Annotated in this window: 27 protein-coding genes, 1 tRNA gene, 2 rRNA genes and 2 pseudogenes (2 of these 32 only partly in view); 7 read left to right on the top strand and 25 right to left on the bottom strand. The window is 55.8% G+C overall.

What is annotated here, in order from left to right; genetic code table 11:
- The 3 genes from K3725_RS15590 to K3725_RS15580 all read left to right on the top strand — a co-directional run.
- Nucleotides 1-1,656, top strand: a 23S ribosomal RNA gene (locus K3725_RS15590) (it extends 1,172 nt beyond the left edge of the window).
- A gap of 218 nt (nucleotides 1,657-1,874) precedes the next feature.
- Nucleotides 1,875-1,989: ribosomal RNA gene (rrf, locus tag K3725_RS15585) — 5S ribosomal RNA — on the top strand.
- 45 nt (nucleotides 1,990-2,034) lie between these two features.
- Nucleotides 2,035-2,111 (top strand) — tRNA-Met (locus K3725_RS15580).
- A 387-nt stretch (nucleotides 2,112-2,498) separates the two neighbouring features.
- On the opposite strand, the gene K3725_RS15575 is transcribed toward K3725_RS15580, so the two are convergent.
- From K3725_RS15575 to K3725_RS22635, 5 genes are all read right to left on the bottom strand, one after another.
- The gene (locus K3725_RS15575) at nucleotides 2,499-2,711 is read right to left on the bottom strand and encodes a hypothetical protein (RefSeq protein WP_260016205.1); all 213 of its coding nucleotides are present in this window, start codon (nucleotides 2,709-2,711) and stop codon (nucleotides 2,499-2,501) included.
- A 24-nt stretch (nucleotides 2,712-2,735) separates the two neighbouring features.
- Complete coding sequence (locus tag K3725_RS15570) at nucleotides 2,736-6,359, bottom strand: DEAD/DEAH box helicase (protein WP_260016204.1); 3,624 nt, start codon at nucleotides 6,357-6,359, stop codon at nucleotides 2,736-2,738.
- Complete coding sequence (locus tag K3725_RS15565) at nucleotides 6,359-7,312, bottom strand: hypothetical protein (RefSeq protein WP_260016203.1); 954 nt, start codon at nucleotides 7,310-7,312, stop codon at nucleotides 6,359-6,361. Before K3725_RS15565 ends, K3725_RS15570 begins: the two co-directional genes overlap by 1 nt.
- Before the next feature lie 279 nt (nucleotides 7,313-7,591).
- The gene (tnpC, locus tag K3725_RS15560) at nucleotides 7,592-9,259 is read right to left on the bottom strand and encodes an IS66 family transposase (protein ID WP_260016202.1); all 1,668 of its coding nucleotides are present in this window, start codon (nucleotides 9,257-9,259) and stop codon (nucleotides 7,592-7,594) included.
- 200 nt (nucleotides 9,260-9,459) lie between these two features.
- The gene (locus tag K3725_RS22635) at nucleotides 9,460-9,720 is read right to left on the bottom strand and encodes a helix-turn-helix domain-containing protein (RefSeq protein ID WP_409201575.1); all 261 of its coding nucleotides are present in this window, start codon (nucleotides 9,718-9,720) and stop codon (nucleotides 9,460-9,462) included.
- Nucleotides 9,721-10,563: 843 nt separating this feature from the next.
- On the opposite strand from K3725_RS22635, the gene K3725_RS15555 reads away from it, so the two are divergent.
- A complete protein-coding gene (locus tag K3725_RS15555; protein ID WP_260016201.1) occupies nucleotides 10,564-14,298 on the top strand; it encodes a hypothetical protein in 3,735 nt (1,244 codons plus the stop codon).
- 225 nt (nucleotides 14,299-14,523) lie between these two features.
- On the opposite strand, the gene K3725_RS15550 is transcribed toward K3725_RS15555, so the two are convergent.
- The 11 genes from K3725_RS15550 to K3725_RS15500 all read right to left on the bottom strand — a co-directional run bounded on the left by K3725_RS15550 (nucleotide 14,524) and on the right by K3725_RS15500 (nucleotide 26,302).
- A complete protein-coding gene (locus K3725_RS15550) occupies nucleotides 14,524-15,618 on the bottom strand; it encodes an AAA family ATPase (RefSeq protein WP_260016200.1) in 1,095 nt (364 codons plus the stop codon).
- A gap of 1 nt (nucleotide 15,619) precedes the next feature.
- Entirely contained in the window at nucleotides 15,620-15,994 is a 375-nt protein-coding gene (gene tnpB, locus K3725_RS15545) for an IS66 family insertion sequence element accessory protein TnpB (protein ID WP_260016199.1), read from the bottom strand.
- Complete coding sequence (locus K3725_RS15540; RefSeq protein ID WP_260016198.1) at nucleotides 15,991-16,392, bottom strand: hypothetical protein; 402 nt, start codon at nucleotides 16,390-16,392, stop codon at nucleotides 15,991-15,993. Before K3725_RS15540 ends, tnpB begins: the two co-directional genes overlap by 4 nt.
- Before the next feature lie 87 nt (nucleotides 16,393-16,479).
- A complete protein-coding gene (locus K3725_RS15535) occupies nucleotides 16,480-17,799 on the bottom strand; it encodes a recombinase family protein (RefSeq protein ID WP_260016197.1) in 1,320 nt (439 codons plus the stop codon).
- A 35-nt stretch (nucleotides 17,800-17,834) separates the two neighbouring features.
- Nucleotides 17,835-18,878: a tyrosine-type recombinase/integrase gene (locus K3725_RS15530; protein ID WP_260016196.1), complete on the bottom strand. Its 1,044-nt coding sequence runs from the start codon at nucleotides 18,876-18,878 to the stop codon at nucleotides 17,835-17,837.
- Complete coding sequence (locus K3725_RS15525) at nucleotides 18,875-20,575, bottom strand: hypothetical protein (RefSeq protein WP_260016195.1); 1,701 nt, start codon at nucleotides 20,573-20,575, stop codon at nucleotides 18,875-18,877. The genes K3725_RS15530 and K3725_RS15525 overlap by 4 nt, the downstream gene beginning before the upstream one ends.
- Before the next feature lie 159 nt (nucleotides 20,576-20,734).
- Nucleotides 20,735-20,950 (bottom strand): helix-turn-helix domain-containing protein, encoded by a 216-nt coding sequence (locus tag K3725_RS15520; protein ID WP_260016194.1) that lies wholly within the window; start codon nucleotides 20,948-20,950, stop codon nucleotides 20,735-20,737.
- On the bottom strand, nucleotides 20,922-21,098 hold the full coding sequence (locus K3725_RS15515) for a hypothetical protein (RefSeq protein ID WP_260016193.1): 177 nt from the start codon (nucleotides 21,096-21,098) through the stop codon (nucleotides 20,922-20,924). The genes K3725_RS15520 and K3725_RS15515 overlap by 29 nt, the downstream gene beginning before the upstream one ends.
- Nucleotides 21,099-21,140: 42 nt before the next feature.
- Nucleotides 21,141-21,965: a hypothetical protein gene (locus tag K3725_RS15510; RefSeq protein WP_260016192.1), complete on the bottom strand. Its 825-nt coding sequence runs from the start codon at nucleotides 21,963-21,965 to the stop codon at nucleotides 21,141-21,143.
- 1,356 nt (nucleotides 21,966-23,321) lie between these two features.
- A complete protein-coding gene (locus K3725_RS15505; protein WP_260016191.1) occupies nucleotides 23,322-25,820 on the bottom strand; it encodes a calcium-binding protein in 2,499 nt (832 codons plus the stop codon).
- Nucleotides 25,821-25,984: 164 nt separating this feature from the next.
- On the bottom strand, nucleotides 25,985-26,302 hold the full coding sequence (locus K3725_RS15500) for a hypothetical protein (protein ID WP_260016190.1): 318 nt from the start codon (nucleotides 26,300-26,302) through the stop codon (nucleotides 25,985-25,987).
- 441 nt (nucleotides 26,303-26,743) lie between these two features.
- Here K3725_RS15500 and K3725_RS15495 point away from each other — a divergent pair, with 441 nt between their 5' ends.
- Entirely contained in the window at nucleotides 26,744-27,067 is a 324-nt protein-coding gene (locus K3725_RS15495; protein WP_260016189.1) for a hypothetical protein, read from the top strand.
- Nucleotides 27,068-27,392: 325 nt separating this feature from the next.
- Here the strand turns inward: K3725_RS15495 and K3725_RS15490 are convergent, their stop codons facing one another.
- Nucleotides 27,393-27,938, bottom strand: coding sequence for a DUF995 domain-containing protein (locus K3725_RS15490; RefSeq protein WP_260016188.1), 546 nt, complete (start codon nucleotides 27,936-27,938; stop codon nucleotides 27,393-27,395).
- Between the two features lie 553 nt (nucleotides 27,939-28,491).
- Here K3725_RS15490 and K3725_RS15485 point away from each other — a divergent pair.
- Nucleotides 28,492-31,914: a glycosyltransferase gene (locus K3725_RS15485; RefSeq protein WP_260016187.1), complete on the top strand. Its 3,423-nt coding sequence runs from the start codon at nucleotides 28,492-28,494 to the stop codon at nucleotides 31,912-31,914.
- Between the two features lie 104 nt (nucleotides 31,915-32,018).
- Entirely contained in the window at nucleotides 32,019-34,460 is a 2,442-nt protein-coding gene (locus K3725_RS15480) for a DUF3131 domain-containing protein (RefSeq protein ID WP_260016186.1), read from the top strand.
- A 42-nt stretch (nucleotides 34,461-34,502) separates the two neighbouring features.
- Here K3725_RS15480 and K3725_RS15475 read toward each other — a convergent pair whose 3' ends face one another.
- The 8 genes and pseudogenes from K3725_RS15475 to K3725_RS15440 form a co-directional block, all read right to left on the bottom strand.
- Nucleotides 34,503-35,132, bottom strand: coding sequence for a hypothetical protein (locus K3725_RS15475; protein WP_260016185.1), 630 nt, complete (start codon nucleotides 35,130-35,132; stop codon nucleotides 34,503-34,505).
- A 553-nt stretch (nucleotides 35,133-35,685) separates the two neighbouring features.
- The gene (locus K3725_RS15470; RefSeq protein ID WP_260016184.1) at nucleotides 35,686-36,561 is read right to left on the bottom strand and encodes a zinc ribbon domain-containing protein; all 876 of its coding nucleotides are present in this window, start codon (nucleotides 36,559-36,561) and stop codon (nucleotides 35,686-35,688) included.
- A 62-nt stretch (nucleotides 36,562-36,623) separates the two neighbouring features.
- A complete protein-coding gene (locus K3725_RS15465; protein WP_260015482.1) occupies nucleotides 36,624-37,556 on the bottom strand; it encodes an IS5 family transposase in 933 nt (310 codons plus the stop codon).
- Between the two features lie 107 nt (nucleotides 37,557-37,663).
- A pseudogene (locus K3725_RS15460) lies at nucleotides 37,664-38,054 on the bottom strand (hypothetical protein); the annotation flags it as partial.
- 54 nt (nucleotides 38,055-38,108) lie between these two features.
- Nucleotides 38,109-38,264: pseudogene (locus tag K3725_RS15455) on the bottom strand (transposase); the annotation flags it as partial.
- Nucleotides 38,265-38,663: 399 nt separating this feature from the next.
- Nucleotides 38,664-39,902 (bottom strand): MFS transporter, encoded by a 1,239-nt coding sequence (locus tag K3725_RS15450; protein WP_260016183.1) that lies wholly within the window; start codon nucleotides 39,900-39,902, stop codon nucleotides 38,664-38,666.
- A 31-nt stretch (nucleotides 39,903-39,933) separates the two neighbouring features.
- The gene (locus tag K3725_RS15445; protein WP_260016182.1) at nucleotides 39,934-40,167 is read right to left on the bottom strand and encodes a tautomerase family protein; all 234 of its coding nucleotides are present in this window, start codon (nucleotides 40,165-40,167) and stop codon (nucleotides 39,934-39,936) included.
- 4 nt (nucleotides 40,168-40,171) lie between these two features.
- Nucleotides 40,172-41,824, bottom strand: partial view of an amino acid adenylation domain-containing protein gene (locus K3725_RS15440; protein WP_260016181.1) — the 3' end only. 2,289 nt of this gene lie beyond the right edge of the window; only the last 1,653 of its 3,942 coding nucleotides appear in the window; its start codon lies beyond the right edge, outside the window; the stop codon is at nucleotides 40,172-40,174.

Raw genomic sequence — 41,824 nt, 5'->3', positions numbered from 1 at the left:
CATGAGCCGAAGCCGAGGATGCACATAGTGCATGGTAGCAGAGCGTAGTGTGACATAGTCTCATTCCTCCTTAGATCCTTCGGGGTCATTGGAGGAGAGAGGCTTTCGATGAAGCCGGGGCGTGAGCCATCCGGTGGAGAGATCACTAGCGAGAATGATGACATGAGTAGCGACAAAGAGTGTGAGAGACACTCTCGCCGAAAGTCCAAGGGTTCCTGCTTAAAGCTAATCTGAGCAGGGTAAGCCGGCCCCTAAGCCGAGGCCGAAAGGCGTAGGCGATGGGAACTAGGTTAATATTCCTAGGCCAGGAGGATGTGACGGATCATGAAGGTTGTTCGCCCTTATCGGATTGGGCGGGCCGCTGATTGGTCCCTGGAAATAGCCCTCCATCAGACCGTACCCTAAACCGACACAGGTGGACTGGTAGAGAATACCAAGGCGCTTGAGAGAACGATGTTGAAGGAACTCGGCAAAATACCTCCGTAAGTTCGCGAGAAGGAGGCCCGGGTTCAAGGCAACTTGGATCCGGGGGCACAAACCAGGGGGTGGCGACTGTTTATTAAAAACACAGGGCTCTGCGAAGCCGTAAGGCGACGTATAGGGTCTGACGCCTGCCCGGTGCCTGAAGGTTAAAAGGAGGGGTGAGAGCTCCGAATTGAAGCCCAGGTAAACGGCGGCCGTAACTATAACGGTCCTAAGGTAGCGAAATTCCTTGTCGGGTAAGTTCCGACCTGCACGAATGGCGTAACGACTTCCCCGCTGTCTCCAACATCGACTCAGCGAAATTGAATTGCCTGTCAAGATGCAGGCTTCCCGCGGTTAGACGGAAAGACCCCGTGCACCTTTACTACAGCTTCGCACTGGCATCAGGATTGTGATGTGCAGGATAGGTGGTAGGCATCGAAGCCGGGACGCAAGTCCCGGTGGAGCCTCCCTTGAGATACCACCCTTCGCACTCTTGATGTCTAACCGCGGTCCGTTATCCGGATCCGGGACCCTGCGTGGCGGGTAGTTTGACTGGGGCGGTCGCCTCCTAAAGAGTAACGGAGGCGCGCGAAGGTTGGCTCAGAGCGGTCGGAAATCGCTCGTTGAGTGCAATGGCAGAAGCCAGCCTGACTGCAAGACTGACAAGTCGAGCAGAGACGAAAGTCGGCCATAGTGATCCGGTGGTCCCGCGTGGAAGGGCCATCGCTCAACGGATAAAAGGTACGCCGGGGATAACAGGCTGATACTGCCCAAGAGTCCATATCGACGGCAGTGTTTGGCACCTCGATGTCGGCTCATCTCATCCTGGGGCTGGAGCAGGTCCCAAGGGTACGGCTGTTCGCCGTTTAAAGAGGTACGTGAGCTGGGTTTAGAACGTCGTGAGACAGTTCGGTCCCTATCTGCCGTGGGTGTAGGATACTTGAGAGGAGTTGCCCCTAGTACGAGAGGACCGGGGTGAACGATCCACTGGTGGACCAGTTGTTATGCCAATAGCAGTGCTGGGTAGCTATGATCGGACAGGATAACCGCTGAAGGCATCTAAGCGGGAAGCCCCCCTCAAAACAAGGTATCCCTGAGGGCCGTGGAAGACCACCACGCCGATAGGCCGGAGGTGTAAGCGCAGCAATGCGTTCAGCTGACCGGTACTAATCGCCCGATAGGCTTGATTTGATCCAGTAACAGACAGTGTTACACGGAACCAAATAAGCAAACACATCCCAAAACGCAAAACTTGGACTGTTGATTGTAACCGACGCAGGTTGTTGTGCCTGCCGCTACCCGGCGGTGACACAGCAACCGGGCGGCAACGCGCATTTGCTGAAGCAAATACGCTGCCTGCCGCTCGCCAGCCTTGCTCCGCAAGGCCGTCGGAGTTGGATTTTTCTTGGTTTGGTGGCTACAGCACAAGTGAAACACCCGGTCCCATCCCGAACCCGGAAGTTAAGCACTGTCGCGCCGATGGTACTTGGGCTCAAGCCCTGGGAGAGTAGGTCACCGCCAAACCTAGTAAAATCCAAACATCTCTCTAAACGATACAAAAAAACCTGACGCGGGATGGAGCAGCCAGGTAGCTCGTCAGGCTCATAACCTGAAGGTCGCAGGTTCAAATCCTGCTCCCGCAACCACTTTTACCGAACACTCAAGCGTGTTCCCGTCAAGCCCTTCTCCGGAAGGGCTTTTTGAGTTTTGGGCCAGGCCGATCATCGCCGCCAGCGCGCCTTCGAGAGCCACCGTGGCCTGGCCGTTCTTGTGGCTTACCACCACGCGCTCGATGAGACCGCGCACCGTCTCCAGGGCCTCAGTGCGGACCTCTGGGTCTGCGAGGGTCGCGGAAAGCTCGGCGACCTTCTTTCGGTAAAGCTCAGAGAGATTGGGATTGAACCGAACCGGTTCTGGGTAAGCGTTGCATCTGACCCCCAATTTGAGGCCTATCCTTAACGCTGCCTTCTTTCCATATTGGCGCGTAGCGCCAATATAGAGGTCAAAATCCACACCTTCACGGCGGGCACCAGTCAGTCCTGCTTATTGTAGTGAAAGTCCGGCGAGGCGGCGTCCGAGAAACCTGCACCGCAGCGGGCATTGCTTTTCGACACGTCGGGCGGATAGGGGATATTCGCTGCGGCACCGCCCAAGGGCCGCTTCTGGCTTTTTGATCCGCCTATCCGCTCAGCCAAGAAGAGAAGCGAAAAGCCACTCATCAGCAGCCGATTCAAATCAAGCTCCACTTGTCCGGAGTAGTTTCGCAGAGATCACCGATGCCGGGGGCGTGCGAATACTCGGCTGACGGTAGCCTGCGTCCCGGCATCGAGCACATAATCATTCGCAATATCAGACTGGTCATACAGTCCAAACTCGTCCGACGACCGGGCAAGCTCGTAACCAGACGCGTCGAGCCAGATAACTTCGTCTGCACCGGCCATCGGCAGGACATTGTAGCGTTTCATGGCGCCGGTCGTCCCGGTCAGCTCGGCTTCTTCCCGAACGACCTCCGCGTGCTCCCTTTCGCGGGCAGGCAGGCTCCGTTCCCAGCCCAGAAACTGCTGGGGATCGATCAGGTCTTCAGAGTCCGGCGCGTCAATCGCCTCGCCGAGCCATTCCTCGAATGCAGGCCTAAGTGCTTCGGCTTCCTCGCGCGTCTTCGCGCGTCCTTGCGCCAACGCGAAGGCGACAAAGGGGTCGAGCGTTCCCCAGCGTAGCAGTTCGCGCGCCCAGAAGCCGAACCAAGGGAGCCCTGTTGTGGCCTTCCATTCGGCAAGTGAGGGAACAGCGAGCGGATCATCGGCACCAGAAGTCCATTTCTGCGCGACGACCGCGCCGATCGCGACCCCCAAGCGAAACTCCAGATTGTCGGCGACAAAACGCTGGCGAGCGCGAAGATTGCCAGCTTCGGGCACTTCACTGCCCGGCGCGCGCATCCACCAGCTCAATACGTCGGTCCAAGAAGCGAGGACCTCGCGATCGCCGACCGTATCGCGGACACGGAAGCCGAAGCCGCGATCCTCCTTCAAGAGCTCGCCGAGGGCCTCGAACCGGTCCAGACGCTGCGCCGCGGTCTCGACACCATACTCGACGGCAGCCGTCAGCAGATCGGCGATTGCCGGGGCGATCGCTTCGAACCGCCTGCCGATATAGGGCGAAAAGCCATATTGGTAGAGCCGCCGCCGTTCATCGGCGTCGGGATAGAGGTCTTCGACGATCGCGTGCCCGCGGCGCACTATCGCGTCCTCGAGCCACGCTTCCTGAGCGGCTGCGGCGACCGTGAAGGTGTTTTGCCAGAGCGCAGCGAGCTTTGCCTCGGCCTGCGGCCCATCGAGTTCGGCATCGAGCAGGCTGAGTTCCTCAAGCGCTGTCATGATGAAGGCATCCAGTTCGTCGACCGTGTCGGCAAGCCGGTCAATGCCGCCGGTGGCGCCGGTTCCAGCATCGTCGCTAACTTCGCCGGGTTCGATCTGTTCGAGCCAGTTCAGAAAGGCCTCGTCGGTCAGATGTCCAAAATAGAGCCGCGCCTTGTCGCGCAGTTCGCTGAGTAGCATCGCGAGCGGACTGAGGGTCGCATCGGCTGCCAGTTCGTCGAGCCGGAGCTTCTCGCGCAACGCTTCATAGTCCTTGCGCAGAGCAGCCATCTGGTTTCGCTGTCTCTGTTTCTCCCCATTGGCAGTGGTGGCGATTGTGGTGGGCAAGGCAATCAGCGTTAGCCCTTCCATTCCACGCGTTGAGCCTGGCCTGCCAGCACGACCAGAAAGGTTCCGGAACTCGGCCGGAGTATAGGGTGTTATGACCGGCTCCTGCTTCACGTTGTCGTAGGCGGTGCGCTTGAGCGAGGTCACAAAGATAATGTCGAACGGGAGATTGACGCCCTCGGTGAGAGTCGCAGTCGCAACGGTGATTGGACAGATCTTTCCGTCAATCAGCGCCACCATTAGCCGCCGCAGCCGCTGCGGCATCTGGCCATGGCTGGTTGCTATCCCGCGATCGAGCAGTCTCACCTCATAGGAACCTGGCCCGCAATAATCAACGCAGGCAGCCCGGGCTTCGGCGAACAGCTCACCGTCTCTTCCCTCGGGCGGCACGAAAGCCGGCAGACCCTGCCAAGCTGGCAGGTCGAAGGATTCTGCATACCATCCCATCGTCTGTTCGGGCTGCTGCGCCAGTGAGATCAGGATCCTGCGATCAGTTGCGGCGAGGTGCAGCGCCGTCCACAGCACGGTCACCTGGTTGAAGCGATAGAGACTGGACCGCATCTTTGATGGCAGCTGCGCCATCGGCGGGATGTTGAGGTTGAGGTAGACCGGGTCATCACGACCCTGCACGTAGAGCGGCCGCCCATTCATGAGGTCGAGGAGCATCGTACTGCGCCGCTCAGACGCGGTCTCGAGCACACCGATAACTTGCCGGGTACTGCGATAGCGCGTACCGATTGCTGTTGCGTCGGCGGTGCTCTCCATCCACCGTGCGACAGGTCCGGCGGCCCCGCCGGCGACCGCGGTGAGCGCGATACGAACGATATCGGGCGTCTGGGTGAGCAAGCGTGCGACGAAGCTCTCGAGCCTGAGAGAGCGGCTGCTATGATCGGCGAAGTCGCTACGGCCGCTTTCCGTATCTTCAGGAAGGACCTGATGCGCCTCATCGACGATTAGGAGCTTGAGGCGGCTGAGAAGCAGCGGAGCGAGATATCGCATGAGCGCATCGGCCTTTTCGACTGTGGCGATGAGCACGGTCGGGCGATCGGCGTTCAGCCAATAATCAGTGATCCCGCAGTCGGCGCCGCCATAAAGGCCGGTGACTATGAGATCTCGGCCGAGTTCGGAGGTCAGTTTCGCTTCAACCTCACCGGCGAGCGCACGGGAAGGGACGAGATACAGGGCCAGTGGCACGACCTCGCCATGATCGCGCAGCAATAGTTCCTTCACGAGACCGAGATTGGCGACTAGCGTCTTGCCCGAACCAGTCGGCGTGCAGAGCGCGAAGGATGAGTTCTCGAGAAGGCGGGTGAGACCGGCGCGCTGCGACGACCACAAAATGCCGCGACCGCGCGAAAACTGATCACGCGCAAAGGCCAGCATACGGGGCATGCGCTCGAGGTTGAGTTCACCAAGAGCACGAACCGAACGATAGATACTGGCGTCGGAAAACCGTTCGGCGACTTGTCGCAACAGGCTGATGAGCAGCGAAACATCATCGCTGAAGGTACGTAGGGCCATGGCGTCGAGCGCCTTGAGCTTTGCAGCCGCTTTACCGAGACGGTTATCATCACCGCGCCGGATCGAGTCGGCAAACAGGCCGAGCGCGCGAATGAGTTCGACCGTGAAATACCAACTAAGACGGTCATCCCTGTCTTCTTCGAGGATGCGTCTGGAAGAGCCGGAGACGGTCAGGTCGCCATTCTGATCCCAGAAGGCCGTCGCTTGGACGAGCACTGCGTCAAAATCGGCTCGGAAAAACGCGGCGAAAAGCTTCGGGCCATCTTCCTCAAGCTCTAATTGCCCGAGAAGACCCGATGCCATCGCTGGCAGACCGCCGAGTTGGAAGGCGGCGCCTGATAGAAGTTCAATCGGCGCGAGCGTCCGGATGTCGTCTCCCGAACGCGCCAGCCATTCGAGGATCTCACCGGCCCGCCGGTAGCAATCAATGGCGCGAGAAGAGTTATGCCCCTCGATCTCTGCGAATATCTCTGCTGCCTGCAACAGGCTTCGCGCATCCGCCAACTGAGCTGCGGAATCGCCACGGTTCCAGCCGATCGTTTCGACCTGCCAGCCGATCTGCAGACAGCGGACATAGGAGCGCGCCTGATTGGCGGATATTTCGTTTTCTAGCGCGAGCCCGGTACGGGCGCCGTTGGCGATCTCGAGCCTCTGTGGGTCGTTTGCTGGCATCAGGTGGCCCAGAGCGTGTCATATACGCCATCGATCAGATCATCGCCGTCGTTCAAAATGAGTTCGACCACCTGCAGATCGTGCGGAGCCGTATAATCCTCGGGCAATTTTTCCCAGGGGATGAGCGAATGTTTGGACTTCCGACTCGGCACATCGCCCCCCGAGATCAAGATGAGGTTGGTGCGCGGCAATGGCTCGGCGTTCCTAACCACCAGCACGCGATCAAGTTTGGCAATCGCAGCGGAATAGCCGTCGGGGTCAATTTCCCGCAGCAAGCGCTGCAACTGCCGAAGCCCGTGCGGCGCTGGAATGTCTCGATTAATCTGGAACCAGATACCCTTGCCGTCATGCTCGAGTTCCTCGGTGTCAGGATTTTTCTTTTTCTTGCCGTACATGAGTTCGGCGACGACAGCCGGCTGGAGCTTCTTTCGCCACTTGGCCTCTCCAGCGATGAAGCGCTCAATATCTCCTTGGTCATCGAGTGCGAGCGCAAGAAAATCTGAGCCACGCCTTCCATAGACTTCGCGCTTGCGTTCTTCATCCCGGGCGAGCGCGAACAGATAGGCCTCTGCGTCTTCGTGGTAACGGAAGAGAAAGACCGGGATAGTCCACTTGTGGCTGCCGATATATTTGAAATGCTCGGTGAGCATGCCGGCCATGACTTCACCAAACAACCCGCGCCGCGTGATCGGCGGCAGGCAAGTCGGATAAGTGATATGCGGTTCGGGCGCGTCGGCATCAGGGTGAAGCTCGATACCCATCTGTTCGTGGAAGAATACGCGGGCGTCGGCATGGGCGGATTCGAAATAAGCGGTCAAATCAGAAATCAGATCGTCGTCGCAGTCGCAAGCTTGCTCGAGCAGCAAGTGCCCATAGTTGCCGACTTCGCTCGGATATTCCGTAAGCCATCTTGCCAGCGCGGCTTTTGGTGGTGGGCAATCGTGCAAGGTCACTGTCGAACTCCTCACACTATGTGTATGGAAGTCCCGCGACGGGATAAAGCCTTAATGTTACAAGAAATTACCCCCCAATCGACCAAAGCAGGAGCGCGAAGCAGACATTTGATTGGAGTTGGCCGAAAGGTGGTTTCGGGCCGTCCCCAGAGCCTTGCAAAGCCATCTTGGTGCGCCTTGCTGTCGCTCGTGCCAAACAAGCGTCATGTTACGAGCGCGGGTTTCTTTGTCGGCCTCATCAAGTAAGAAAGAGCGGCGCTTATACCGCCGCTCAAGAATTCAGCGTTTGATCATAAACTCCACAGGAGCATTCCAAGGCAGAAGCTTCTCGTATTTAGACCGGGGGGTTTTTAGCGTAATCTGGTCAAACACCCATTTTAGATAGCGCTCTGCATTCACACCATTTAGCTTGCAAGTCTCGACCATCGACGAGAGTATGCCCCATGCTTGCGCGCCTTCGTCGCTGCCGACGAATAGAACGTTTTTGCGCAACAAAATCGTCGGTTTAAACATGCGCTCGACTGCGTTGGTATCGAGATCGATACGCCCGTCATCAACAAACCGAGTCAATTTCTCCCAATGCCTAAGCACATAGCGGATTGCCCGCCCCATATCGCTTTTTTGAAGATGGCGCTGCCACTGTTCGGCAAGCAAAGATCTTAAGCGGTCGAGTATAGGAATGGAGAACTGTCCTCTATGGGCTTGCCTGATTAGAGGTGGCTTACCTCTGATTTTCTCCTCTTCATCATAGAGCTCCCCGATAAGGTTGATAATTGTTTCTGCATCATAGGTCTTGTTGAACTCAAACTCGTCGGTAAATTTTCGCCGAGCATGGGCCCAGCACTTTACTGGAGTAATATTTTCCACTGGCGTTCCCGGCATACCCAAGCGTCCGTATCCGCCGTAAGCGTCGGATTGAACGATTGCCTTGACACCGGATAGGATGTCGTGAATGTGGTGCATCGCTCGCGTCTCACGGGGGTAATAGATCACGATGGGAGGTTTATTGCCGCCAAAGGCTCTGTCATCGCGCAACAAGGCATACATGTAGGTGGTACGTGTCTTGCCCTTACCAGGTTGAAGCATGGGCAATGTCGTTTCATCCATGAACAGGCGGGCACTGTTCATCTTAAGCTCTTTTTCCATCATCTCATAAATGGGCAGAAGTGCTTCTGTGGCTAGACGGTTAGACCATCTCATGAGAGTGCTACGGCAAAGGTCGATACCTTGAGAATTGAATATGCCCTCCTGGCGATACCAAGGTAATTGCCAGGAGAAACGCATCGTGATTGCGTTTGCCATCAACCTGTTGGAAATTGAAGTGTTCGGGAAGATGCGTGGCTCGAAACGCGTACCGACTATCTTGTCTTCCCGCCGACAGCGGTATTTCGGGTATTCGCGAACCGCCACATAGTAACGTGCGGGGATCACCTCCAATGTTTCATTTATCTCAGAATCAAAAATCGAGCCGCCGCAACCACAGGGGCATTTTCTATCGTCTGTCCCCATGAACATGTCGCGTTTTTCCAGAAAATCTGGCCAGACACGCTTGCCACGACCACTGGTGTTGCGTGGTTTTGATTTACGTTTTGCGGGTTGTTCTTTCTCGGCGTCAGTCGATGTGTCAGCGGTGGCGGCGTATTCGCAATTGGTGGCTGTATCAACCTTTCCACCGGCTAACTTCGGTGCCGAGCCTTCGCCTGGGTTTTGGTCCGCACTTGGTCCAAACTTCATCTTGTTGAGCTTTGCGATCTGACGTTTCAAGCGTGTCAGTTCTGTTTTCAATAGCTTTATTTGCGCGTTTGCTTTCAGGGCTTCTTCGAGAAGGGTTTCGTTCTCCGAAGTTACTTCACCCCATAGGCCGCGAACACGCTGAGCCAACCCCGGACCTTCAGATCCGGCGGATGCTAAGATATCAGCTTCTACTTGTTCAATTGAATCGAACATGTCCTAGGGCGCGGAGAAGACCGCGCCCTCCATCCCAGTCACGGAGGCAAAGCTCTTTCGAGCACGCCCACCGAATTGCGGGCGAGTCGCTTGACTTATCGCTTGATGTGAGGGATGAGAGGATAAATCGGCGCTAGACGATTTTCCGAGGCCTGTGGGATGCCAGTCCCAGGGCCTCGGCCTTTCAGAGCCCTGTCAATTTAGCGCATCGGCGATCTCCCAGTGGCGGCTGGGTATCGGTCAAGAAAGAGTTCACCGACCGACACCCCGAGCGCTTCCGCTAGAAAGCTCTCGATACGTGCAGACTTGCTCTTACCAAGGGAAACTGAGCTGACTGCCGAGGTGCCAACGCCTGCGCGGCGACCGATCTCTGCGAGAGAGAGCGCGCGCAACGACAGCTCATACCTAATTCGAGCATGCCGCTCTCGATCAATGCTTAGATCAATGCGTGTCAATTGCACCTCCGCGAATCACCCATGCACGGAGATCGCGGATTATCGGGTATAGGTCAACCCATCAAGTTGACACGTCTAGAGACGCCACTGGATTAGGTGGCGTTGGCCGTCAACTACACCCCGCAGCCGATGTGGTCAAGGCTTACGTTTTTCGCAAATGCCTCTCCGTTGCGAAGGCCTATGCGAGTCGCCGGCTGCCCACTCGGTCCCAAAACGAATTTGTTACATTTTTTCAGCACCTTATTGAGAGCCAGCTTCTAGTTTATGTAACTGATGTCGTGCTCAACACCGGCTGGCTGCATGAATTCTCGCATGATCGCTCGGGTCATTCGCATTCTGAATTTTCTGGAACTTTGATTCTCGCGGGGAGCACGGCGAGATCTGGTGCCATCTGTAGCCAGAGAGCGCGGCATGTCGATCAGTCTAGCAATAGCGACGAGTCATCTTTCCCAGATCATCAGTGGCCATGCTGCAGCTGTGCTCCACAGCCAGAGAGGCGCACTAGTTAAGCCTTGCACAGATATGGGCGTGAGGCGCCCTCACCATGAGCAACCGGCCCGGAAACAACGATCACGCGGACTTCAATGGATGATAGAAGAAAGCCATTTATGGCCGACCGTGCTTGCTTCACTATGAAACAGAACTCGAGCGAGAAGAACGGCTTCCCAACCAACACACAGAGAGAGCTTGCTGTTTGGGGCAAGGAGTTCCGGGGTCGAATTTTCTTGGGCTCACTACGGTGTATCATCGTCTGGAGAATTTGGATCAGCTTTTGGTTGCGTCGCTTGCGCGAAGGTGGATAGTACCCCCTCATAAGCGCTTAGATTTGACACGGGTGGTGACAGTAAATTGCGGTGGATTTCAGCACAAGAACTTGAGAATTGGGCCAGAACACTTGCTTCTGAAACCGAGCTTCCAGGAATTGTATCCGACCTTATCCGTGCGTCGATAGACGACATTTCCGACATACGGTTTCCAAGCGGCGACAAAGGGCGAGTTCGTGGTTTCGATGGCCATCTTACTTGTCAGACGGCGAAACTCTTTGTCCCAAAGGGTAAGTCGCTTTGGGAATTTGGAACTAATCAGAACTACAAATCGAAGGCATCTGGAGACTTTGAAAAAAGATCCAAAGAGGTGCCGCTTCATGAAAGACAAAAGACGACATATGTTTTCGTATCGCCATGGACGTGGGATAGCAGCGATAAAGAAAATAAGCTGGAAGATTTTATCAAAAATCAAAAGGAAAAGTATGATTGGCTTGATATTCTTTATATTGATGGAAGCAAGCTTCAAACTTGGTTTGAGAGTTGCCCAGCAGTTGCAGCTTGGCATGCTAGAAATACAATACGCATTAAACCACGCTCAGGTGTAAAGAGTATTGACGAGTTTTGGGATGATTTTGTCGGCAGATTCGATCCCAAGCTTGTCGAGGGCATTCTGTTATCCGGCCGCACCGACAATGCATCCTCTTTAGTGGACCAGCTAATGAGCGGCCCGGGTCCAATTAAGATTTCCGCCGATTCGACGGATGAGGTTATTGCATTCGCGATTGCTGCGATCAGATCAGCGAAACCTGAAGCAAGACTCTTCCTGGAAGCGCGAACATTAATCATCGATTCGTTAGAAGCAGGCCGCAATCTACTTTCACATAACAACCTAATCTTTCTGCTGAATGGTGAAACAGTCGGCACACCTGGCCAGTTTTATGATCGAGCGGCGACACTGATACCTTTAGGCAGACGACAAAAGAGCGGCACATCCAGTCAATTGAACCGCCCAACTGGATATGAGTTGGGTAAAGCACTCTTAGAGCTAGGCATACCCGAACCAAAAGCGATGGCTCTTGCGCGCGGCTGTGGTCGCAGCTTGTCAGCCCTTCAACGACTCATACCTAGCGGAGGCTACTCCGAGCCCAAGTGGTGTACAGACACCCAAATTTTTCCGGCCATCCTCGCTGGCGCCTGGGATGGCAGTAACGATGCCGACCGTGAGTTGATTTATCACCTGACCGGCACAGCTGACTACGATGAACTAACAGATCGTTTGCGCGTGCTTGCAAAGGAAGATGATCCACCTTTCGTAATTGAAGGTGGCGTTTGGAAAGTAAGCGCCCCAATCGATGCATTCATTCATACCGCCGGCCGAATGAACCGGAGACTCTTTACGTTGCTTGAGGCTTCGTTCCAAAAGGTGTTTTCTGCTGTTCGGGATGATGAGCAAGAAGAATTTCTAAACAGTTCCTCGGAAAAGTATAAGTCTCCCTACAGTGAGTGGTTGCGTGAAGGGTTGGCCAATACGCTTCTCATGATTTCAGCACTGGGAGAACAGGCCGAAGCCGAAATTGATGACGATTATGGAAAAAGCTATGTCGACAGAAATATTGCTCGACTTCCAGGACTTAATGGAAATGTTGAGCTACTTGCCTGCATAAATAATGAACTCCCATTGCTTGCAGAGGCCTCTCCTGTCCCTTTCCTACGCGCCCTCGAGCATTGGCTGGAGGGCGACGTTGGCTCACTTCGTGAGATATTTTCTGAGGAAGAAGGAGTTTTTTCTCCAACAACCTACCATACAGGCCTGCTTTGGGCTTTAGAGACCTTAGTTTGGGATATTGAGACATTTGCAAGGTCCGTCTTGGTCCTTGCGCGCTTGGCTGAAATTGACCCTGGCGGAAGATTGGTCAACAGGCCAATAAACAGCCTTAAGGAAATATTTTTGCCTTGGCTGCCAAACTCTGGAGCTACTCTAGAGCAAAGAAATGCGATGCTCACCAAGCTTGCAAGGGAAATGCCTGACGTTTCCTGGAAAATGCTGGTAGATTTGCTTCCTGACCGCACTCCAAGCTCGAGTGGCACTCGGCGCCCTCAACTTCGAGAGCCCGCAGGGGGTGAACGTGACAGCGTCACGTACCAAGAATATTGGGATGCGATGCACCAGATTATTGAACTGGTCATCGACCTGGCCGCCCAAGAGCCTTCACGTTGGCTTGAAATCATTAGAGACTTAACAGGGTTCCCTGAAGATGAGAGGAAACGAGCCTTGGCGGCTCTAAAATCATGCCTGGAGCTTACTTCCGAAGTCGAACGGCAGCCAATTTGGGAGGCTCTTCGGGACCGGATTAACGATCACAAGAGATTCCCCGACGCTCAGTGGTCTCTCGCTCCGCATGAACTCGGACCGTTTGAAGAGTTAGTGAACGAGTTTGAATCTAGAAACCCAGTTTCTAGTAAAAAATGGGTATTCGATTCTTGGGATCTCCCCACTGAGGGAAACCAGTCCGTCGAGGACCTGCGGGCTTCTACCATAATGGAGCTTTTCGAGAAATTTGGTTCAGAGGCTGTGGTTGAGTTGGGCAATGATGTGAAGCAGCCCTACATTGTTGTTGAGGCTTTAGAGAAGGCTAGCCTGGGCATTTCTCAGCTCTCGAATATCTTTCGGAGATCTCTCGAGGAGCCGAATGGTCTCGAGTTTTCCGTCGGAATCTCCGGCCTCTTTCGATCTGCCGCAGGAGAGGAGCAAGCGGAAAAACTGCTAAAGGAAGCTATTACGAGCCAAGGGTTGAGTGAAATAACAACGGCAAAGCTCTTGATTTCGTGGCCGATGACATCTGATACGTGGTTTGTGGTAAAACGACTTGGGCCGAAGGTTTTTGAGAACTATTGGTCCTTCTGTAATGGGTATCGCCTGAAAGGTTCAGAAAGATCACTTTTGAGGGGGCTGCTTTATTTTTTGAGGTTCGGTCGTGCATCGGCCTTTCTGGAAGCAACAGGACGACGTTTAAAAGATATCCCTTCCCGCCTAATTTTGCGGGCTCTAGACGTTCTTAACACAGAGCTTGGCTCTGAACGGAATCACTCGAACACTATGACCTCCTATTATCTAGAAAAGGTTTTTGGTGAATTGGACGGTAGATCCGACGTCGATGTGTCCGAGATACTGAAACACGAATTTGCTTTTTTGCCGCTACTTGATGAGAGCAAGAGGGGCTTAAAGCTCCATGAGCAGATGGCAGTAGATCCTGCGCTTTTTCATCAAGCGATATGCTTGGTTTTCAAATCCTCTAATGATACCGACCAATCTTCAATGAGTGCTGATGAAAAGGCTCGGTGGCGATTGGCATACTCGGTGCTATCTAAGTTCAAACAGCTACCTGGAAGTACCGGCACAGAGATTGATGCAAAAATATTGAAGGCATGGACCGATAATGTCCGTGCCTTGGGCGTGTCAACCGGCCATTCAGAGATTACGGATATCTATGTCGGACATCTTTTTGCCCATGCCCCAATAGACAAGGATGATGGATGGCCCCATCACGTTGTGCGCGACGAGATCGAACGGATCGGTTCTGAGGTTCTCGAACGAGGTATCCGAACTGAGCGTTACAATATGCGCGGAGTAACGATGCGCGGTATCTATGATGGTGGGGAACAGGAGCGAGAACTCGCGGCTCGATATAGAGAGTGGCAGTCCATTGCCGGACTTTGGCCCAGAACGTCAGCTGTACTGGGCGCTATCGCAGAGAACTGGGAAAAAGAAGCCAAGAGTCATGATATCGATGCCGCTCAACGAAAGCTGAGGAGCTAGGTGTGTAAGTTACAGTTCAGATCTTAGTTGTAGAACACGGGACTTGATCTGACATCTCTGCTCTTCTGGAGCGCAAGGATGGAGTGTCGATCAATGACGAGTATTCAGGACAAGATCATCAAACCGAAGCTGGGGCTGCTTGCCAAAATCGCCCGGTTCCTCGCAACCGGGCGTGGTGCTCCATGACCATTGTTCGTTTTGGCGGCCACCATATACAGGCGGCGATCAATGCAAAATCGGGTGTCGTTCCAGATCGTATGCACGCTGGATTACACGCGCTGCGGTTCGCAAACTCATACTCTGGTTCTTCCGGCCCGAGCGAGCGAACGCTTCCACTGCAGCTTCGATCCCTGTGTCATCAATACCCTTCTTGTGACCCTCGCGGCGAATAAATTTCACCAGCTCAGCTTGTGTCAGATGCCGCAAACGGATTGGCGGGCATCTGCTTAGAAGAGGCTCGGGCAGGCTCCGGAAGTCATTCGAGGTCAGCACCCACGCCACCCAGCTCATGTCGAATTTCACTTGGTAGTAAGGGCAGCTCCAGTTTTGCGCCGTCATAGGCTCAAGGAGGGGCAGCAAGGCCTCGGTCAGCCCAAACGCTCGTCCTGATACAGATTTCGCCGTGCCGGCTTTTTCGACCTCGTCAACGACAACCACCGGGTTCGCGACCCGAGATTGAAGAATGGTTTCCAGAACTCGGCCGGGAGCGGCATTGCTCCAGCCTTTCTGTGAGCCGACAATTCCAAAAGATGCGTTCTCATTGGTAGCTTCGATCACTGTCGTAGGAACCGACAGCAATTCACCCAGACGGCGGGCCCAATAGCTTTTTCCAATCCCAGGCGGTCCATCAAGTAGAATAGGCGGCAAGCGAAGTCCTGCCGTTCCGTCTCGAACCGACCTCCGCATCGCGTGCCATATCTGCTCGGTCGCGGCGCCCATCCATGGCATTTCTTCATGCAGCGCCGCCGCAATTTCATCAGCACGATGCTCAGTAGTTATCTCCACGAGATTGACCCCGTCATGCAGCGTCGTGAGGCGCTCGCGGTCAACTCTGACGAGATGAGCGAGGCCGGACGCAGCCTGTCTGCGTTCGATGATCCTTCCGGCGCGTCTTTGAACGCGGATCCTGTCAATGTGCGTAATATCTACCGAAAGCAGCTTTTCGGCATCACCCTCGGGCAACTGTTGTTTGCCAGATCTAAGAGCGGCTACGAGCCCGCACCTCAACAGCCGCAGATGCCGGGTGAAACGCTTCTCCAGTCTTTCTCTGGTTTCCTCAGGCGGGAAAAAACGGACGTCGATGAAGGATATCAATGGCATTCTATTGAACCTCGGCGTGCTGGCTTTGAAAGAGAGCGGGGCGGTGATAGGGCGCAGAGGCAACCCGGCGCCAATCTATCCCCTCAAACAGGGCTTCGAACTGGGCCTTCGTCAGGGTCATTGTCCCATCCGACAATTTAGGCCAGATGAAACCAGCGCCCTCGATGCGCTTGTAGATCAGAACCAGGCCAGTACCGTCCCACATAAGCACCTTGATCTTGTCACGCCCCTTGGAACGGAACACGAAGAAGGCACCTGAAAACGGATCAAGTTCGAAGTTGCTCATGACGTAGTTGGCGAGACCGTCAATGCCCTTTCGGAAATCAACTGGGGTCGTCGCCAGGTAAATCTTGAATGAGTTTGACGGTGCGATCATGAGGTTTGACCGGCAACCCGAATGAGTTTCATTAAATCGGCTTCGGGTATGCTAACTGGGAACTCAAAACACAGCGTACCGCTGTGGAAACGCGCAAACCCAGGAGGTGTGCCGCGAGTTTCGAGCGGAGCTGAAGGAGGCTGGCATTCTTCGGCCATCCTGATTTCGGCGAACGCAGGGCCTTGGACCGCGATATGCTCGCCTCGGCTGCGGCGGTCAGCGACCCACCACTTGCGAACGAGGCATTCATGGGCTCCCAGTTCCGCGGCGATGTCACCGGGAGACAGGCCGTCCTCCCGGATGCGCCGGGTTGCTTCCCGTTTCAGGTCAATTGGCCAGATATTCTTGCCTGAAGGGGATGTTTCAATGGTGAAACCCCAAACCTCATGTTTCGACATGTTCGCCTCCTACTTTGGATTGGAGGCCTACATATCACTGGTTAGTTGAACGCGTTTAGATGCGTTTGAGGGGGGCAGATGCAACGCTTACGGTTCTGGGGCAGGAGCCGCGAGTTCGGAATCTAGCTCTGAGAGGCGTGCCTCCAGTTCTTCCAGCCGAACCAGAAGACCGGGGGTGCGGAGGCCTTCTGCAATCGCGTCATAAAGCCCGTCAAGCTTGTGACTGGCGGTGGCGCGTTCAGACTTGAGCCGCGCGCGGGCTGCTTCCTGGCTGTCAGCTTCGGTGTTGGCGGCCTTTGTGAATGCCTTGACGAAGGCGGCGACGGCATCGGGCTGCATCAGCCTGGCGCGCAACAAGTTCAGCACGGCTTCTTCCAAAATTGGGCGCCGCACGGATTCTTTGTGGTTGCAGGTTCCGAGCTTACGGGCGGCGGAGCAGGCAAGGTAGTCCCGGCCCGCAGCCGCCAGCGGCCCGCCACAGCTGCCGCAGAATGCAATCCCGGTCAGGAGATGCAGTTTACGCCGCTTCTCCCAGAAGCGGGTGGCTTTCATGGCCTGTACCCGGGGCTCGGCCTCAATTTTCCCCTGGCGCGCTTTCACGGCCTCCCAGAGGCTGTCATCGACGATGCGCAGCTCCGGCACCTCTGTGGTAATCCAGTCAGACGGATCATTGAGGCGCGAGACACGCTTGCCGGTTTGCGGATCTTTCACGTAGCGAAGCCGGTTCCAGACGAGGCGGCCGATATAGAGTTCATTGTTCAGGAGCCCGGTGCCGCGCGCGCGGTGTCCGCGTATTGCCGTATCCCGCCAGAGTTTGCCGCGGGGGCCGGGAATGGCTTCGTTGTTTAGGCGCCGGGCAATGGCCTTGGGAGAGTGCCCGGTAGCGAACTCCGCGAAGACGCGCCGGATGATGGCGGCCTCGGGTTCATTGATGCGCCGCTCACCGGTCACCGGCAGTCCGTCGGCGCCAAGGCAGCGGATCACGTCGTAGCCATAGCTGTTACCACCGCCCGAGCGCCCGGCTTCGACGCGCCCGCGCAAACCGCGGCGTGTCTTGTCAGCCAAGTCTTTCAGGAAGAGCTGGTTCATGGTGCCCTTGAGGCCCACGTGCAGTTCACCGATCTCTCCCTCGGCCAAGGTGACGATACGCACTCCGGTGAAGGAGAGGCGTTTGTAGATCGCCGCAATGTCGGCCTGATCACGGCTGAGCCGGTCCAGGGCTTCCGACAGCACCACATCGAACTGTCCGTCCTGTGCGGCTTGGAACAGCGCTTGCAGGCCGGGCCGCAGCATGGAAGCGCCGGAGATGGCGCGGTCGGAGAAGTTGTCGGCGACACGCCAGCCTTCGGACGCGGCGCGTTCCCGGCAGAGCCGCAGCTGGTCCTCAATCGACGCCTCGCGCTGCATCTGGCTGGAAAAGCGGGTGTAAATGGCAGCTCGGGTCATTGGCGATTCTCCTTCAGCCGGGCAATCAGGGAGGCGTAGTCGCGTCCTGCCTCGATAGTCTGTGCATGGATGTAGTGCCGTTCGGCTGTTCTGAATCCTTTGTGTCCGAGGACGCCGCGAATGAGGCGCGCACTTTCGGGCGAGCTTCTTGCCAGGGTCGTGGCTGCGGCATCGCGAAAGAAGTGGGGTGGAACCCGAACGCCGGTCATGCGCAGGGTTTGCCGGGCGATGCACCGCCCAATACCTGTATAACGCAAGCCGTTCCCTTTGCGGTTAAGCCAAAGGCTAGAGATGTTGCCTTGGCCGCGCTGCGCCAAAAGGGGGCGGGCTTTGTCTATATAGGCACGCAAAGCTGCCGCAGCCTGAGGAGGTACCTCTGCCTCCCAAGGCTGACCGGTCTTGCTCAAGTCTTCCGGAATGGAAACCAGGATGAGATCCTGACCGACAATGAACGAGCTACCGAGTTCCAGGCCTGCGAGCGCGCGCAGGCGTATGGGCATCAAGGCAAGTAGTGAAATCATCGCGCCGTCTCGCATGTCCGTTGCCGCGTAGAGCGAATGATCCAGGCGTGATGCCGAAGTTTCGACCAGCTTGAGCCCAGCTTCCAGCAGAACTGCGCTGGAGAGGATGCGGCCGTGCTTGCGGGACTGCAAACCGCGCCCTGCGTGGTACCTGAGGCGCTTGCGCAGCTTGGTTTCCTGGGACCAATCGCGGCCCGGGGCCGCGGCCATGGCCACCCGGAGCACACCGTCCACAAGCATCAGGCGTGTCATGTCTGCCAAACGGTCCAACGTGCTCAGCCACTGAACCAACCGTGTGCGGGTCACCCGCTCGACCGGGGCGCAAGCAAGCGTAGACGGCTCGGTTGCGGCAAGCCACTTCAGCCACTGCCCGTATCGAAGCGAAAGCGTGTGGCGCGATGTCTTGCGTAGATGGATGAGAGGGCCTTGGCCGTCGAGGGGACCGCCGTCGGCAAAAAGAGCAGCCCACATGGTCCGGTCTGCGGCAGGCCACTGTGGGATCGGCAGGATGAGACTCATTCAGCACCTCGCTTCAGCCCGGCAACCAGATCGGCAAAGGCACGGGTTGCGGATTTGGCTTCCAATCCAGAGTACATGTTGATTGTGTGACTCAGCTCCGAGTGACCAAGCAGCCGGCGGGCGACTTCATATCCGCCGGGGTTGGCGTCGAGCCAATTCATCACGGCGAAGTGGCGAAACAGGTGAGCATTTACTGTGAGTCCGGTTTCCTTGCGCACCCGCCGCGCAATACGCTCGGCTAGAACCGAGGGGTCGACGGGGCCTTCGCCCGACCGCTGCGGAAAAAGGTAGGGTGTGCCTGCCGGGCACATGTAAGGAACTCTGGACGCAAGGTGGGTACCGACAAGACGCACTAAACCCGGTGGAAGCTCGAATTCGATCGGGCGGCCGGTTTTTGTGTCGTCTTCGGTGAGGCTAAGAAAGACGCGCCCATCACCGGGGCGCTGAATATGGCGATCAAATTCCAGACTGGCGAGATTCTTGACCCGAATTGGGCACACCAGCAGGATGGCGATGGCCAGCGCTTCTTCGCGAGCAAGGGCAGTAAGATACGGCTGCCTCTTGCCTGCCGGCCGCTCAAAGACCTGCTCGGGCAGCTGCAGAAGGCGCAGCCTGTGCTTTGGCACCTGCAGCAGACGGAGGCGTTCCCGGTTCTTTGGCGTCATGCCATTCTGCGGGCGGGCAGCCACCTTGGAGGCAAGCATCGTCAATTGTTCACGCGTTTCCTGAGAAGCGTCGAGGACCTTGGCAAGGTTGCGCAGCAGCGCTGCCACCTCACTGATGCTGCGGGATGTCTTGTTCCCGTTTCTGGCGAGCATCTGCCGCAGGCCGCGTTCGGCATTCGCGGGATCGAGCAGGAAGGCAACACCGGTGATCTCCGAGGCGTCCAAGCCCGAGTGCACCAGCTCGGAGGCAAAGTGCATGATCTGGCGGCGGTACTGCTTAAGGGTTGCGGGGCGCAGAGCGCGGCTCCGGCCGCTTTCTGACAGCGGATCTTCATTGCCCAGGCTGGCAATAAGTACATCGGCATCATCCTTGAACGCGGCCGGGAACACCTCCTCCGAGATGCGGATTTTCTTTTGGCGGTTGGGCAGAGCAATGGGATTTGCAGGCCAGCCCGGAACCCGGCGGATGGCGAGGTTCCACCCATTGACCGCCGCTCTGTAGCTCCTTTCAGGATCCTTGCTGATCTCGTTGTGTTCGAGGGCACCGCGATAGGCTAGAGCGTGCTGTTCTCTCACCGCGCCAGGGTCAACCGCAATGCGGTTCAGGAAATGCACGAAGCGGACAAGTGCGGTCTGCAGGGTCTTGTCGTCCATTCCACGGACCTGATCCCACAGAAGGCGCCAGGGTTCGCTCAGATCGCCAATGCGGCGATGGCGCCGCACAAGGATGCCGTGTTCGGCCATCGCCGCCCGGGCATTGCTCACCGCGTTTTGCCAGGTTTTTGGCTTGATGCCGATCAGCGCAGGGCTAACCTTGGAAAGCCGGGGTTGAAGCCACCGGCCGTCGCAAGGAATGTCACTGGGCGGCAGCCCGAGCGCATGTGCGACGCGTTTGAGGCCCGAGATCATGTCGCGTTGGCGGGTGGGGAAAAGCGAGCCCTGTGCGGAGATGCTGTCGATCAGATCCTGGAAGCTGAGTGTGCCTGCAGGAACAAACGCATGATCGAGAGAAATCGCCTTCTGCTGTATCATCGGGATGGCCTCACACCGGTCAAAGTTGGTCTCGGGTGGACAGCTGGGGACAGGCCGCCCGATTCGGGAGAACTCTAGCACAGATAGTCCGCAACTTATGGGCAGGGTGTCTTCCCGATATGTAGTTAAGTTATTGACTTAAAAGGACATATGAGGTCGCTATTCCTGCCAGGAGCAGCGGCGGCGGTAGGCAGTGTGGGCCTCCGGATGAATGCGGATTAGGCGGCCGCCGGGGCCAACCCGGATCACCTCCAGAAGGCCAGCGGAGATCGCGCGGCGCACGGTTTTTTCGGACACATTGTCTTCCAGCGCGACCTCTTTGACCGTCTTCAGGCGGACGCCTGGATCATTCGCAAGTTTTGATTTCGCGGGCATTGGGATCGGCCTCCTCTTGGCAGCTGCCGGCAGCATGCACGTCCTTCGCAGCCGCATCGCCCAGCAGGCGGGCGAGGGAGAGAGCAGCATTGGTGATCTTGTGCAGGTCAGATGCACCTTGCTGTCGTTTGGAGGAAGCACGTGTCATGGGCTGACCATGACAGCCGGGACTTTGACCGGTCCAAGTGTATCAATTGCCGAATTCTGGAGGAGCCCAGAAGTCTTCCTCTTCGCGGGCGATGGCATCACGCAAACGGTCAATGTCTTTGCGGATCGTCTCACCGCTTAAGCCTTGGCTGGGCTCGGTGATCATCCCGACTACTGTTTGAATAAACTCTATGAGGCGCCCCTGCCGCTGATGACTTTTGCGGAAAAGAAACGCCGTCGTGTAAGTCAGAGAATATCCGGCGTCTTTCCAAGCATAGCAGCAAGTCTCTACGATGTATTGGCGCCGCTTGTCGTGTGCCCTACGTTTGTCACGCGGAGACAGATCTGCCGCAGCTCCGGGCGTACTGCGGAGGTGCTCAAGGGCAGCAACGATGTCCGGCGTGATTACCTCTGAGTTTCCCAAGGCGGATATGGCTTGCGGCAGCAAAGTTGCGTCCTCAGGGCTGGCTGCAAAAAACGCAGACAGCTTTTCAAGAGCCGCCAGCAAATCTTGCCTCGTGTAAGCCTCGCTCTTGGACTGACGGATCAGTTTCCCGAGAACCTTTCTTCCCCTCTCAATAGCCTGAGCCTTGTTGATTTCGTGCAGATTGATTGCGACGTTTTGATCGTTGTTGAGGCAATGCCCCAATTCAATCGATAGCCGCTCAACAAGTTTTTTTGGCAGTGAAAACCTGTCACCCAGATGGGCCTTCATGCCTGGATTGAGCACTCCGTCCAAACCGTAGCTGCCAAGCCGCCAACCCGTAGAGCATTTTATGCCGTCCTTATGCAGGTAGATCGAGTAGTTCTCCGCCTCGTACGCCTTTTCTTCATCGGCCTGTATAAAGGCTTCGGTTTCTTCCTGCATGGCTACCCTCACGTTGGCCAAAGAGCCGAGGTTGCTCACTTTCCTTGAAATTCATCCCAAATGGCAAATGCAGGATCTTGTGACGAAGAAGGTGAGGTTCATGGCGACTCAATCCCTACAACAGTTACACACACAGGCGAGAACGGAAAGGGAACAATCTGTTGGGTAGAGATAGAGGCAGCCACGCTGGCCCGAACCGCCTGCGCTATGTGAGGGCTACGGCGCTTCGGGCCAGCTCTCTTCCGGCTTAAGGCAGCTCTGGATGACAGCGAAAAAAGAAAATCAATACACTTGGGCAACAGAACCGCGAATGCGGAGGTTTCAGGCCGGGACCGGGTTCAACCCATCTCCGTTGCGCCTGGTTTACACTCGCTGCTTTTCCTCGCGAACGACCTTGAAAAGCGGTGACCACGGCGCGCTCGCCTGCCGGCCTCGAAAGACGAGCTATGGTTCGGGGACCACCCCATCCCGCGCCGACGCGGCTCCTTCTGGCCCGGCGCAGAAACGCGACAACAAAACCCACCGGCCGGTGAAGCTGCCCTCAGGCGGCTTACTGGATCGGGGACCGCCAAGTTCATACGTGGCCAAGGCGGGGCAGGTGAGAAGCCTGCGGGGAAGCGGCTGGCCACCGAAAAAAGGCATCGCGTTGATACGAACCTGGAAGCGAAGGGCCTTTCCCTGCAAGCCGGGGGGAAGGAGCGGGGGCCGGATATTGTCCTGCGTAAAGTAGGTGCCGCGAGTTTTCTGGAAGCGTAACTATGGGTTTTTGGGCGGGCTGGAAGGTGTTTTAGGTAAGCCATGGAGTCTGCTGTTGGCAAAATCTCCAATCTCAGAGAGGTTATTAGTGTTTTCTTGTGCAAGCCGCCAAGATTGAGCAGGTGCAAAGAGGGGGCTGACAGCCTGAGCCGCCCAAAAAAATCCATAGTAACACGCCTAAGATCGCTTTCTCAAAACACTTGTTTGCCTCATGGGGGGGCGAGCGCTGCTGCGTGGTGTGGTCTCCTGGAAAAGATCATCCGCAATACGTATGTTCGATTGGTCTGAGCAACCGGATTCGGTCTGCGCTTCATCGAACCAGGCAAGCCGGTGTAGCAAACTTTCGTCGCAAGTCTCAGCCGCAAGTTTCACGGTGAGTGCCTGCCTCCCTTCATTCCAAACCCTGCGTCAGGCTCGCGAGGAAATGGGCAGCCAGCCCGAAAGCGATTACGTGTCCCATACCAACGTTCCAGAGCGGTCGCTGGTCTGCCGTCACGTCTCTATTCACACAATTTGGTGATGGACTTGCGCAAGATCTCACGGTTATTCAGTTTGGATAGAACCTGCAGAAATGCCAGATTGAGTAAATTCTTCTAAGCCTCAAAAAAATAGGAAGTTGGAATCTTGAAAGAAATCTTGCCAAGTAACGTCATCTTCAACGTCAAATAAGATGCGTTCATTGGTCGATCTGACACACACTGTAAAATAATCGTTATTATCTATAACGGTTTTCCAAGCCTTCAAGTCAGAGCGGTTTTCGACACCAGAGAATCCATCAAATTCAATTTTGTCCTCGCCAACTACAAAATCTCGCACCAAATCTAGCTGAGTGCTTCTTTCAGTGACCGTTCCGCTTAGCTCATCCCAGTCGACCAAGTCTCCAGTTTTGAATTCAAACACGTCATTCCCGGCACCTCCGGATACAATATCTTTTCCGCTTCCGCCATTGAAAGTGTCATTGCCACCGGAGCCGTTAATCAAATCATCTCCAGCTCCGCCGTAGACCGTGTCTTGGCCATGTTGATCATTCTGGCCGTTGTCATGGAACACATCATTTCCATCGCCGAGTAAGACAAGGTCACGCCCGTTACCGCCCCATACGCTGTCATTTCCCTCTCCAGCGTCAATAGTGTCGTAATTTTTGCCGCCGTGAATTTGATCATTGCCTATCCCGCCTGAAATGGAGTCGTTCCCTTCATTACCGCATAAAAGGTCATGGCCGCCGCCACCATTGATTACGTCATGGCCGGCTCCGCCGTAGACCGTGTCTTGGCCATGTTGATCATTCTGGCCGTTGTCATGGAACACATCACTTCCATCGCCGAGTAAGACAAGGTCGCGCCCGTTGCCGCCCCATACGCTGTCGTTTCCTTCTCCAGCGTCAATAGTGTCGTAATTTGCGCCGCCATCAATCTCGTCGTTGCCACTTCCACCCATGATTTCATCGTCTCCTGCCCCTCCGTATAGAGTATCGCTACCTGCGTTCCCTTCGAGCAAATCATTGCCTCCAGCACCGATAATTGAGTCATTTCCGCCACGACCGACAATGATGTCTGCTCTCTCCGTTATGTAAGAGATTTCGATCCTGGTATTCGCCCACGCGTTCAGGTCAAGCTCAACTAGGCCACCCGTAGTGACGGCACCATCGCTGTAATTTAGTACCGGAACTGCATTTGAATCTTCGCCGCCTGCACCACCGTCCCAGAGTTCGGTCTTTACGATGAAATAGGATGTGTTAGGAATGTACCTGCCTACATCAAGGGTAACATTTTCGGAAAATTCACCACTGCGCTCCGAAACGAAGAGTACGAGAGAATTGTCATCCTCGGGATCTCCATACCCATGTACGTCGATCTTTCCCAGAACTTCAAAATCGAACTTGGCTTGAAGACCCACGAGGCTTTCGCTCATCATCTTGAAAGCTTCACCAGAAATCGATAACCCGTCTCCGTGATGATTTAGAAGGGCCCTTTCTTGCGTTTGGTTGAAGGTAAGTGGCCAGATCTGCGCTGCTTCCACCCCATGTGTGGCCATTTCATAGACCATCTCCACCAGCATTGAAGCATGCTTGAGGCCCTTAGTGTCGTGTGTACCTTCTTGCGGATTCCATTCTGTTAGATGCTGCGTCAACTCTGGCAAATCCTCGGATCTGTCGAGCAATTCCTCAAACGCATTGACCCGTCGAAAAACATTTGATTTTCCTGCATCCACTCCTGCGAGACCTTCATTGGCATAGTAGTGTAGGAGGGCGCCGGTGATTGCCTCTGGTGCACCATCTGCCGCATTTATGCCAACTGCAATATCTGCTGCCTGCTCCCAATCCCGGCCTTGACCATCTATAGTGTAAGTCTGGAAACTGATGGGAATGACGCCATCGTATTCCTCGTCAATGTAGCTTTGCCTGTAAAATGACGGTACATTGCCGCTCACATCGACATAGATCGAAGACGTTTCATTTGGCGAGAATATCCCGGCAGAAGCCGTGGTCTGCACGAGAATGTCGGCATCATTTCCAGCGGCATCAAGTTTTTTGTGCACCAGAACGGAAAGTTGCCCGACAAGGCGACCATACTCGGCGGCTGTCATTTGGCCACTGCCCCAGAACTCATTTCCGAGCTCGAATGCCGTAACGATAACGCCGTTATCCTCAGCATTCTTTAGAGCTGCATCAATGTAGGAAAGTACGTCATTCACATAATCCGAATCCAATTGATTTCTGGAGCCGAATGTGCCGCTCTGCAAGGCCTGTAAAGCATTGGTTTCAAACCCGCCTTGGGTAGGGATGACAATCGAAACATCAGCACCTATGGCTCCCGCGGCCCCAAAAAATTCATCCATTGGTGTTAAAGCCACAGAGGAATCAATTTTTGATACGGCCGAGTTTGGTTTGTTTATGTCGAAGTGCGTTTCGGTGACAGCCCCGCCAGGAAACCGAAGTGTTGAAACTCCCAAGCTCTGAACATCTACTTTATGACTGTCGGAATGGTCAACGAACTCGGTGTCGTAGTGCGTTACCAAATTCGCCCCAAACATGGATGAGGTGATTGTCACGATGTCTGTTGCGGCATCATTTTGATCAATAATGGAATAAACGGGCATTTTTTTCCTCACAAAACTCGGAAAGCAGTTGGGTGCACCATCAACCCACGCGGCATAAGCCGCTCATATCCGGCGTCGGTCCCTTGCGTACGGGATTATCCGGGGTCTCCAGTGTCGTAGGGAGCATCACAGGGCAGCAGTAGGCATTCACTGCAGCTTTTCGTTTACCCTAGTTGGATAGCCCCCATGTGCCGTAAGCTTTCTAATTGTGAAAAGGTTTCTGAACCAAATGAAAGCAGACTTTTGTCCTGGAACTTGTTTGCAAGAATGGCTGCAGCCGAAGTTATATGCCCACTGAAACGCATTTCCTTAGGCTTCAGGTTTCCTGCCTCTAAACCAATGAGGGTTAACTCTTCAGCTATAAGTTTTTTTGGATCTGATAGTTCGGTCAAAAAGCAGGAGACGTTACCTGTCCATTTTCGCAGGGGTGCACTCAGCCTCCTGCGAGATACTAAAACCATTGCGTTAAGCAACAAAATCACTTTTTGCTCTCCCTTCTCAGAGTTTGCCCCGGGCGCGACAGCGAAGGTTCAGAGGCAAACTGGCAAAGCGATCAAGAACAATCGCGAACAGTGAGTGAACATTGGGGGAACTTTTTGAATATTCCGTTAATGGACATGGTTCCCAACCTTCCCTCTTGCAGGCTTCTGGGTAAGCAAAGGTGTGCGTAAAATTTTCGGAAAATTCATTAAGTTTACACTTGCTTAACCACTTGCGGGGAAGCATGGAATTGCAGCTTCAACCAAGCTGCCAAAACAAAGAGCCTTTCTATTTATTGGGGTTGTCAGCTTCTTTTCTGACCGAGCACTAGTGGTATCATCAGTGGTTTTAATCAGCCATTGCTGGGTGCAATGATAAAACCGAAATCACATAGCGACAGCAGGCTTGTCGTGCTGGGTGGGAAGTTCAGTTGGAGAAGCTAAATGCCAAATAAGGAAACTCAATCTGGAAAAGTGATTCAAATATTGAGCCTCTCACGAGCAGCAATGAACACTTCACGCAAATCCCCAATGCAAAATGTGCCATCTCCTCGTGATCTGGTAAGAAGAGAATTTTCGCGAAGGCCTTGCTCGACGAATGAAGGAGATATCTTCGAACAAGTATTTCGGGACTTGGACGACGAAACCTTTTGGCAGTTAATGGAGTTTATAGAAGAGGCGGGTTATTCGATTTACCATGCAAGTTGCGACATCGAAGAGTCTCACGAGAATTTCCGAGCTTTAAGGCCATCACCTGATGAAACTTGACGGACTCTCCTTGTCACATGGGTCTGCGTTTATTTTCGTGTGGTTCAGATGCCACCCCTCCCTTCGCAGCAGTATGTGCAGGCGACGATATCCATGCCGCACACGGCATTCGGTCAACTCATTCAGGCGCATCTGCTGGGCATCCCGAAAACCACGTTCTACAACTGGTTCGGGCCACCCGGCACCACCATCGGCTTTCTGGAACCTGTGCGGAGGAAGAAGTGCTTAATGATCGCTAGGTAATATGTGCAGGCCGGGCCTATCTGAAGACGGAGGCGCTACTTTCAACTCGATGCAAACTTCAAGCCAACCATGGAAACGGCCGCTACAGCCCCAGTTTTGATCGGGTTGCCATAACATTGGAATGGAATTTGTAACCTTTTTTCATCCCGGAATACTCTTTAACTCCAGAGATTTTGCCAGCCAGCGGCCACCATTCCGAATCATTCGGCCAGCTGCGCCAAACTGTTCCCCAGCGGTCGACAACATGAGAAATACACGTTTGGTCGCCAAGGCTTTTTCCTGCCCGGCTGCCGTTGGGCCAGTACCAGGACAGCTGATGGCACATACGGCCTTGGGCGTCGACTTCCCATTGCCCGGCGCCGAGGCTGTCACTGTTGTCGCCGCACCAGGCGCGGGCTTGCTGATTAGGTGAGTAGTAGATGCCGCCATTGCATCCTTCAGCCCAGATATCAGTATTCCCAGCATAGATATTCGCTACAAGTTGTGGGGGCACAGGCTTTGCGCTGCGGGGCTTTGGGTCCGCAAGAACAAGAGATGGAATGGTGCCCAAAAGTACGGCGGCCATCAGTTTTACGGCAGTCTTCATGTAATCCCCACTAAGCGCAAGAGCCCAATCTTGGATACTCATTCGGGCGAAACTTCCTTGGGATTAAGGTGATAGAGCGCTTTCGGAGAGAAACAACAACCTTTTTTAGAATCTGAAGCAAACCTCGTGCGACCAGCCGGATTTCTCATTCAATTCTTGCAACTGGCCGCCATTGTTTCCGAATTGTCGACGAAGCTTGAAGGTGCGACGCCGACCTCCGGTAAGAACTGATGTTGCCGGTATCCAAGTTTTTTGACCGGTTTCCGCGCAAACGCCTGTTATGCTGCTGGTGTCAACAGTGCCTCGCAAATCTATGGAATTGTCGCTTTAATTTAGTGTTTAAAGCGAATTTTTGGCTAAAACTTGAAGAAATTTTGACAAGCCCTGCCTTAATGGGAACATTGTAGGCCATGTAGCCTGATCTGCTTGTCATGCGTGGAACTCTGTGAGGACGGGCGCTGCGCAGTCTAGACAGCAGTGTTGGCCTGCAAAGGGGTCGGGGGACCGTGGCTGACAGTAGTGTTGATTTATGCTTTGCGGGTTTGTGCCTGGCAGCTTTCGAAGAGCAGTACGGCTGTGTTCGGAGGGTGATCGTTTGACGCGGTTTTCCTTTCACCAGGACAGACTTGAAACCGTTTCGTCATCCGGCAGGGTATTTGCCGATCCCAAAAGGATCCGCGTTCGCCGGGTTAGGGCTGTTCTTGTTGCCTTGGTAACGGCCGTCATTTGCTGGGCTGTGCTGTTTCTTGACGGCGCTTTCTCTTTGCAGTCTGCACTGCGGGAGCTGAATCCATTCTACGATGAAAAGCATGTTTATGCTTCTTATAAGGTGGACGGTTCCAGTTATCATGATCAAGTACATTTGGCTTCGGCCTTTGCGGTACCAGAAGCAGAAACTTCCTGTGGAGATGGACGCAAACAGCCCCTTTTTTCGGCGCTGGCAAACACGGCGGTTCCCAAGATATTTGGTCATGTGCCTGTGTCATCTGAACAAGCATTTTTGTCGCTGGAAGACAGTTGCGGCCAAATTGGCGTGGTCGTGCCTGAGTGGATCAGCATCGTCGAGAAAGGAGGCCGTCCTGCAGTCTCTGTTATCAGCAAGGATACCCGGATTGCTGTTGAAGAGTACATTGCCAGGACGGCTATGCGTCCGCAGCTTCTGCCGGTCATTTTGCTCGGTGAGGCAAGGCAGAAAGAGGTCTTTCTCGAAGGCCTCGCAGATACAGAGCGAGTGGCAGCGCTGGCCGAAGATATGGCCGCCGCAGTGACGGCATTGAATGCACAAGGTGCATGCCTGGACTTAACTGGATTGAAGCCAGACGCATTCCGTCGCCTCAAGCCACTGATGTCGAACTTTTCAAATGCGTTCCGTTCCCGAGGGCTGAAAGCCTGTACTATCCTTGCAGGCCAGCAGTCCCACTGGAAGGAAGAGGATCTGAGTGATCTGTTTGACCAGATTATCCTGAAGCTGTTTCAGCAGCCTTGGGTGGAGTCTGTGCCAGGCCCGCTTGCACCTTTCAACTGGACGGCAGACTTGTCCGCTGAGGCAGTCCAGGCTGTCGGAGCAGACAAGCTGGTTGTCGCGCTCGGCAATTTCTCGGTTGAGTGGACGTCTGGCGTATCAAAGCCTGAGGTCTTGTCATACTCGGAAGCCATGCAGAGAGTAAGCTCCTCAGGAGCAAAATTGCGGTTCAGCGCCAAAGCCCAAAACAGCTTTAGCCGCTACCGTGACGCCCAAGGACGTCAGCGCAAAATCTGGATGCTGGATGCCGCGTCAGCACACAACCAGCTGGTGCGCCTCAAGGAGCTTGGCATTGCCAACGTTGCCGTGTGGTCTCTTGGGCAAGAGGATCCCGGAATTTGGAAAGTCCTGCAGCATCAAGATGCTTCCAAAGATGTTTTGGGGGCTGAACTTCATGTCGTAGAGCTCAATAACTATGTTGATTACAAAGGACATGGCGCGTTTATCCGCATCGACCAGCGCGCAACTGCAGGAGCACGTCAATTTTCCTTCGAGGCGGAGAGTGGCCTGATCAGCAACCAGACCTATAGCCTTCTGCCCAAGCCGTATTCGATTGAGCTCTACGGCAAACCGGACAGGCGCAAGCTTGTGCTGACCTTTGATGACGGTCCGCATGAAAAATACACCAAGGAAATTCTGGATATCCTGCAGGAAGAGAACGTTCCCGGGTCCTTCTTTGTTGTCGGCACCAGTGTCATGGATGCTCCCGACCTGGTCACCCGGATGGTTGACGAAGGGCACGAGGTCGGTGCGCACAGCTTTTCTCACCCCAGAATGGACCAGATCTCCAACACCCGCGTTGATCTGGAGTTTTCGCTCTCAGCCAAAATCCTGGCTGGATCTACCGGTCGGAAGACCTTGCTCTACCGCGAACCCTTCCAGCGTAGCGGCGGCCCGATCAGCGCAGAGCGGGTGGCCTCACTGGAGGCAGCTGAAGCCCGGGGGTTCGCGATTGCGGGTATGGAAATTGTTCCCAAGGATTGGGAAGGCTGGGACAGCGGGGAAATCGTAAATTATGTGATAGACCAGGTGGAACAGGGGAGCGGCAATGTCATTCTTTTGCATGACGGTGGCCAGGACCGTACTGCCACAGTAGACGCAGTTCGCCCGATAATCCGTTCACTGCGGGCAAAAGGCTATGAGTTTACGACGCTGGCGGATCTTCTTGGCACCAACCGGGCTGCGCTGATGCCTGTTGCCGAGGGCGGATCCCCGGCCTTTGACAGAGTTTCCTTCTCCATTGTCTGGATAGCGCAGCAAGCTGTCGTTGTTGTTTTCTGGACGGTGCTTGCAATTGGCATAGTTCGCTCTGCCGGCATTCTGATCCTGGCGGTTTTGAACCGCCGGGAAAGATTTACACCCCTGCAAAGACAGCCGAAGGTTGCGGTGATAATCCCCGCCCACAATGAGGCAAAGGTGATCTCCCAGAGCATCGAAAGCGTGCGCACCAGCGGCTACAAGAACCTGGAAATTATCGTGGTGGATGACGGCTCCACCGACGACACGCTTATTGAGGTGCTCAAGTTTGGCCACAAGAGCGAAGTCCGCCTCATCTCCCAACCAAACCAAGGGAAGTGGAGTGCGCTTAACAGGGCGATACTGAGCACAGATGCTGAGTTTGTCGTCTGCATCGATGCGGATACGCAAGTGGGCAGGAACGCAATTACACATCTTGTCAGGCACTTTGCAGATCCGAAGACCGGTGCGGTGGCAGGTAAAATCATTGCAGGCAACCGTGTGAACCTGCTGACCCGGCTGCAGGCATTTGAGTATGCAACGTCCCAGAATGTCGAAAGGAAAGCGTTTGACCTGATCAACGGCATTCTGGTGGTTCCAGGAGCCATCGGTGCGTGGCGGGTTGAGGCTTTGAAGAAAGCGGGATTGTTCAGTGAGGAAACTCTGACCGAAGATACTGACCTCACAATCCAGGTGAACCGGGCGGGGTATAATATCGTCTTCGAGCCAAAGGCCAAGGCGTACACCGAAGTGCCGGAGAAGGTGGGTCAGCTTCTGAAACAGCGGCTTCGATGGTCCTTTGGAATGTTCCAAAGCGCCTGGAAGCATAAACGGGCGATCATTGAGAGGCGTTCGGTTGGCTTGGTATCAATTTCCGACATGTTTGTGTTTGGCTATGTTTTCCCGCTGTTGGCCCCTATCGCAGATCTGTTTGTGATCTTGATGCTGTACAAGCTGATGGCCGGTGGCTGGGCAGGCGAGGTTGGAGGTTCCCAGCACACACAGTCGGCGCAGTACATATGGGCCTACCTTGCACTCCCGGCGCTAGAGCTGTTGATTGCTGCCATTGCCATCACATCCGATGAAGATGAAAGCAGATGGTCCTTGCTGCTGTTTCCGATTCAACGCCTCGTCTACCGTCCGCTCATGTATTTTTCGGTAATACGCTCAGTTTTACGTGCCGTAACCGGACGTTTAGCCAGCTGGGGTAGCGTAAAGCGCCAAGGACGAGACTATGGATTGGTGGCCGGCCATACATGAGACGCAGATTATTTCTGAAATCGGTCGCGGCCGGCTTGGCCCTGTTCCCAGGGGTTGGATCAGCTTCTGTTGCGCGGAAGCTTCCTGCGCAAACTGTCCCCGTAGTGACAGATATCAATGAAGACGTTTCAATCCCGCACCTTATTACGGTGATTGATGCCTTTGTTGACCAGAACATACCGCTCGCCTGCGTGGTGAACCCCTATGATAAACAAGGCCGCCCGCATACTGCAAAAAGCAAACTAGCACAGGTTCTGAACGGCTATCTGATTGGCAGAAGCGGGTTGGATGTTGTGCCTTACGTTCCGGAACTGCAGTCACTGTCCGAGCATTTCCAAGCCCGGGCGGCTCATGACGCCGTCTTTGCCATGCAAGGGATGCTGTGGTCGGGGGGCTCTGCCCGGCAGCCGGCCAAGGTCCTGCAGGCAATCGCCTGTGCGGACCAGGAAAATCCTGCTGCTCCGCGCGGAGTGCGTTCTGCGGGCATTCTCAATCTCCTGTCGGTTCCGGCGCAGTCAGCTCCGGTCAGGACCGAAACTTGGGGCAATGGTGTCGTGAGGCTGTTTGGCGGCAACCTGCTATCCCTGAATGATTTTGACGGGAAAGCGCAAACCGCCGCAGCTTCTGCCAGCCAGAATATAATCTACTTCTCAGCGAAGGATTTCTCTGGGATGGATGTGAAAAAGCTGAAGGCAGCCGCGATTTGGTTTGCCAGCGCGCTGTCGCAACAAGAGCTGGATGGAGAAGTGTCGCTATTGCCGGTGACAGACATTCAACTGCGCGACACCTACGGCTTCAAACGGACGGTTTGCCTGCATGTTCTGAAGCCGCAAGAGAATGATCGTGATCAATTATCCGGGTATTCAGGTTTTACAAAGTTTCTTCAGGCAGCCGGAATCCCCCATTCCGCCGGAAACCAGTTTGCGGGTGAGGCCGACAACGGTTTTTGGGTTCCAACCGACTTTCAGCCAAAGAACGCTGAAACCAGTACCGCGCAACACAGAATGCTCCCTGTGGAAATTGAAAGCCGGAGTGAGGCGAAAATCCGGACGGTCAGGCCGTTGGGTCCTGGAATCGGCATTGCCTTTATCGCAGAAACAGGTGGTGCCCAAGGGCTGGAGGGCGCAGGTTTCCTGCAATTACCGCAACGGGTTGTCAGCGATGGCGGTGCGGCGGAAGCATTTGAGTCAGCCACGGCGGGAACCGGGGATGTGGTGGTTTTTATACAGTCGGAGGCGATTGCCTTTCCGCCTGAGCGGCGAGCGTTGGAAACCCTTTTGAAGGACATGCTCAGGGATGAGGAGACGAAGTTTCTCCTTCTTGAAGAGTTTGCCCGGACCGTTGCCCCGGCAGGGCCGCTGCCAACACGATGGAGGAGGACGGCTGCTGCCGCGCCGGAGTTGACAAGAACACGCCAGAACCTCTCGGATGCCAAGCGGCAAGAGCTTTTGGAAGATGCCCGCGTTGCCTGGCAATATTTCGAAAATTTCACTGATCCCAGGACCGGGTTGTGTCCGGCGACAGTGGACTTCGCACCGGGCGGGCGGAAACACGAGGCCGTCACGATGTGGGATGTTGGCAGTCACATCAATGGCTTAGTGGCTGCTGTGCAGATTGGCTTGATCAGCCAACCGGACTTTGAAACTGCTATCCGCAAGATCCTGCCCAATATCACGGGCAGGACCTTCATGGGACGTCACTTGCCGCAGGGATGGATCCGGACTGATCGCCGCAAATGGGGCAACAGGGACTTTGACGGATCCGACGCAGGCCGGCTGCTTGCTGCCTTGGACAACCTGCGCCGGCACAGCAGTTTCGGAGAGCAACTGGCTAAGCTTGTCGCTTCCTGGGACCTTCGGAAGGTGATCATAGAGGGTGAAATTCACTCGGTCACAAATGGAGAACTTGAGACTTCATATGTGTCACATAGCGCCCATTACTCGGCATTGGCCTTCCGGCGGTGGGGGATCGCTGCCAAATCCCCATATGAGGTCTTTGCTGGCCGTTCGGCAGCCGATGGGCAAATGGCATTGCTGGAAGCTGCGGCCAAAATCGGGCCGTTCGGCGCAGAACCCCTGCTGCTTGAAGCAATGGAAATGAGGATGTCGAAGGAAAGCGCCTATCTGGCGGATGTCTTGTTTGCCGCTCAATTGGAGGACTTTCGCGAGACCGGTCGGCTCATCTGCGTCTCGGAAGGGGCAATCGACAAGTCGCCCTGGTTCCTCTATCAGGGGTTGCAACTGGATGCAAAGAAACGGACCTGGGCCTTTGACACGGTTGGGCAGGAGCCTGAATACAGAACGCCTGAGTTTCGTGAGGAAAATCTGGTTATCAGCAGTAAGGCTGCTTTTCTCTGGTCAGCTTATCAGCCGCATGAATACTCTGAGAAACTATACAGGTTCACTAGAAGTGCCGCGAAAACAAAGAACGGGTTTGCGTCGAGCATCTACCTGAAGACCGGTCGAACAACCGAGACCTACTCTGACTTGAATACAAACGGTGTTATTCTTCAGGCCATTGCCCATCGTCTTGCCCGCTCCAACTGACAGGCTTAAGCCGGCAAGACATGGATTTACTGCAGCTTCGCGTCAAAGGGCTGCACACCCGCTGGCTGCAATTTCCCCTGGTGTAACCGGGTAGCCAGGACCGGGATTTAGAATCACCAGCTGAATTCCCGTGATACGGTTCATGCAGCGGTCGACCCAATTCTCGTCGATACCTTGGCCGCCAACGTAGATATCCAGCCAATCGTGCCCCTGGTAGCCGCTGTGGCAAGGGCCTGCTTGCGGTTTCGGCCCGTCACCGCAAAGATCCTCGACAATTGCGTATCTTTGCAAGTTTTTAACGTAGAATTTCGTGCCTGCAGGGTAGTCCATGTAGCTGCGGCCGTTTCGTTTCACATGCCCGACTGCAAGAGTGATCGGATCCTCGTAGGTTCCTGTTCCGCCAGCCTGCCGGTGGATCACTGGCCGGGCAATCTGTGCCGATCCGCGGGGAGTGTTGTCCCAGTAGCTGTAGCCGGTTAAGAATACGTTCATGATTTGTTCTTTGCGGGGCGCGGAACTTCCGCCAATTTTCCCAGGCACACCTTCGTCAACTAGGAGACGGGTGCTGTGCATGCCTTTGAGCCGGTCGCTTGCCTTTTCACTCACACTGCAAGCAGCTGTTGAAAGCAACGTTCCGGTTAAGAACACAAATTTGGAAATTTTGTAAGTCATACCGCCATCCTGTTTAACTGAGAACTCAGGAAGCCGCAGAACACTTTGATATCGCGGCTGCCAGCAGTCGCAATATGCATGACGGAGGATAATAACGTGTTAAAATATAAGGGAGAATTTTAACTCTCTCAAACCTTGGAGGTCAGGTGAGTTGCCGAGAGGTATGTTTCTTTTCTTGAAGAAGGCACTGCAGGGTACGGGTGAGGCGGATACTGAAAGCTGCGAAATCCTCTTGTCAGGGTTGATCACAGGGTTTCTCGCTCTGCTGGCTTTTTATGATTGTCGTTCTGGTAGCTATAGTCTCCATGAGCGCAGTGAACTGTGGGCTGGAAGGTTTCAAGCGCAGACAGGCCCTAAAGGGCTTCTAGGAAGCCCAGTGCGGTAAAGATAGAACATTCCCCTCCGCATGGTTGTTTGCTGCCTTCAAAGAGGCGCTAAACATACTCCGTTGCCTCACACGGTCGAGTTTGCAAAGGGCGCTTCCTGCGCAAAGCTGACTGGGTTTAACATTCTGGCGATGGTTGAAAAGGCAGCTGTCGAGCTTGAACGAATATCACTTCTTTAGAGTGATCTTCGTTCGGCAAAGGCCAAATCCTGCTCCCGCAACCAACACAATTTCATCAGACATATCAAAGGCTTCTGGCGCACCGCCCGAAGCCTTCTTTGTGTCCGCGCCTTCCGCACCCGCCGCAAGACGCAGAAGCCCGGCCAGATCCCCCTCCAGCGTCAGATCCAGGCCAGCGCCCGCCGCCGCAGGCGTCAGCACGATCCGCTCCACCAGAGCCCGCAGCGCCTCCTTGGCATCCTCCATGCCCTCGGCGGAACCAAGGCTCCGGATCAGCCGCGACACCCGCTCGCGGTAGGCCTCCGCCATCGACGGGTGAAACGCCACCGTGTCCGGGGCAGGGGTATGCTCCAGCTCCCGTTCCAGCTGCTGACGCCGCGTGTCGAGCTCGATCATCCGGTCCTTCACCTGATCTGCGGGAATGCCTGCGATGATCGCATCCACCAGCTTCTGATGATCCCGTTTGGCGCGGGCGAGCGCCTGTTCCTTTTCCTTGCGGTTCCCGGCGGCTGCGGCCTTCAGCCGGTTGCGCTCGGCAGTGTATTCTTCGCAGAAGGCCTGCACCGCATCCGGATCCATCAGGTGGTTCGCCAGCGCATCCAGCACCCGGGCTTCCAGGTCGGCCTGCTTGATCGTGCGCTTGTTGCTGCAGACCGCGGCCCCCTTGTTGCGGGCCGGGGAGCAGCCGAAGCTGTCCCTGGAGATCTTGGCAAGGCCGCCGCCGCAGCAGCCGCAGGCCATCAGGCCGGAAAACAAGGTCTTGGGGCGGCGCCGGTCCCAGACCGGCACATTGGTGCCCGCGGTCTTCAGTTCGCCCTGGCGGGCCCGGACCGCATCCCAGAGATCCTGTTCGACGATCCGCAACTGCGGAAGACTCTGTTGCGCAAATCGGTTGAGGGCCAAGGTTCCCCTTTCCCCAGACGGACTTATCCCACTGCCTCTGTGACGGGTATGCCAAGCGCGGTGAATCCGTTCATGACCGCAACACGGAGCTGAAGCTCGGCAACCTGACGTCCAGGATCCCGTGCCATCAGTCTTTGTCCCAGCAGTTTCATGCAGTGCATCTTGGTTTCGGCACGACTTCGGCGGTGGTATCCACTCCATTTCCGCCAAAGCGCTCGGCCAAGGTATTTCGACGCCCGCAGCGCTTCGTTGCGCGCAATCGCGCCTGCGGTGTCGGGTTTCCAGGGCTTGGCGTTCTTGCGGGGCGGGACGACGGCATTGGCACCTCGGTTGGCGATGGCATCGTGGCACTTGCGCGTATCGTAGGCGCCATCTGCCGTGACACTGCCGATCTCCTGCTCGGGCGGGATCTGATTAAGCAGTTCCGGCAGCATGGGCGCATCACCAATGTTGCTACTGGTGAACTCGACTGCCCGGATTTCCAGTGTCTTTTCGTCGATACCGAGGTGAACCTTGCGCCACACGCGGCGTTTCGAGCCACCGTGCTTGCGCGCATTCCACTCGCCTTCGCCCTCTACCTTTATCCCAGTGCTGTCGATCAGCAGGTGTAGCGGCCCCTCAGAACCACGATACGGGATGTTCACGGCGAGAGACTTCTGGCGGCGTGAAAGCGTGCTAAAATCCGGTACCGACCAGTCCAATCCACTCAATCGCAGGAGACTTTCCACGAAGCCGGTCGTCTGCCTGAGCGCCATACGGAACAGCACCTTCATCGTCAGGCAGGTCTTGATCGCGGCGTCGCTATAGATGGGCTGTCGGCCTCTCTTGCCGGTCGGCCGGGCCTCCCACGTCATCTCGGGATCGAACCAGATCGTCAGAGAGCCACGACGCTTCAGCGCTTCGTTATAGGCCCGCCAGTTCTTGATCTTGTAGGTCGGGGGTGTTGGTCTGCTCATGCCCTCCAGCTATCACGCTGGATTCATGAGATGAATCCCTCACCCGATTTGCGCAACAGAGCCCATGTCCCCTCTCATCGATACTGCGTATCGACTGCCGGGCAGCGGATAAAGGACACCATCACTTCGACCGGCGGTCGAGCTCCGCCATCGCAAAATACGCCGATGCCTTGCGGAGGATCTCGTTCGCCTGGCGCAGCTCGCGGTTCTCCCGCTCAAGCGCCTTCGTTTGGGCCTTCAAATGATCCCCCGGATCATGTGATCGCTGCGCGAACGACCCGCACTGTCGGCGACATCGGTGGGAACACCCGCCCGCTTGCCGCTGTCGACTTCTGCCTTCTTCACCCACTCATTCAACGTATGCGCCGAACAGCCAATCTTCGCGGATATTGACATGATCGCCTGCCAGCGGGAACTGTGCTGGCCCTGGTTGTCCAGCACCAGACGCACCGCACGCTCGCGGACCTCAGGGGAATACTTGTTTGTTGTCTTGCTCATTGTGGCTTCATCCTACTCAGGAGTTGAAGCCTCCGGCAAACCCGGTGCGGTTCACATTCCGCCGTACTTCTTCTTCCAGCGATAGTAGGTCTGTTCCGTAACGCCGATCTGACGGATCGCATCTATGCGGGGCATGCCTTGCCCCATCAAGACTTCAACCTGCCGTAACTTCACGACAATCTCTTCAGGCTTGGGCCTCTTGGTCGCCATCTGTGGTCCTCCGTTGCCTAATCATAGGGGCGGACCACTTCTTTGGGGGAGCCTCAGGCTACCGCCCACCTGCGCCAGAGGCCATCGTCCTGATGGACCAAAGGCCAACCATGCACTAACTTTCAATTTGGACCACTCAAGTGGGGCTACTCAGAACTGCGTCAGCCGTGCATACTATTTTGGAGATGACGGTCAACGCCTGAGGATAGAGTGAAAGATGACTCGAGCCTCGATCATTGCTGATTTAAGGTCCAACTTCAGCCCGCACGGCGGTCCCGCAACTGCCGAACAGCCATCAATAATTACACCTTTGCCTCAATCTCAGAACTACGGATGCTACCCCCATTTCGCAACGGGGATAGCGTGGCAGGATCAAACCTGCTTGGGAGGAAACTGGTATCAGCTGGCCGTGCGCAGTCCGCGATCAAGAGAAACGCTTCGCAGCATGGCCGAGAAGCGTTTGTAGCTTTCAGGAGAGTAGCGGACAGCAAGGAAGATCATCAGCAGCGAACCTGCCGCCATCACCAGCCAAACGTTGCTCAGATCCGACATAGCATCCCGAACGGCACCAGCCGACAAAGGTACGAAGCTTGCCAGGATATAGCCGCCGCCCTGCACGAAAGAGGTGAAGTTGCCTGCGGTTGTGGGATCATCAACGTGATCGATAGCCACGATGATTGACAGCGGGAACAGAATACCAATGCCAACACCCAGCAACGCCATTGCTAGGAAGGACATATCAATCGGGGCGGTGTACAGAACGCCAAAGCCCAGGGCCGTCACCACCAGCGCTAAGACCAGCGGGCCGCGACGGTCCGGGAAATGGTGAATAAAAGCCGCCACACCCAATGCGGTTGCAGCTTCGATCACTGTCAGCACCGACAGTAACAGGCCTGCGGTTCCTTGTTGCACCCCCTGTTCCAGGTAAAAGGGCGGGATCCAGGCCATCACCAGCATGAAGGCGCCGGTACCTACCCCGAAAAACAGCATCAGCGACCAGCAACGCGCGCTGCGCCAGAACTGCGGAGGCGTTGTGCCCGCCGCGGGGGCAGGCGCCGTGCGCTCACTGTCGGCGTTGCGCGCAGCTATGGCCCAAACCAGGACCGCGAGAACTGCAGGCAGGCTCCAAGCCGCGAGAGTGCCGGTCCATTCCAGTGAGGACGCAAGCCCTGCGGCCGTGCCCGCTGCAATGGATGCGCCGGCCACGATTCCGGTGGAGTAAAGGCCGATCACCCGGCCGGTTGCGGCACCGAAGTTGCGCTTGGCAAAACCCGGCATCAGTGATTGCACCATGGCAATGCCGATCCCCGCCCCCGCAGCGGTGACGAGGAGGCCGGCACCTGTGGGCAGCCACATGCGGGCGGCACAGGACAGGGCAATGATCAGCGCGCCCAGGGTGATGCCGCCGCGCTCGCCCACGGCCGCGCGCAGCTGGCGCACATAGATGGCGCCAATACCCATCAGGAACACCGGGATCATAGTCAGGAAGCCGATGATGGTGGAGTTGACGCCGGTTTCGCCCAGAATTTGCGACACCAGCGGGCCGATGGCAGCAACTGCAGGACGCAGGTTCAGTGAGATCAGGAATATCGCGACCAGCAATAACGCTGGCGACGCTTTGGCGATGCGTATGGTCATGGGAAGTCCTTTCAATGAGAGGTCTGGAAGGTCAAACCGCCGAATAATCCGGCGATTTGATCAGTTCTTGGGGCCGGGTTTCGATGTCCGGGACAAAGACGCTGCCGTGCCTGTCACCCGGTGCCACCGGGCGCAGTGCGATTGAGACCGCATGTGCCGAGCAACCAAAGGCCTGAGCGACCGACTGGGTAATGGCTTCTGAGAGGGTTGCGTGCTGTTCAGCAGGCAGTGTGGTGGCAAAATGCTTGATGATAACGTGGGGCATGGGATCAGGTCTGTTGCAGGTTGCGGATTGCAGGCTGGGCCGGCTGCCATGCTGGAACGTGACGGCGAATTGCAGCGGCCAGCTCGGAAACACCGCCGGGTTTGAGAAGTTCGTAGTGGTCGGCAGCCAGCGCGTGGACCGGTGCCGGAGCGGCCCGAGTTCGGGTGGCTTCCTCCAGGAAGGAGAGATTGTCGCCCGCCGCCTTGAACAGGCACATCGGCGCGGCCACTTGGCGCTGTTCCATCTGCAGCCCGTATTCGGGCGCATAGGTCTGTGCCACCAGCCGGGTGATACGGTCGATCATGCCCGGGTCGAGGTCCGGCTTTTCGGCGGCGATATACGCCACGAAGCCATCCAGATCCGAGACCGTTTCAATCACCGGGGCCACCTGCTCCGGTGCGATGGTCTGGGAAAACACCGAATAGAGGATGGTCAGGAAGGACGCATCGCGGAACAGCGAAGCCTCATCCGCGCGCACCGGATCGCCTCCGGGCAGCTCCGGGGAGCCTGGCGCGATCAGGGTCAGCTCCGCCACCTCGCTTCCTGCCTGCTCCAGCTGATAGGCGGTCTCGTAAGCCACCCGCGCACCAAAGGAATATCCCCAAAGCGTGTAGGGGCCCTCCGGTTGCGCCTGTCGGATCAGTTCGGCATCGCGAGCTGCCATTTCCTGGATCGAGCCGCAAACCTGCTCACCAGGGTTCACGCCAGAGGCCTGCACACCGATGACGGGACGGGGCGTATCAAGTTCCCGTGCAAGATGACGCAGGTTCATCGGATAACCGCCAAGACCGGGCCAGCAGAAAACCGGGCTGCCCGTGCCTTTCTTCAATGGCACTGCACGCGACAGGCTGGAGCCAGCGCTGCCGCCGTCCAAACGGCTAGCAAGCGCTTCGATTGTTGTGTCTTCGAACAGCACCTGAACCGGCAGGCTGGCTTCAAAGGCCCGGTTGATACCCTGCACCAGTTTGACGGCTTTCAGCGAGTCACCCCCGATTTCAAAGAAATCGTCTTGTACCGAGACCTCTTCAATGCCCATTTGCGCGCACCAGATCTCTGCCAGGCGGGTTTCCGTATTGTTGCGGGGGGCGATGATTCCGCGCTCGGCCGCGGCATCGTCGAACTCGGGGAACGCTTTGAGGGCATTCACATCCACTTTGCCCGACGCGCTGCAGGGGATCGACGGCACCAGTGCCAGTTTGCTGGGCACCATATAGTCGGGTAGCGATGATTGCAGGTCGCGGCGGATCAGTTCAGCCGGGCCTTCCATATGCACGCTGTCTTCATGCATGCCTTCATGCGCAATCTGTTCGGCGCTGACCTTGCCGAAAACGGCACTGTAACAGGCGCCGGCAGTAAAACCCTGCGCGTTCAGGATGTCCTTAAGACGGACTGCCGCAACAAGATCATTCCCGGATTTGGAGCTGTAGCCGGACGACATGGTCCCGATCTGGCGGCAGTTCTGCTGCACACGCTGCAGGCTGCGGCCCAGGTCGATATATGCGTGCCAGCTCTCCGCATCCCGGCTGACCATCGAGATCATGCCGCTGGCGCGTTGATAGACCCGCTGGTTGATGGCGATCACATGGCGCTGTTCCATGATGTGGCGTGAGAACGGCTGCAGTCCGCCGTCCCGGTAGGCATAATGTCCGGGCTCCAG

Source organism: Leisingera sp. S132 (genome assembly GCF_025144465.1).
Classification (GTDB): domain Bacteria; phylum Pseudomonadota; class Alphaproteobacteria; order Rhodobacterales; family Rhodobacteraceae; genus Leisingera.
Note: the sequence above shows the minus strand (reverse complement) of the source record. Positions and strands in the feature narration are given on the sequence as shown.

Bases quoted from the DNA above. Each gene is read 5' to 3' on its own strand.
- K3725_RS15570 (WP_260016204.1), bottom strand. From the start codon at position 6,359: ATGCCAGCAAACGACCCACAGAGGCTCGAGATCGCCAACGGCGCCCGT.
- tnpC (WP_260016202.1), bottom strand. From the start codon at position 9,259: ATGTTCGATTCAATTGAACAAGTAGAAGCTGATATCTTAGCATCCGCC.
- K3725_RS15550 (WP_260016200.1), bottom strand. From the start codon at position 15,618: ATGCCATTGATATCCTTCATCGACGTCCGTTTTTTCCCGCCTGAGGAA.
- tnpB (WP_260016199.1), bottom strand. From the start codon at position 15,994: ATGATCGCACCGTCAAACTCATTCAAGATTTACCTGGCGACGACCCCA.
- K3725_RS15540 (WP_260016198.1), bottom strand. From the start codon at position 16,392: ATGTCGAAACATGAGGTTTGGGGTTTCACCATTGAAACATCCCCTTCA.
- K3725_RS15535 (WP_260016197.1), bottom strand. From the start codon at position 17,799: ATGCAGCGCGAGGCGTCGATTGAGGACCAGCTGCGGCTCTGCCGGGAA.
- K3725_RS15530 (WP_260016196.1), bottom strand. From the start codon at position 18,878: ATGAGTCTCATCCTGCCGATCCCACAGTGGCCTGCCGCAGACCGGACC.
- K3725_RS15525 (WP_260016195.1), bottom strand. From the start codon at position 20,575: ATGATACAGCAGAAGGCGATTTCTCTCGATCATGCGTTTGTTCCTGCA.
- K3725_RS15520 (WP_260016194.1), bottom strand. From the start codon at position 20,950: ATGCCCGCGAAATCAAAACTTGCGAATGATCCAGGCGTCCGCCTGAAG.
- K3725_RS15515 (WP_260016193.1), bottom strand. From the start codon at position 21,098: ATGACACGTGCTTCCTCCAAACGACAGCAAGGTGCATCTGACCTGCAC.
- K3725_RS15510 (WP_260016192.1), bottom strand. From the start codon at position 21,965: ATGCAGGAAGAAACCGAAGCCTTTATACAGGCCGATGAAGAAAAGGCG.
- K3725_RS15505 (WP_260016191.1), bottom strand. From the start codon at position 25,820: ATGCCCGTTTATTCCATTATTGATCAAAATGATGCCGCAACAGACATC.
- K3725_RS15495 (WP_260016189.1), top strand. From the start codon at position 26,744: ATGCCAAATAAGGAAACTCAATCTGGAAAAGTGATTCAAATATTGAGC.
- K3725_RS15490 (WP_260016188.1), bottom strand. From the start codon at position 27,938: ATGAGTATCCAAGATTGGGCTCTTGCGCTTAGTGGGGATTACATGAAG.
- K3725_RS15475 (WP_260016185.1), bottom strand. From the start codon at position 35,132: ATGACTTACAAAATTTCCAAATTTGTGTTCTTAACCGGAACGTTGCTT.
- K3725_RS15465 (WP_260015482.1), bottom strand. From the start codon at position 37,556: ATGAGCAGACCAACACCCCCGACCTACAAGATCAAGAACTGGCGGGCC.
- K3725_RS15450 (WP_260016183.1), bottom strand. From the start codon at position 39,902: ATGACCATACGCATCGCCAAAGCGTCGCCAGCGTTATTGCTGGTCGCG.
- K3725_RS15445 (WP_260016182.1), bottom strand. From the start codon at position 40,167: ATGCCCCACGTTATCATCAAGCATTTTGCCACCACACTGCCTGCTGAA.